The sequence below is a fragment of the Elizabethkingia occulta genome (genome assembly GCF_002023715.1).
Lineage (GTDB): Bacteria > Bacteroidota > Bacteroidia > Flavobacteriales > Weeksellaceae > Elizabethkingia > Elizabethkingia occulta.
This window is the reverse complement of record NZ_MAHX01000005.1, coordinates 1-57671: the sequence shown is the minus strand read 5'-3', so window position 1 is coordinate 57671 and position 57671 is coordinate 1. Positions and strand designations below refer to the sequence as shown.

The 57671-nt window shown below is 36.0% G+C and carries 52 protein-coding genes (1 of these 52 running past the window's edge); 27 read left to right on the top strand and 25 right to left on the bottom strand.

The features are described from left to right. The 5 genes from BAZ10_RS02455 to BAZ10_RS02435 all read right to left on the bottom strand — a co-directional run. A protein-coding gene (locus BAZ10_RS02455) for a hypothetical protein (RefSeq protein ID WP_078770699.1) crosses the window boundary here: on the bottom strand, positions 1 to 25 show its start. 701 nt of this gene lie to the left of the window's left edge; the window shows 25 of its 726 coding nt (coding positions 1-25); its start codon is at positions 23 to 25; its stop codon lies beyond the left edge, outside the window. 4 nt (positions 26 to 29) lie between these two features. After that, positions 30 to 320: a hypothetical protein gene (locus BAZ10_RS02450; protein ID WP_078401972.1), complete on the bottom strand. Its 291-nt coding sequence runs from the start codon at positions 318 to 320 to the stop codon at positions 30 to 32. A gap of 3 nt (positions 321 to 323) precedes the next feature. Next, a complete protein-coding gene (locus BAZ10_RS02445; protein ID WP_078770698.1) occupies positions 324 to 1502 on the bottom strand; it encodes an acyl-CoA dehydrogenase family protein in 1179 nt (392 codons plus the stop codon). A 53-nt stretch (positions 1503 to 1555) separates the two neighbouring features. Continuing rightward, positions 1556 to 3811 carry a tetratricopeptide repeat protein gene (locus BAZ10_RS02440; protein ID WP_078770697.1) on the bottom strand — a complete coding sequence of 752 codons (2256 nt, stop codon included), beginning with the start codon at positions 3809 to 3811 and terminating at the stop codon, positions 1556 to 1558. A gap of 117 nt (positions 3812 to 3928) precedes the next feature. After that, positions 3929 to 4807 carry an AraC family transcriptional regulator gene (locus BAZ10_RS02435; protein ID WP_078770696.1) on the bottom strand — a complete coding sequence of 293 codons (879 nt, stop codon included), beginning with the start codon at positions 4805 to 4807 and terminating at the stop codon, positions 3929 to 3931. 215 nt (positions 4808 to 5022) lie between these two features. On the opposite strand from BAZ10_RS02435, the gene BAZ10_RS02430 reads away from it, so the two are divergent. The 8 genes from BAZ10_RS02430 (at position 5023) to BAZ10_RS02395 (ending at position 15452) form a co-directional block, all read left to right on the top strand. Next, positions 5023 to 6402, top strand: a complete 1380-nt coding sequence (locus tag BAZ10_RS02430; RefSeq protein WP_078770695.1) for an MFS transporter — start codon at positions 5023 to 5025, stop codon at positions 6400 to 6402. A 25-nt stretch (positions 6403 to 6427) separates the two neighbouring features. Continuing rightward, positions 6428 to 7609 (top strand): glycoside hydrolase family 130 protein, encoded by a 1182-nt coding sequence (locus BAZ10_RS02425; protein WP_078770694.1) that lies wholly within the window; start codon positions 6428 to 6430, stop codon positions 7607 to 7609. 191 nt (positions 7610 to 7800) lie between these two features. Continuing rightward, complete coding sequence (locus BAZ10_RS02420; RefSeq protein ID WP_078770693.1) at positions 7801 to 9333, top strand: pyridoxal phosphate-dependent decarboxylase family protein; 1533 nt, start codon at positions 7801 to 7803, stop codon at positions 9331 to 9333. 14 nt (positions 9334 to 9347) lie between these two features. Continuing rightward, positions 9348 to 10682, top strand: a complete 1335-nt coding sequence (locus BAZ10_RS02415; RefSeq protein ID WP_078721831.1) for a lysine N(6)-hydroxylase/L-ornithine N(5)-oxygenase family protein — start codon at positions 9348 to 9350, stop codon at positions 10680 to 10682. Further along, entirely contained in the window at positions 10660 to 11244 is a 585-nt protein-coding gene (locus BAZ10_RS02410) for a GNAT family N-acetyltransferase (protein ID WP_078770692.1), read from the top strand. Before BAZ10_RS02415 ends, BAZ10_RS02410 begins: the two co-directional genes overlap by 23 nt. Next, positions 11241 to 13055 (top strand): IucA/IucC family protein, encoded by a 1815-nt coding sequence (locus tag BAZ10_RS02405; protein WP_078770691.1) that lies wholly within the window; start codon positions 11241 to 11243, stop codon positions 13053 to 13055. The genes BAZ10_RS02410 and BAZ10_RS02405 overlap by 4 nt, the downstream gene beginning before the upstream one ends. A gap of 1273 nt (positions 13056 to 14328) precedes the next feature. After that, a complete protein-coding gene (locus BAZ10_RS02400; RefSeq protein ID WP_245803725.1) occupies positions 14329 to 14583 on the top strand; it encodes an MAE_28990/MAE_18760 family HEPN-like nuclease in 255 nt (84 codons plus the stop codon). Positions 14584 to 14621: 38 nt separating this feature from the next. Beyond that, a complete protein-coding gene (locus BAZ10_RS02395; protein ID WP_078770690.1) occupies positions 14622 to 15452 on the top strand; it encodes a hypothetical protein in 831 nt (276 codons plus the stop codon). 229 nt (positions 15453 to 15681) lie between these two features. Here BAZ10_RS02395 and BAZ10_RS02390 read toward each other — a convergent pair whose 3' ends face one another. Both BAZ10_RS02390 and BAZ10_RS02385 read right to left on the bottom strand, forming a co-directional pair. Further along, a complete protein-coding gene (locus BAZ10_RS02390) occupies positions 15682 to 16065 on the bottom strand; it encodes a SymE family type I addiction module toxin (RefSeq protein ID WP_078770689.1) in 384 nt (127 codons plus the stop codon). A gap of 35 nt (positions 16066 to 16100) precedes the next feature. Beyond that, entirely contained in the window at positions 16101 to 16469 is a 369-nt protein-coding gene (locus BAZ10_RS02385) for a SymE family type I addiction module toxin (RefSeq protein WP_078770688.1), read from the bottom strand. A gap of 250 nt (positions 16470 to 16719) precedes the next feature. On the opposite strand from BAZ10_RS02385, the gene BAZ10_RS02380 reads away from it, so the two are divergent. From BAZ10_RS02380 to BAZ10_RS02360, 5 genes are all read left to right on the top strand, one after another. Next, entirely contained in the window at positions 16720 to 17127 is a 408-nt protein-coding gene (locus BAZ10_RS02380) for a helix-turn-helix domain-containing protein (RefSeq protein ID WP_078770687.1), read from the top strand. A gap of 100 nt (positions 17128 to 17227) precedes the next feature. Beyond that, positions 17228 to 18472, top strand: a complete 1245-nt coding sequence (locus tag BAZ10_RS02375; RefSeq protein WP_078770686.1) for a DNA cytosine methyltransferase — start codon at positions 17228 to 17230, stop codon at positions 18470 to 18472. Next, positions 18456 to 20795 (top strand): sensor histidine kinase, encoded by a 2340-nt coding sequence (locus BAZ10_RS02370; RefSeq protein WP_078770685.1) that lies wholly within the window; start codon positions 18456 to 18458, stop codon positions 20793 to 20795. The genes BAZ10_RS02375 and BAZ10_RS02370 overlap by 17 nt, the downstream gene beginning before the upstream one ends. Then, on the top strand, positions 20755 to 21912 hold the full coding sequence (locus BAZ10_RS02365; RefSeq protein WP_131828784.1) for a hypothetical protein: 1158 nt from the start codon (positions 20755 to 20757) through the stop codon (positions 21910 to 21912). Before BAZ10_RS02370 ends, BAZ10_RS02365 begins: the two co-directional genes overlap by 41 nt. Before the next feature lie 47 nt (positions 21913 to 21959). Then, the gene (locus BAZ10_RS02360; protein WP_078770683.1) at positions 21960 to 22676 is read left to right on the top strand and encodes an HNH endonuclease; all 717 of its coding nucleotides are present in this window, start codon (positions 21960 to 21962) and stop codon (positions 22674 to 22676) included. Positions 22677 to 22921: 245 nt separating this feature from the next. Here BAZ10_RS02360 and BAZ10_RS02355 read toward each other — a convergent pair whose 3' ends face one another. After that, complete coding sequence (locus BAZ10_RS02355) at positions 22922 to 23878, bottom strand: Fic family protein (protein WP_185116492.1); 957 nt, start codon at positions 23876 to 23878, stop codon at positions 22922 to 22924. 373 nt (positions 23879 to 24251) lie between these two features. On the opposite strand from BAZ10_RS02355, the gene BAZ10_RS02350 reads away from it, so the two are divergent. After that, positions 24252 to 25016: an Eco47II family restriction endonuclease gene (locus tag BAZ10_RS02350; RefSeq protein ID WP_078770681.1), complete on the top strand. Its 765-nt coding sequence runs from the start codon at positions 24252 to 24254 to the stop codon at positions 25014 to 25016. Here BAZ10_RS02350 and dcm read toward each other — a convergent pair. Next, complete coding sequence (gene dcm, locus BAZ10_RS02345; RefSeq protein WP_078770680.1) at positions 24992 to 26230, bottom strand: DNA (cytosine-5-)-methyltransferase; 1239 nt, start codon at positions 26228 to 26230, stop codon at positions 24992 to 24994. The two genes, BAZ10_RS02350 and dcm, sit on opposite strands and share 25 nt — an antisense overlap. Before the next feature lie 717 nt (positions 26231 to 26947). Between dcm and BAZ10_RS02340 the strand changes: the two genes are divergently transcribed. The 3 genes from BAZ10_RS02340 (at position 26948) to BAZ10_RS02330 (ending at position 28782) form a co-directional block, all read left to right on the top strand. Then, the gene (locus tag BAZ10_RS02340; protein WP_221407193.1) at positions 26948 to 27826 is read left to right on the top strand and encodes a YDG/SRA domain-containing protein; all 879 of its coding nucleotides are present in this window, start codon (positions 26948 to 26950) and stop codon (positions 27824 to 27826) included. Then, on the top strand, positions 27813 to 28205 hold the full coding sequence (locus BAZ10_RS02335; RefSeq protein WP_078770678.1) for a (deoxy)nucleoside triphosphate pyrophosphohydrolase: 393 nt from the start codon (positions 27813 to 27815) through the stop codon (positions 28203 to 28205). Before BAZ10_RS02340 ends, BAZ10_RS02335 begins: the two co-directional genes overlap by 14 nt. Before the next feature lie 118 nt (positions 28206 to 28323). Further along, positions 28324 to 28782, top strand: a complete 459-nt coding sequence (locus BAZ10_RS02330) for a DUF695 domain-containing protein (protein WP_078770677.1) — start codon at positions 28324 to 28326, stop codon at positions 28780 to 28782. Between the two features lie 71 nt (positions 28783 to 28853). On the opposite strand, the gene gyrB is transcribed toward BAZ10_RS02330, so the two are convergent. Further along, positions 28854 to 30788, bottom strand: a complete 1935-nt coding sequence (gene gyrB, locus BAZ10_RS02325) for a DNA topoisomerase (ATP-hydrolyzing) subunit B (protein ID WP_078770676.1) — start codon at positions 30786 to 30788, stop codon at positions 28854 to 28856. A 185-nt stretch (positions 30789 to 30973) separates the two neighbouring features. Here gyrB and BAZ10_RS02320 point away from each other — a divergent pair, with 185 nt between their 5' ends. The 6 genes from BAZ10_RS02320 to BAZ10_RS02295 all read left to right on the top strand — a co-directional run bounded on the left by BAZ10_RS02320 (position 30974) and on the right by BAZ10_RS02295 (position 37144). Beyond that, a complete protein-coding gene (locus tag BAZ10_RS02320; protein ID WP_078770675.1) occupies positions 30974 to 32317 on the top strand; it encodes a cytochrome ubiquinol oxidase subunit I in 1344 nt (447 codons plus the stop codon). Beyond that, the gene (locus BAZ10_RS02315; RefSeq protein WP_078770674.1) at positions 32314 to 33318 is read left to right on the top strand and encodes a cytochrome d ubiquinol oxidase subunit II; all 1005 of its coding nucleotides are present in this window, start codon (positions 32314 to 32316) and stop codon (positions 33316 to 33318) included. The genes BAZ10_RS02320 and BAZ10_RS02315 overlap by 4 nt, the downstream gene beginning before the upstream one ends. A 271-nt stretch (positions 33319 to 33589) precedes the next feature. Continuing rightward, positions 33590 to 34264: a DUF2490 domain-containing protein gene (locus BAZ10_RS02310; protein WP_078770673.1), complete on the top strand. Its 675-nt coding sequence runs from the start codon at positions 33590 to 33592 to the stop codon at positions 34262 to 34264. A gap of 548 nt (positions 34265 to 34812) precedes the next feature. Beyond that, positions 34813 to 35028 (top strand): hypothetical protein, encoded by a 216-nt coding sequence (locus BAZ10_RS02305; protein WP_078770672.1) that lies wholly within the window; start codon positions 34813 to 34815, stop codon positions 35026 to 35028. A 13-nt stretch (positions 35029 to 35041) separates the two neighbouring features. Beyond that, on the top strand, positions 35042 to 36676 hold the full coding sequence (locus tag BAZ10_RS02300) for a hypothetical protein (protein ID WP_078770938.1): 1635 nt from the start codon (positions 35042 to 35044) through the stop codon (positions 36674 to 36676). 81 nt (positions 36677 to 36757) lie between these two features. Continuing rightward, positions 36758 to 37144: an HU family DNA-binding protein gene (locus BAZ10_RS02295; protein WP_009088312.1), complete on the top strand. Its 387-nt coding sequence runs from the start codon at positions 36758 to 36760 to the stop codon at positions 37142 to 37144. Between the two features lie 216 nt (positions 37145 to 37360). On the opposite strand, the gene BAZ10_RS02290 is transcribed toward BAZ10_RS02295, so the two are convergent. The 14 genes from BAZ10_RS02290 to BAZ10_RS02225 form a co-directional block, all read right to left on the bottom strand. Continuing rightward, positions 37361 to 37666, bottom strand: coding sequence for a hypothetical protein (locus BAZ10_RS02290; protein ID WP_078770671.1), 306 nt, complete (start codon positions 37664 to 37666; stop codon positions 37361 to 37363). A gap of 564 nt (positions 37667 to 38230) precedes the next feature. Next, on the bottom strand, positions 38231 to 39229 hold the full coding sequence (locus BAZ10_RS02285) for an MBL fold metallo-hydrolase (protein WP_078770670.1): 999 nt from the start codon (positions 39227 to 39229) through the stop codon (positions 38231 to 38233). Beyond that, entirely contained in the window at positions 39229 to 40425 is a 1197-nt protein-coding gene (locus BAZ10_RS02280; RefSeq protein ID WP_078770669.1) for an MFS transporter, read from the bottom strand. The genes BAZ10_RS02285 and BAZ10_RS02280 overlap by 1 nt, the downstream gene beginning before the upstream one ends. A 480-nt stretch (positions 40426 to 40905) precedes the next feature. Continuing rightward, a complete protein-coding gene (locus BAZ10_RS02275; RefSeq protein WP_078770668.1) occupies positions 40906 to 41907 on the bottom strand; it encodes an aldo/keto reductase in 1002 nt (333 codons plus the stop codon). A gap of 251 nt (positions 41908 to 42158) precedes the next feature. Then, positions 42159 to 43064: a helix-turn-helix domain-containing protein gene (locus tag BAZ10_RS02270; protein ID WP_078770667.1), complete on the bottom strand. Its 906-nt coding sequence runs from the start codon at positions 43062 to 43064 to the stop codon at positions 42159 to 42161. Between the two features lie 478 nt (positions 43065 to 43542). After that, complete coding sequence (gene lysS / locus BAZ10_RS02265; protein WP_078770666.1) at positions 43543 to 45246, bottom strand: lysine--tRNA ligase; 1704 nt, start codon at positions 45244 to 45246, stop codon at positions 43543 to 43545. 135 nt (positions 45247 to 45381) lie between these two features. Next, positions 45382 to 45837 carry a heme-degrading domain-containing protein gene (locus tag BAZ10_RS02260; protein ID WP_078770665.1) on the bottom strand — a complete coding sequence of 152 codons (456 nt, stop codon included), beginning with the start codon at positions 45835 to 45837 and terminating at the stop codon, positions 45382 to 45384. 112 nt (positions 45838 to 45949) lie between these two features. Next, positions 45950 to 46360, bottom strand: coding sequence for a c-type cytochrome (locus BAZ10_RS02255; RefSeq protein ID WP_059322501.1), 411 nt, complete (start codon positions 46358 to 46360; stop codon positions 45950 to 45952). Positions 46361 to 46531: 171 nt separating this feature from the next. Next, on the bottom strand, positions 46532 to 47026 hold the full coding sequence (locus BAZ10_RS02250; RefSeq protein ID WP_078770664.1) for a phosphate ABC transporter permease: 495 nt from the start codon (positions 47024 to 47026) through the stop codon (positions 46532 to 46534). A gap of 17 nt (positions 47027 to 47043) precedes the next feature. Then, positions 47044 to 48909 (bottom strand): M1 family metallopeptidase, encoded by a 1866-nt coding sequence (locus BAZ10_RS02245; RefSeq protein ID WP_078770663.1) that lies wholly within the window; start codon positions 48907 to 48909, stop codon positions 47044 to 47046. 102 nt (positions 48910 to 49011) lie between these two features. Then, positions 49012 to 49389, bottom strand: a complete 378-nt coding sequence (locus BAZ10_RS02240; RefSeq protein WP_078770662.1) for a helix-turn-helix domain-containing protein — start codon at positions 49387 to 49389, stop codon at positions 49012 to 49014. 98 nt (positions 49390 to 49487) lie between these two features. Beyond that, on the bottom strand, positions 49488 to 50210 hold the full coding sequence (locus BAZ10_RS02235) for an AAA family ATPase (RefSeq protein ID WP_078770661.1): 723 nt from the start codon (positions 50208 to 50210) through the stop codon (positions 49488 to 49490). Between the two features lie 80 nt (positions 50211 to 50290). Beyond that, entirely contained in the window at positions 50291 to 52663 is a 2373-nt protein-coding gene (locus BAZ10_RS02230; protein ID WP_245803724.1) for an outer membrane beta-barrel family protein, read from the bottom strand. Between the two features lie 89 nt (positions 52664 to 52752). Beyond that, a complete protein-coding gene (locus BAZ10_RS02225; RefSeq protein WP_078770660.1) occupies positions 52753 to 53586 on the bottom strand; it encodes a GLPGLI family protein in 834 nt (277 codons plus the stop codon). Between the two features lie 109 nt (positions 53587 to 53695). On the opposite strand from BAZ10_RS02225, the gene BAZ10_RS02220 reads away from it, so the two are divergent. The 4 genes from BAZ10_RS02220 to BAZ10_RS02205 all read left to right on the top strand — a co-directional run bounded on the left by BAZ10_RS02220 (position 53696) and on the right by BAZ10_RS02205 (position 56894). After that, the gene (locus BAZ10_RS02220) at positions 53696 to 55003 is read left to right on the top strand and encodes a sensor histidine kinase (protein WP_078770659.1); all 1308 of its coding nucleotides are present in this window, start codon (positions 53696 to 53698) and stop codon (positions 55001 to 55003) included. Then, positions 54993 to 55676 carry a response regulator transcription factor gene (locus BAZ10_RS02215; RefSeq protein WP_078770658.1) on the top strand — a complete coding sequence of 228 codons (684 nt, stop codon included), beginning with the start codon at positions 54993 to 54995 and terminating at the stop codon, positions 55674 to 55676. Before BAZ10_RS02220 ends, BAZ10_RS02215 begins: the two co-directional genes overlap by 11 nt. Before the next feature lie 95 nt (positions 55677 to 55771). Beyond that, positions 55772 to 56251, top strand: a complete 480-nt coding sequence (locus BAZ10_RS02210) for a DUF4822 domain-containing protein (RefSeq protein ID WP_078770657.1) — start codon at positions 55772 to 55774, stop codon at positions 56249 to 56251. Positions 56252 to 56333: 82 nt separating this feature from the next. Then, entirely contained in the window at positions 56334 to 56894 is a 561-nt protein-coding gene (locus tag BAZ10_RS02205) for a TlpA family protein disulfide reductase (RefSeq protein WP_078770656.1), read from the top strand. Between the two features lie 81 nt (positions 56895 to 56975). Here the strand turns inward: BAZ10_RS02205 and BAZ10_RS02200 are convergent, their stop codons facing one another. Beyond that, a complete protein-coding gene (locus tag BAZ10_RS02200) occupies positions 56976 to 57623 on the bottom strand; it encodes an MFS transporter (RefSeq protein WP_394363734.1) in 648 nt (215 codons plus the stop codon). Positions 57624 to 57671: the final 48 nt, after the last annotated feature.

The following is a 57671-nucleotide window of genomic DNA, read 5'->3' as shown; positions in this document are numbered from 1 at the left end:
CAAGCGGAAGTGTTTTTAAATTCATAAAACTAGTCCTCATTTGTCGAGGATTTTAATTTCAGATACTTTCGTTCATAAAGCATCCACATTAAGTAATAATACAGAACAAAGCCTGCTGCCAGCAAAACAACTATATTAATTGCTATTGACAACCAAAGGTTTTGAGGATCTGTAGTTTCTAATACAAAGTATTGGAAAAGAATAACAAAAACTACTGTAAACAAGGACCATCTTAGTCCGTCATACAATGCATATTTAGTTCTTCCTTTTTGTCTTTTCTGTTCCCAGAAAGTTATAAAATCTTTATCCGAATCTTTCAATTTTTAAAAAGCATTTATCCCGGTAATATCATTTCCGGTAATGAGTAAGTGTACATCGTGAGTTCCCTCATAGGTAATCACTGACTCCAGGTTAGCAGCATGGCGCATCATAGGGAATTCACCCATAATTCCCATTCCGCCAAGAATCTGTCTGGATTCTCTGGCAATATCTATCGCCATTTTCACATTATTTCTTTTAGCCAGAGATATTTGTGCAGGTGTAGCTCTGTGTTCATTTTTCAGAGTTCCAAGACGCCAGCATAGCAACTGTGCTTTGGTAATTTCCGTAAGGAATTCTGCCAGTTTCTTTTGCTGAAGCTGATAAGAAGCAATAGGCTTACCAAACTGAATGCGTTCTTTAGAGTATTGTACAGCTGTACAATAACAATCTATTGCAGCACCAATAACACCCCAGGATATACCATAACGGGCAGAGTTGAGACAAGATAACGGACCTTTAAGCCCAATTACGTTTGGCAATATATTTTCTTTTGGAATCTTTACATCCCTGAACACCAATTCTCCGGTTTTAGATGCACGTAAAGACCATTTATTAATTGTTTCTGGTGTTGTAAAGCCTTCCATTCCGCGCTCTACAATAAGCCCTCTTACTTTGCCATCTTCACCCTTAGCCCACACTACTGCAATATTACATAATGGAGCATTGGTAATCCACATTTTTGCACCGTTTAGCAGGTAGTGGTCTCCCATATCTTTGAAATGGGTTTCCATACTCCCCGGATCGGATCCATGGTTGGGTTCTGTCAGCCCAAAAGCACCAATCATCTCGCCACTTGCTAAATGAGGAAGGTATTTCTTTTTTTGTTCTTCCGAGCCAAACTCATTTATAGGAAACATAACCAGAGATGATTGTACCGATGCTGCTGAACGAACCGCAGAATCACCACGTTCCAGTTCCTGCATAATAAGTCCGTAAGATATCTGATCCAATCCTGCACCTCCGTATTCTTCCGGGATATATGGCCCTAAAGCTCCGATTTTCCCGAGTTCCTTCATAAGATTCGGAATATCCTTATGATGCTGTGCTGCATCATCAATTTTTGGCATTACAAAACTATCTACCCATTCGCGGACAGATTGTCGGATGAGTTTGTGTTCGTCTGTTAATAAATCGTCTATAAAGTAATAATCGGGGATGGTGTGAATTGGATAATATGACATATTAATATTTTTAGCCTAAGATAACAATTATATCTGATACACGGAAAGCCGGATCAGAACCATTTTGAAAAGAATCCGCCTTTTTTATTCAGTTCTTTCTGAAGGACTAAAGCACGCTCATTATCTGGGAAAAGAGAAAGTATTTTCTGTACATTTTCTAAAGCTTCTTCTCTTTTCTTCAGGTTCAGCAACTGCTGAGATTTCAGCACTTCTATCATCGCCCAGTCTTCATCGCGGTCATATCCGAATTTATCATAAGAAGCTTCATGTTCTTCTGCCCATTTAATCGTTTCATCAGCACTTCTTGCATGTTGGCTACTCTGTACCAGATAAAACAAAAGGGTCCCCTCCGAATCCTGCATAAATTCATTCTCTCTCAAAACCGGTAATATCTCCGATAGATAGTTACAAGCTTTCTGATGATCATTGATAAAAGACGCATTTTTACCAATCTGGTAATAGGCTTTTATTTTATCTGTTTCATATAACCACTCCGGATTCTTTAGCTCCAGAAAACGTTCTCCACTTTCAACAGCTTCTTTATACCTTCCTTCTTCATTATAGGCCTGCATCAGCATATAATAAGGATTAGAATTCTGCGGAAATTCCAATGTAAACTGATTCCAGAATTCAATTTTTTCAGCATTAGAATAATCCTGTACCAGATGTGAAATTCCTAAATCTAAAGCATTGGACAGATTATAAAGTTCAACAGAGTTTTCTTCATTTATGCCATTTCTGCTAACATAATCTTCATAATTTTTCAGACGCTCCTTCAAAACTTCCATTGGATTTTCCAGCTCGCCTAATATTGTAGCATACTTTATTCTCTTAGCCTCATAATGCAGGAATCTGAATTCATCAAAGCATTCAGGTCCGTATTCATACGTTAATATTCCATACTGATTTCTGGCTCCTTCAAAATTATCTAACTTTTCATATATTGTTGCCAAAGTATCGTGCAGTTCATAGAACTCAGAAAGTTCAAGTCCCTTCGCTGCTGCTGCCTCTGCTTTCTCCAGATCTTCTTTCCCGATATAAGCTATTGCCAAGTTGTTACAACACATCGCCCAAAGATGCGGAGTTGTATAAGGATGGCTTTCATAGCGGTTTTCATAGAAATAATCTTCCAATCCTTTGTAGGCATTCAGGTAGAATAATTCCAGTACTTCCGAAGCTTCCTGATTACCTGAAAGCTTATGTTCGTCCAAAAATTCCGATATACATACTCCATTGTTGTACCATTCATTCGGAATATCGTTTACAGTATAAGTCTGTTCAGGAAGTACACCATTCACAAAATAATAGGATATTATCCATCTGTAGAGTGCTGTCGAATTACCTCCTAATTGCAATGCTTCATTGAAATAGGTTAGTGCCTCTTCATACCTCTGTTCATTAAACTTTATAGTCCCTGCAAAATGGAATGGCCATTTAGAATTAGGATACTCAGCAATATAAAACTGGCAGTTTTCTAAATGATCTGCTTCAGAGATGTGATTAAGTTCACCATAATTCTTCTGAATAAGAAGCACAAAATACATTAGTTTTTCATCCTCAAACCCATTTCTAAGGATTTTGTCTATACGTCTTTCCCATAATGCAAGCTCATTATGCACTTCTTCGTCAGTATTTTCCAATTCTGTAACCTTGCACAATAGTTTCCCTAACAAATGATAATCTGAATTCTCGTATATAAAATCCGCTAATTCAAAATACTGGAATTCGTTAAAAAGCAAAATATTATGCATGCTTTTACTGATCAGCTCCAAAATATCAGCAGCAGGAGCATTATGATATTTTAGATATCTGAATTTATGAAACAGATACTTGGACATTTCAGCATCCTGAAGCTCTCTGGAATCCTGCGCCCATTTTTTGTAATTCTCCAATCCGTAATCAATCCACTGAATAAGATCTTCATGCTTTTCGTTCACATCATTATAGTAAATGAAAAGGTCTGTTGCCTGCGCCTCATATACAGGATCATTTTTCAGATCATTCAGATAGCGCAATACATCTTCTTCCGGAATAACAGGGTTCTGAAAGTCAAGGTAGGACAAAAGCTGAGACTTCATAGCATTGTCATTCTCCAGCTGTATCAATTTTTGAATATAGGGTATTATACTATCCTGAATATAATTTGCTTCAGGTTGATTCTCCATTACCCACGCCCATTCGGTTTGAATAAACATATGTAGAATCTCTGTATCATTAGGGTTCTCTTTGTATAATTCGTGAATTGCAATTTTAGCCTGTTCAATATCTCCGTCAGCAAGCAGCTGTTCAATTTCTGATAATGTTTTCATTAAATGATTATATATTGCGAATATTAATTAAAGTCCTAAAAATACCAAAAAATCCGAAATACCCAATCAATAGGGAGAAATAGAAAAGTTTAATTTGTTTAAACGCCATAAAAAGAGTCAGATAAATTTACGGTTTCCATAAAAATTGTAATCATGTCTGAACTCTTTCGGCGTACAGCCTTTTCGTTTTTTGAATAGCCTGTTAAAGTTAGAAATATTATTAAAACCGCAGTGATAAGCAATTTCTGAAACAGACTGAGTTGTATCTATCAGCATTCTGCACGCATTTCCCAGCCTGCATTCTAATAACGAGTCCATAAAAGTTACACCTGTACGTCTTTTGAAAAAGCGGCTAAAAGACATCTCCGTCATATTCACAAGTTTAGAAACTTCACCTAAAGAAATATTCTGATGAAAGTGATGATTAACGTATTCCATTACCCTCTGAATTCGTCTGCTGTTATAGGACTCCTGATTGAAGAAGATATTATCAGAAAGTGTCTGCATATTTTTGGATGTTGAAAGGTCGTGCAATACTGATAACAATTCCAAAACGGAATTAAATCCCTGCTTCTTATCTAGGTTTAGCAAACGTGGCATTATTTTCTGAGTTGCTTCTTTAGAAAATAATATTCCTCTGGATGATAATTCTATCATCTTTCGCATGCAACTCATCTGATTTCGGTTCAGGAATCTTTCGTCCAGAAAATCCTTATGAAACTGTATTGTTACTTCCGTCATTTCTTTGCCTTCAAACTCATAAGTTTCCCACATATGAGGAAGATTAGGACCGATCATTACAAGCTCGTAATCATCTATTACCGAAATATGGTCTCCAATAATCCTTCTCGCTCCTTTACCATTATGGATAAAATTTAGTTCTATTTCTTCATGACTATGGAGTGGAAAGTCGAAGTCCGACTTTACGCGGGTAAAAATAGTGAAGCAGTCACCGGGTGTTAAGGGTATTATTTCTCGGAGCAGATTATTAAGCATGATAAAATTCTGTGGTAATTAATTTGCAGGTCATAAAAGTATCAATAATTATAAAACTGTTTGTTAACTTAAAATTATAAATAATTTAATTTTCATGCATATTTACAATGAACATTATTTACACATTGGTTATTTTGTATTATTTAATGTCAAAAAAGTATTATGTTCGTATTCCTTCTGGTACTATTTTTATCATCCAGATAACAGCCTAATTCATGAACGAAAAAATAAAAGTAAGAGAAAAGATTGCCTATGGATTAGGCGATGCAGCATCATCCATGTTCTGGAAAATTTTCAGCATGTATTTACTCTTTTTTTATACTGATGTATTTGGCATCACGGCAGCTACTGCCGGCACCATGTTTCTGGTCACCAAAGTATGGGATGCTTTTTTCGATCCTGTAGTCGGACTTATCTCAGACCGTGTATCGACAAGGTGGGGAAAGTTTCGTCCATTTCTGGTATGGATGGTTATACCATTTGCAGTAATGGGCATCTTTACATTTTTCAGACCGGATTTTAGTGAAAACGGCAGACTCGTTTATGCATATATTACTTATTCGGTAATGATGATGGTCTATTCTCTTATTAATGTACCATACGCATCATTACTCGGAGTTATGTCTTCAGATCCTAAAGAACGCACAGCACTTGCTTCTTACAGAATGGTTTTCGCATTTATTGGTAGTCTTGTTGCATTATGGCTGATAGAACCTTTAGTAAAGATCTTCGGAGACGGAACCCTTACATTTGCAATGGGCTGGGTGTATGCTATGGTTGTTTTTGGTATTATAGCTTCAATCTTATTTTTATTGTGCTTTGCAGGAACCAAAGAACGTATAATACCTGTAAAAGAAAATAATTCCACACTAAAATATGACCTTAAAGATCTTTTTGCAAACAAGCCTTGGTGGATATTATTGGGAGCTGGTGTTGCTACATTATTATTCAATACAATAAGGGATGGAGTTGCTATCTATTATTTCAAATATTACCTGGATAAATCCGATACAGATATACTTTCTTTCGTAGGAATGCAAATCTCCCAGACAACAGTATACCTTGTACTGGGACAGGCTGCAAACATTATAGGTGTTATTGCAGCGACCCCTGTAGCCAATAAAATAGGCAAGAAGAAAACATTTTTCTTTGCTATGCTTTTTGCTGCTATTTTCAGTATACTTTTTTACTTTTTAGGAAAGAGTAGTATCAGCGGAGTATTGGCTCTCCAGTTTATCATCAGTATATGTGCTGGTAGTATATTTCCTTTATTGTGGTCTATGTACGCAGATACTGCTGATTATTCCGAATGGAAACAAGGCAGAAGAGCCACAGGTCTTATATTTTCAGCGTCTTCAATGTCTCAGAAATTAGGATGGGCTATTGGCGGATGGGCGAGCGGTGCATTATTAGCATTCTTCGGATTTCAGGCGAATGTTCTGCAAACGGCCTTTGCACAGACAGGGATTAAACTAATGCTAAGTTTATTACCCGCTGCTGCTGCAATTATTTCCATGCTTTTCATTCTTTTTTATCCGTTACACGAAAAACAAATGAAGATTATAGAACAGGATCTTGAACAAAAACGAAACTAAAAAATAATAACCTACACTTAATTCTATGAGTTTATATTTCGAGACAAGAAAAAAGGCCCTTAACGAGGCCTATGAAAACCTTATCTTAAAAGAAAACATAAAACAACAAACCCTGGGCAATGGTGTCTACGACAGATACGAAAATCCTATACTGACTGCAGATCATGCGCCTGTTTTCTGGAAGTATGATTTTAATGAGTCTACAAACCCTTATCTGATGGAACGTTTCGGTATAAATGCTGTATTTAATGCCGGAGCTTTGAAGCTGGACGATAAATATATTGTGATTGCAAGAGTGGAAGGGAATGATAGAAAATCATTTTTCGCTCTGGCAGAAAGTAATAATGGTACAGATGGTTTCAGATTCCGGGATTATCCTATTACAATCCCTGAAACAGATATACCAGATACAAATATCTATGACATGCGTATTGTACAGCATGAAGATGGCTGGATCTACGGATTATTCTGTACAGAGCGAAGAGATCCTGAAGCTATTCCGGGTGATCAGTCTGCTGCTATAGCACAGTGTGGTATTGTACGGACTAAAGATTTAAATGGCTGGGAGCGTTTACCAGATTTAAAAACAAAATCGGCTCAACAACGCAATGTTGTTCTGCATCCTGAATTTGTCAATGGGCAGTATGCATTCTACACACGCCCGCAGGATAGCTTTATAGAAGCCGGGACTGGTGGCGGAATAGGATTGGGATTAAGCAAAAGTATGGAGAATGCGGAAGTAACCGAAGAGGTATTGATTGATCAAAAAAAGTATCATACCGTGTATGAAGCTAAAAACGGATTGGGGCCGGCACCGATAAAAACAGAGAAAGGATGGCTGCATCTTGCTCATGGTGTACGCAATACAGCTGCAGGCCTGCGCTATGTTCTCTATATGTTTATGACCAGCCTGGACGACATTACACAGGTTATCCATAAGCCTGCAGGTTACTTTATGGCTCCTGAAGCTGAAGAGCGTATAGGGGATGTCTCTAACGTTGTATTTTCTAATGGTTGGGTTGTCAATAATGATGGTACTGTATTTATTTATTATGCCTCATCGGATACCCGTCTGCATGTTGCTACTTCCACCATAGAGAAACTGATGGATTACGTAATCAATACTCCGGAAGATGGCTTCAGATCGGCAACATCCGTTGAAACACTCAATACTATTATCCGAAACAATTTGTCTGCTAAAAGCTGAAACTGAATTACATAATTTACTTACTTTTCATTCATATTCCTAGTTAGGGCCTCTTTTCAGAGGCCTTTATTTCTATACTTATTGATATATTTTAATTAACATAGTGACAAAAATCATAACTTTATATTAATTTAGATTAAATAAAAATAACATAAATTTGGTCTGATAATTTTTATACCAAATCAGACATTATGGAAACAAAATTCGAAACAGTACCTTATCGAAAGGTATTGAAAGGGGGCAGCTCCGAATACATGGATATCTTCCATGGGACACCCGAAAATATAAACTACTACCAGAAAACAGTACAAGACACACTGGAGGTAATCACCAATTTTTTGCAAACCCGACAGACGCCATTAGGAGACACTTCTGTTCAGCGTAATAAAAGCAAAATGAATCTTGTAGATATTAACAGCGACGAAACAATATCTGTAAAAGAATGTCTCTCCGAATTATGTGATATCTACATCAATGATGCCACTGCATTCCATCACAGTTCTTATGTCGCACATCTTAACTGTCCAATATTAATTCCAACACTGGCAGCAGAGATGATTATCAGTTCCATCAATAGTTCCATGGATACCTGGGATCAGAGTCTTGGTGCCACGACGATAGAACTTCGTCTTATTGAATGGATGGGAAAAAAAATGAAGTATCCTGAAGGCTTCGACGGAGTCTTTACCAGCGGAGGAACACAGTCCAACCTAATGGCATTATTAATTGCAAGAGATGCCTATATCAAGAAAAATTATAATATCATACCTGATCAGCATGGTCTTCCTACAGAAGCAAAAAAATTCAGAATATTCTGCTCAGAAAAAAGTCACTTTAGCTTAAACAAAGGAGCCAGCATACTGGGACTTGGTAAAGATGCGATTATCAGTGTCCCGGTAGATCAGGATTATAAAATGGACATCCGAAAACTGGAAGAACTCTTGTATGAAGAAAGAGGAAAAGGCAACTTACCTATTGCGATTGTAGGTACAGCCGGAACAACAGACTTTGGATCTATAGATCCGCTTCCGGAAATCAGCAGAATTGCTCAGGAAAACGGAATGTGGTTCCATGTAGATGCAGCATACGGTGGAGGTTTATTACTAAGCAATCAGCACCGCAGTAAACTAAATGGTTTGGAAAACGCTGACTCTTGTACAATTGACTTGCACAAAACATTCTTTCAGCCAATAAGTGCCAGTATGTTTTTGATGCGTGATCATAACAATGTTAGTTTCATTCAGTACTACGCAGATTATCTAAATCCAAAAGATCAGGAAACTTCGGGTGTTCCGAATCTGGTAAAAAAATCGTTGCAAACGACAAGAAGATTTGATGCGCTGAAATTCTGGTTTACACTGAGAACTGTTGGAGAGGAAAAGCTAGGCAGCTATATAGATGAGATTATTGACCTAACAAAAGAAGTTTATTATCTGTTAAATGAATATGAAAATTTCGAAACTCTGAACAGCCCCGAAATCAGTGCTCTGGTTTTCCGATATGCTCCGCCGGGTTTTCCTGAAGATAGATTAACAGAACTAAATCAGAAAATAAAGCAGGCAGTCTTCGACAGTGGCAAAGCGATGGTAGCCGGAACTAAGGTCAACAAACAATTCTATCTGAAGTTTACACTTTTAAATCCCATGACCACAATTGATGAAATACAAAAAATAATAAATCTGATCCAGGAAATAGGAGAGGAACAATCTAAAAACCTTATATAAAATACCACCAAATCATGACCCAGGAAAAAATATATGACATCATAGGAATAGGAATAGGCCCATTCAATCTCAGTATGGCCTGTCTTGCAAGCCCTGTAAAAGATCTTAATACTTTGTTTTTCGACCGCAGCGATCGTTTCGACTGGCACCCAGGTATGATGATGCAGGACACAACGCTGCAGATACCATTCATGGCCGACCTGGTAACAATGGCTGATCCTACCAGCGAATTTACCTTCCTCAATTATATAAAGGAAAAAGGAAGAATCTATTCTTTCTATATCCGTGAGAACTTCTACCTGCTAAGAAACGAATATAATCAGTACTGCCAGTGGGCTATAGAAAAGTTGGATAATCTACGATTCAGCCATAATGTAGAAGATATTATGTACGATGAGGAACAAGGAAATTATCTGGTAAAAGTATACAACAAAACAGAAGATACTGTAGAGAGTTACAGAACAAGAAAAATCGTTCTGGGTACAGGAACAACTCCGTATATGCCTTCATTTTTTCATCCGGTAAAAGATCTCGCAGCACATTCATCTGAATATCTTTATAAAAAGAAAGAACTCCAGTCACGAAAAGCAATTACCATTATAGGAAGTGGTCAAAGTGCTGCCGAAATATATTATGATCTGTTACAGGAAATAGATGTTTACGGATATGAGCTCAACTGGATTACACGCTCCACTCATTTCTTCCAGATGGAATATAACAAGCTTACTCTGGAGCTAACTTCTCCTGAATATGTTGATTATTTCTACAGTCTCCCTGCTGAAAAAAGAAAAGCTTTATTAAAAAATCAAAATTCTCTTTACAAAGGGATCAACGAAAGTCTGATCAATGATATTTTTGATTTGCTCTATACCAAAAGACTGACTGCTGATTTCAAAACCAATCTATTAACCAATTCAGAATGTGTAGGAGCCAAATACACCAAGCAAGGAATTATTGATTTAGAATTTTATCATTCCGAACAGGAGGAAAGCTTCCATTTTGAAACCGATGGATTGGTGCTGTGTACAGGTTACAAATACCGGTTGCCAGCTTTCTTAGACGGCATTAATGATCGAATAGACTGGAAATCCACTGAAAAGTTCAATGTACAGCGTAATTACAGCATTGATAAAAATGCTAATGAGATCTTTGTCCAGAATGCAGAGTTGGAAACTCATGGCTTTGTAACACCTGATTTAGGTATGGGATGCTACAGAAATTCCTATATCCTGAGAGAAATTACCGGCAGGGATATTTATCAAGTGGAGCAGCAGATTGCGTTCCAAAAATTCGGAGTATATGAAAACCTAACCAAAGCACAACAATATGAGACCAGTATTTCAAAGTAAAACCTGTTTTTCAAAAAATATAGAAGGATTGGGCAACTTTGAACTTTTTCCTCTGGATCTGGATGAGCATGTTCCTGTTATTCATAATTGGGTAAATCAGGAATATGCTGAATACTGGCAAATGCTTGATACAACTACTGAGCAAGTCTATGAAGCCTATGAATATCTTTTGGCACAAAAGGATTATTACATCTGTATGGGATATTTTGAAGGTGAGCCTTGTTTTTTACTGGAATGCTATCATCCAAAACATGTCCTGAGCAAATTTTACAACGTTGAAGATTCAGATTGTGGTATGCATATATTGGTGGCACCTCCAGACAAAAAAATAAAATCTTTCACATGGAGTGTATTTCAGACCATCATGGAGTTTTTATTCTCCGATCTTAGAATTGAACGTGTTGTAGTGGAACCGGATGTCAGAAATGAGAAAGTCCACAAACTAAACCGAAAAGCCGGATTTACGCGCTACAAAAAAATACAACTACTGGAAAAAGAAGCATATCTGGAATTTTGCACCAGAGAACAATTTAAAAATGCCCTACAAAATCAAATAGTATGAACCAAATAATAAGTCCCGAAAAAACAATAGAACACCTTACCCCGGAAAGCTGGGCCAAGGCAAATCTATATCTTATTCAGAAAGCATTGGCTGAGTTTGCCCATGAAATGATTATTAAACCACAATTAATCTATGAAAAGGATGGATGGGGTTACTATCAGCTTCCTGCTCAACACGCGGAAGGAGAAATAATTTATACCTTCAAGGCACAGAAGCGGATATTGGATCATTGGTCTATAGATGTACACTCAATAAAAAAGACACATAACGGAAAAGAAGTTCCGTTAGATCTTATACACCTCATCGTGGATTTCAAAGAAGAGCTGGAATTTTCTAAAGAGATTCTTCCGGTTTACATAGAAGAACTGATTAGTACATTATATGCCAGAGCACAGGTAATGAATCGTGAAAACAATTCGTGTATTCTGGCAGACGCAGACTATCAGACCATAGAAGGTTCTACAACCGGACATCCCACTTTTATTGCCAACAACGGAAGAATTGGCTTTGATGCGGACGATTATTACAAATATGCTCCAGAATCACAAAATGAACTTCGCTTGTTATGGATTGCTGTAAAAAAAGATCGTTGCAATTTTTCAATTATTGAAAGCCTTAGCTATGATGAGTTGATGAATCAAGAACTTTCATCCGAAACATTAGTGAAATTCAGTCAAAAGCTAAAAGATCTGGATCTTAATGCTGAAGAATTTTATTACATGCCTATCCATCCGTGGCAATGGTATAATAAAATGAATCCGACTTTCTCTTCCGAAATAGCTTTGCAAAATATTGTATTACTAGGTGAAGCAGAAGACCTATACCGTGCACAACAGTCTATCCGTACTTTTTTCAATACAAGCAATCCTGATAAATTTTATGTAAAAACAGCTATGTCTGTTTTAAATATGGGCTTTATGAGAGGACTTTCACCTTATTACATGAAAGCTACTCCGGCTATTAATCAGTGGGTAGACGATTTGGTAAAAAGTGATGCATACCTTCAGGAAAAAGGCTTTATTATTCTGAAAGAATTAGCAGCAATAGGTTACCGAAGTGAGTATTATGAAAAAGCACTTCAGAATAATAATACACCTTATACCAAAATGCTGGCAGCATTATGGCGGGAAAGCCCAATACCATTTATTAACGAAAATCAGCGTCTTATGACAATGGCTGCTCTGCTTCATTTCGATAACAATGGTTATTCTCTGGCTGCTGAGTTAATTGAAAAATCAGGTCTTACAGCTGAAGAATGGGTAAGCAAGTACCTCGATCTTTATCTGATGCCTTTAATACATAGTTTCTATGAATACGATCTTGTATACATGCCACACGGAGAGAATCTGATTCTGATTATGGAAAATTACACTCCGGTAAAGATTATTATGAAGGATATAGCAGAAGAGATTGCGGTATTAAACGGAGATATCAAACTTCCGGGTGAAACCAGCCGTATTGGTATAAAAGTTCCGGACGATTTTAAACTTACTTATATTTTCACGGATGTATTCGACTGCTTCCTGAGGTATTTATCTGCTCTTCTCCATGATCAGGCAGACTTCAAAGATGAAGATTTCTGGAGGCTGGTTGCTGATAAGATTATAGCATATCAGGAAGAAAGACCCCATCTGAGAGAGAAATTTGAAAAATACGATATATTCGAGCCACAATTTAAAAGATGCTGTTTGAACCGTTTACAAATAAAAAACAATAAACAAATGGTAAACCTTGAAGACCCAATTAATAGTTTGCAGTTTGTAGGGATGCTGGATAATCCAATTCATATTTATAAAAGAGAATTGGTGTAATACACTACCCAAAATAATTGAAATATCTAAGAAAGCATTGCAGGCGGCTTTAGTCTGCAATGCTTTTGTTTATAAAAGTTAATTCAATTTTTATAATTTATCCGGATTATATTTAATTTTCATGCTCGATAAATCCCCTGAAATAGCCCCACTAATAAAATTTAATTTGGTATATCCCTCTTAAATTTGTAAAATTGAAGTCTCTAATCATCCATTAACGGATAACAAACCCCAAGAGTTGAAGGTAAGCAAGCATTATAAGAATTTTCTGACCGCTATTTTTATAGCTATATATGCCTTTGCTGTTTTATAAATATTATTTTCTATATATTCCCATATTCATTATTGATAATGTCTGTTGTTTACAAGCTGAAAAGAAGTAGAATAAGGAGGGATTGTTTCACTATAAAAATACTCTATTTAACATAATATTAATTATAGGTCAAAATAGTCCTCGCAGGCTCGGTTGCCCTATAATGATATTATGTAAAATATTGTAGTGTGTGCATTACAAGGAATTGTATACTTCAAAAGCATTTAGACCTATAATTAGTCATTATGTTCGGAGCCTCCGGAAATAGCCGCTCGGCCAACGCGCATGTTTGCAAAAAATTAAATGTGTTTTTAAATAAAATGACACATTGAATTTTTGCTTCACAAATTCCCGACGCTCGGCCTGGTAATTTAATTTTTTTGGCCAACGCTCAGGAAAACGAAATTTTATTTTCGTGGAGTTCGCTGGCATACAAAAAATGCCAATGTGCCTGACGGCTTTTTTTTGGCATTTTTCTATGCTGGCGCTCACGACGTTAATTATCTGTTCTTTTGCCTTGATGCAAAAGAACCAAAAAATCAAGGCTGTGATGCATTACTCACGGTTTATTTATTTTATTATTTGGTGTTCGTGATTGCTTCGCAATTCGCTAAACCGACTGCGCTACGCTAAAATGTAAAAACCCTGATATACTCGTAAACCTTCGGTTTATGCTCAGACAGTTTACATTTTTTAACGCTTCGTTACGTCCGTTTTATTCACTGGTTTTTATTTGTTTTTAATGGTGTTCATGAATGCTACGCATTTGTTAACGCTCATCCATCAATGCCAGAGTGAGTGCTTCAAACGGAGTTTCTGTTTAACATAATATAGAGAAATTCTGCTTCAAGAGAAGCTTGTTTTAATGTTATAAATCAGCATTTTATAAAATCATAGTACTACTCCACTGCTCTATTTAATCGTTGATATAGCACAGGTTTTTTTGATACAGCTAAATCTATGAAAATTAGTGTAGGTAATATTCGGAGAATCTATGATGAGTCTACTCATGGACAGACTTTAGTTGATATTAAAAAGAAAAGAAACTGGTTAGCACATGGAGAAAAGTCATTTATAGAAGTTGGCAGGTCTTCAACATTTTCTCAATTAGAGGAAGCTAAAAATTATGTTCGTGCTTTCTTAGACGAATTCATCACATCTGTTGAGGACTACATAACGAATCAGCATTTTAAAATTGTAGTACCAAGCAGTTAATCAACATTAGTAAATGTTACTCATTATTGTCTACAAAAATGGAACAACTTTTCTCTGAAGAACAACTTTTAGAAATACAGACAAAAGCCAAAAATGAGTTTGAAGAATATCATAATACTTATGTAATTGATGGAAATACAACCGAGACTTCAATAAAGATTATCTCTGAACTAAAGCATTTAATATTTGTAGAGGGGAATGAAGACACAGGATTCAAGCATTTTAATAATAGGCATGGCTACTTTTCATATAAAAATTATTGGAGGATAAGTGACAAAAAAGAATATAAATTAGATGACCCGAGCAAGTTTCGGTCTCAAATGATTCCTATTATAGATTATTTAAAGATTGCTGACGAAATATTCTCTGAAGAAAACAAAAACATTACAAAAAACAACAGACCTGACCTATTTGACAAATACACAGGAAGTTATTCATATCACAACAACGAAAGTGAAAAATACCATCTACTAACATATAAGGATACTAAAATTGTACATACTTTTTTCCCAGATAAGAAAAAGCATAATCCTAAACAGAAATGTAAATTTGGTAAAGGAGTAGTTACTTCTAGTTTAAAGCTTCCGGAGGGATTTAGAGATTTGCTTCTTCCGTATGAAAATGAAAAAGGAATAATCGCATTTTCATTTCTAATAAGAAAATACTATTTAGAAAAAAAAGAACGATACATTATTCAAAGACATGATGAAGAAGGCAAAGTCAAAGAGCAATATGTTTTTGGAGAAAGAGATTTTGAAGAAAATGAAGTGTTTGATAGAGAAGATATGATGTCCTTACAGCATGGAGATGTAACACAAATTGAACAGCTCATTAATGAATTGGCTAATAATTCTGAAAACATACTGTAAAGCACAATTATAATTTTAAAGACGCACCCCCTCATTCGGCTATGTTCCCTACTCTATTTTATGACTGGTTTGCGTGAGGGATAGCAGCGAAAAGCCCACAGCGAGGCACGAGCGAGGACTTGTAGCGGATAGCCCGACCCGGAGGGGCACGCCCAAAGGAAAATGTTTTTAAAAGGTCGGCATCGTCTGTGGCTCCGCAATTGGCTAAAAACCGATTGCACTAGGGCGGTTATTTTATCTTGATTTCTCCGTTTACAAACCGCAGTTGCTCGAATACTTCGGGATGTACCATTGCTTTGATTTTCTTTCTGAGAAGTCTACTACTTTCGTCTTGGATTCGGGCTAAGAGTTTGGTGTCTAGCGTGTTTGGGTCTTCTTTTTCGACCACTATCCTATTCTGGTATATGGAAATTGTGAGCTTGTCGCCTTCGTTGAATCCGCATTTGCGAACCCATTTGCCAAGGAGCATTATTCGGGATGCGTAGTCGTTTTTGTTGTAGCCTTCACTGTTCATGTAGATGGCAGATACGGTGAGGCGACGCATTTCTATGAGTTGGTCTTTACTTTGGGTTTCTGGCGTTTTTTCGGTGTTTTTGGTGTTTTTGGTGCTCATATATCGTGTTTTTGGAAGTTATTAGGAGCGGTTGGTTACCTGCGCCATTTGATTTCTCCGTTTTTGAAGCTCAGTTGTTTTACGATGTCGGGACCTAACATTTGAAGGACCCGTTCGCGGACATATTTTTCGTGGGCTTTCTGCTCTCGTGCCAATAGTTTTGGGTTTACTGTGTTTGGTTTTTGCTTTTCTATGACGAGCCTGTTCCGGTAGACGCTTACCGTGAGTTTGTCTTTTGGTTTGAATCCGCATTTTTGGATCCATCTGCCTTGTAGTTGGATTTTGGAGCAGCATTCGTGCGGGTTGTAATGTCCTTTTATGGGTATTCGATTTACGGTGATGTAGCGGGTGTCCAATACAATTTGGTTCTCTTCTTCTTCTGTTAAAAATCTTACGTTGCACATAATTTGGTGTGTTTTTATGGTGGATATTAAATAATACGGTTTCCCGTAATTTGGCGTATCAGGTTTGGCTTATATTTGTTTCTGCCAGCGTTTTTGTTATCATTGTGCTATGATGTTGTGAAGTAAGGGAAGGTTTGCGGGATAATCAATTCCGTTTCAGGATGTTTTATTCCGAGAAAAGCATAATTTAGAAACTTCATTCGATGATAGTTGTTAATTATTTTAACTAAAAAGAGTATATTTGAGATTTATGATACATACCGATATGCCAAACAAGAAAATACACCAAGGTCGAAACATAAAGCGTTTCCGTGAAATGCTGGGCATCAAGCAAGATGCCCTCGCCTACGAATTGGGCGAAGACTGGAACCAAAAGAAAATCTCTCTCCTGGAACAAAAAGAATCCGTAGAAAAGGATATTTTAGAACAAGTGGCTAAAATCTTGAAATTACCTGTGGAAGCCATTGAGAATTTTGATGAAGAACAGGCGGTAAATATTATCTCAAATACATTCAATACACATGACCAATCAAATGGTATGAATGTCCACCCTACTTTTAATTTTAATCCTCTTGATAAGATGGTTGAGCTTTATGAACGTATGATTCAGCAGCAAAAGGAAATGATTGAGAAGTTGGAGAAATTAATAAATAAATAGTTTTATATAAAGAAGGCTTTTTCTTACAATAAAATTGTCGTATCTGTAGGGAATAAAAGTCTATTTTTGCAAATAATAATTTTTTTATTATAGAGCATCAATGAAACAATTGAATTATATAGATCTCTTTGCCGGCGCTGGTGGTTTATCAGAAGGATTCATCCGAGCAGGGTTTGAACCTGTTGCACACGTTGAGTATGACAGAGCAGCTTGTTACACACTAAAAACAAGAGTTGCTTTTCATTTTCTTCATGAAATAGGAAAAATAAATATATATTATGAATATCTGAAAGGAAAAATAAGCAGAGAAGAATTGTATTCGCATGTTCCTGAAAATATTTTGAATAGTGTAATCAATGCTGAAATTGGAAAAGATAATAATGAAATTTTTAATTCAATTGATGGCTTATTAGGTAAAGAATCTGTGGATCTCATCATTGGTGGGCCGCCTTGCCAGGCATATTCTATTGTAGGAAGAGCTCCGCTAAAGCATAAAAAAGATGATGAAAGAACAAGGTTGTATATTCAGTATGGCAGGTTTCTGAAAAAATATAGCCCAAAAATGTTTGTTTTTGAAAACGTTCCGGGAATATTATCTGCGGCAGATGGTCAATATTATAAAAATCTTCAAAGCTATTATAAAAGATTAGGCTATAAAGTAGAGGCTAAACTGCTTAATTCCTACAATTATGGAGTTGTTCAGCACAGACAAAGAGTGATTATTATTGGTTGGAAAAAAGAATTAAACTTTTCATATCCGGATATTCCTGCAATCAATGACAAATATTATAGAGATATTATATTTTCGGACTTACCACCAATAAAGCCGGGCGAAAATAAAAAGACTCATAAATATTATAAAGAAACGAACGATTATTTGACCAACAATGCCATCCGAAACGGAATTGACTTTGTAAGTCAGCATATTACCCGCCCTCATAATGAAAGAGATCTGATGATATATAAACTTGCAATAAAGTATCTTGAACAGGGCGAAAGATTAAAAAATGATCAGATTCCGGTTGAAATGAGAACACAGAAAAATATTTCTGATTTTCTGGACAGATTCAAAGTAGTAGACAGAGAACCTCATACAATGATTGCTCATATTGCTAAAGATGGGCATCATTTTATTCATCCTGATAAAAAACAACTAAGGTCTATTTCTGTAAGAGAAGCCGCGAGAATACAATCCTTTCCCGATGATTATTATTTTGAAGGAATTAAAGAAAATCAACCCAGAACATCGGCTTTCAGACAAATAGGAAACGCAGTTCCTCCGCTAATGGCTGAGAAAATTGCGGAGCAAATAAATAAGATATTAGATAATGCCAGAACAAAATAAAATAAGAAGACATACATTTCAACCCGGAGCAATGTCAATTATTCAGATGGGAGAACAATTAATTGGTCATCCTAGTACTGCAATAAATGAATTGGTTAAAAACGGGTATGATGCAGATGCACTTTCTTGCAAGGTGTACTTTTCTTCTTCACCAAATTCATCCGAATCTTTTGTAATAGTCTACGATAATGGCTCAGGAATGAGTTATGACACATTATTTGGCGATTGGTTAAAACCATCCGTTAGTTCTAAACGAAAAGCTGATAGTAAAAGTGCTATATACGAAAGAAATCAACTTGGTAGTAAAGGAATTGGGAGATTAGCCGCAATGGCATTAGGCGAAAACGTAACGGTTATTACCCGAGAAGTTAATACAATAGATTATAACTGGATAACCGTAAATCGTGAAGCATTTAAAGAGGAAGTACTGTTGTCTGCAATTGATTTTCCTGGCGATAAAATATCTGATTATACATCCCTTTTTTTGGATCGAGAAATTCTGAAAGAAAGAAAAACAAATGTAAATAGTGCATTACTGAATTTTCTCAAAATTGCAAAACTGGATTCTTTTGAGAAAGGAACGCTTATTATAATTGAGTCTCTGGACGATTCGGTATTAAAAATACTTAGGGAAGAACATAATCAGCTTGAGCTTCTGGGACAATCACAAACTTATGAAAACACAAGTTTTTATAAAGCCCTTGCTACTCTCATTACTCCATTAAATCTCAATAACGAAATTCAGAAAGAATTACAGGAAAAAAAGCTAATCAATAACAAGAAAGAGATAGCGGCTTCCAAAAGTAAATTCTCAATAGAATACGGAACAAACCTTTTGCCTGATCAGAATGAAAATGAGGTAGAATGGCTTCCTGTTGACCCTGTTCCTATACAATCTGCTTATGACTACAGGATTTATGGAAAAGTTTCAAAAGATGGAGATGTATCAGGTTATATATCTTATAAAAGGCTAGAAAACGATACAAAAGAAGAATCTTTTGAACTATTGCAAAGTGATTTTAGAGATAAAAATGAAATTCAAACAAATCTCTTTGCTGATACAGAAGTAAATGAAACAGGAGAATATTACTTCGATATACGGATATATGATATAGGAGAAAAGGATAATTTGGAGAAACTTGCTAAAGAATCCAAATTAAAAAGCGCTGCGGAGTTCCGTTCTGTTTTTAAAAATTTTCAAGGAATGAGAATTTCTAAAAATGGTTTTGGAGTAAAACCGTATGGCGATGAAGTTGAAGACTGGATTGAACTTTCTAAAGCACGTGTACAAAACCCTGGAAGAAATGTAAATACAAACCAGATTTTGGGATATGTATTCTTCTATTCTCCTGAAAATGATAATCTGGAAGAAAAAACAAATAGAGAAGGTTTTCTGGAAAATAAAGCATTCCAACAGGTTAAGACTACTATGAAAGAGATTTTCTCCTTTCTCGGAAAAAAACGATATAACTACAGATTATTGCATGGTTTAGGTAGAGTTCCTACAAGTAAACATGAGCGTCCAGACTTTGAAGAATATATGTCAAGGTTGCATCATCTTGATGCTACACCGGCAATTATAAGTTATTCGGAAAAATTTATGAAAGAAGTAACCACTTCAATGGACAATATTGAAGAGTCTCTTTCTTTTTCTGAACGTCTAGCCTCTTTGGGAAGTGGAATTGAACTGGTTTATCACGAAATGGCACAACCAATATCTGGATTAAGAACCACAAAATCATCTCTTGATTTGAAGAAGTCAAAAATTAGTTCAGATGCCTTAGATAATTTCGTAAAAGACATTACTACTCTGAATTATGCTACAGATGTATTGACTGAATTAAGAAAATCGTTACAACCAGCAATTGGACGTTCAAGAAGCAAGAAATTTGCGCCTTATAACACGTTTTTAAAGGTGTGTAATCTTTATAAATCAGATATTGACGATTATAAAATTTCTATTGTTGCGGATCAAAGATTGGAGAAATATGAAATAACTGATCTTGAATATGCATTCTGGATAGCATTTCTAAATATTATAAACAATGCAGTTTACTGGATTAAAAAATCTGAAACTCCGGGAGAAATCCGATTTTATATTGAAGAAGATTCTTTCATAATAAGTAATTCAGGACCATTCATTAACGAAGAATTAATCGATCATATCTTTAATTATGGGGTTACTACAAGATCTGAAAAAAATGCGACAGGACTTGGTCTTGCATTTACCCAAAGTATCCTTAGCAGGAATGATTGGAATATTTGGGCAGAAAACAGAAAAGATGGCCCCGCAATTATCATTAAAAAAGGAAGCAATGGATAAAAAAGGAGTAATAATTCATTTAGATAATGATCTTAAAGGTATTCTTAGGCCATCAAAAGATTTATTTGATCAAAGTGGTATTGATGTAGATTATATCATTTGTGAAACAAAAGAAGAATTTAATATTGTACTTTCTGAAAACAAGGGTAATATAAAGGGACTAGTATTCGATCTTTTGAGTGAAGAGCCTACTTCTGGCGAAATAAATCAAAACGATGCAACATTTCTTGAAGATGTAAAGAATGGATATGCAGTTTTTAATATACCAATATTTGTATATAGTGGTTATCTTCAGGCTTTAACTGATACTTTCGACAATTGTGGTACCGTTTTCAAAGTTGATAAAGGAAGTGATAATTTTAAAGAAAACGTTATAGATAAATTTTCTCTTTTTTATAATTCTGGTTTTATAGATGTTTTTTGTCCGGGTGGTTTGTTAGAAAAGCAAATACATGTTGATTTGCACAATGCATTTACCAAACAATTTCTGCGAAATGATGAAATTGAAAAAATAATAAATAATATTAGAGGTGGCCAACCAGCCGAAAATGTTTCCGATAGAATTAAAAAAGTTTTCAAAAGAATAGCTGTAAGAACTTTACTTTTTGAACTCTTACTTCCAGAACTTAATGAAGATGGTCAGGTTATTGAAGAAACTGTAAGCACAACAGAACATTATATAAGACGTATTGGTTCTATTCCTGTGTGGACTGGGGATATATTCAGAAAGAAAGATACAGAAGATTTTATTTTCATATTAACTCCTAGATGTAATGTTATTAGAAATACCTCTGTGTTGGTATGTCCTTTTATTTGGAAAGAAGTAATATCTAAAAAAGATAAAATTTCTAAAATGCTTCAAGGCGATCCGACGGTTTCAGGTTATGATAGGCACTTACCTCCCTCCCCAATTTTTGAGGGTGGGAAATTATCTTTATCAAAATATTTTATGATAGAGAAACAAGACTTGAAAGACAATTACGAACGTATAATAACTTTGAGTGACGAATTAACAAATGAAATATTAGGTAAATTTGGTTCTCATTTCTTTAGGACAGGTATTACTCCTTGGGATCCAAATGAAGCAGGAGAGGAAATAGCTGCTGGTAATGCTTAAAAATAAAGCAGATACATACAGAATAATAGTACCACATTAGAAAGAAAATGAATTTCAAAACACAGTTTCAAAATTGGCTTATTGAAAATAAACCACAAGTAACTAGACCTGATAAATATTCCAACACAATAACTACTATTTCAAACCATTTCAAAAAATCTTTTAACAAAGACATTGACTTATATGAAATAAAAAATTTGAAAGATTTACTTTTATTAAAAGATGAATATTTCGGTAATGATGAGTTTTTTCAAAAGAATCAAAAAGGGAACAGAATGTATAGTCGTTCCTGGGATCTTTATATAGAATTTTTTGAAACTAATGAGAGAAAACTAGATGATACTGTAGATCAAATTAATCAAATAAAGAATGACAAGACTTTAACCAATCTTGAAAAAGAATCAATTATTTTAAGTCGTATTGGACAAGGAAAATTCAGAGAAGAATTAATTGAACTATGGAAAGGTTGTGCCATTTCAAAATTTGAAGATAGTCGATTTTTAATCGCATCACATATTAAACCTTGGAAAAAATCAACAAACCAAGAAAAAATTGATAAACATAACGGTTTATTACTTTTACCAACCTATGATAAACTTTTTGATTTAGGTTTTATTTCATTCGATGATAGTGGAAAAATAATTATTTCAAAATCCCTAAATAATCTTGACAAACTAGGTATTGACTATAACATTATTATTGATATTAAAAATGATAATAAAAAATACTTAAAATATCATAGAGAGGAAAGGTTAAAAAAGTAAGACTATCCTATCTCTATATACTCTTTCCAATTATTTAATAAAACAATCCTCTTTGTATGTTCCCCACTCTATTTTATGCTGGGTTTGCGTGAGGGATAGCAGCGAAAAGCCCACAGCGAGGCACGAGCGAGGACTTGTAGCACAAGTGAAGAAAAGCAATATTCATTTGCTTTTAATGAAACTTGCGAACAAAGTTCTGCCCGACCCGTAGGGGCACGCCCAAAGGAAAATGTTTTTAGGGGTTGTTATTTAAACTGATATTCGGTTAGTCTTAATGTTCCGAATTTGTGTAGCAGGTCATGCTCAACAGCCCATTTTAGGTCTCGGCTTGCTGTTGGTGCGGATATGTTTTTAAAGCTTTGCATGTAGTGTTTTCGGGTGAATTTATTTTTGGCGATTTTCTCCTTGAATAAACTTATTCTATCTTCTGTGTGAAGTGTTACGGATTGGGTTTGCAGAAGTCCGTTTAATGATTCTAAAATAATGCCGAGCATGAATTCGATAAAGGGTGTTGAGTTTCCTTTTTTGTCGGATTCGGAGAGCTTGTTATAATATTCGTTTTGTTTTTGCTTAATGAGTGTTTCGACGGGTAGGTATTCAAAAACAGGATATTGTTGCATTAGGATTAGGGTTTGCCAAAGTCTGCCCATTCTTCCGTTTCCGTCTGTGAATGGGTGTATGAACTCGAATTCGTAGTGGAAGACGCAGCTTTTGATGAGGGTTAAGTCGTTGTCGGCTTTTAGATAATGAAAAAGGTCTTTCATTAATCCGTTTATCATGGTTCCGCTTGGTGCGATGTGTTCTACTTTTGAGCCATTTACGATTCCGACATTGGTGGTTCTTAGTTTGCCGGGATTGTCAATTAATCCATTCATGAGGACAGCATGTGCTTTTATGAGGTCTTTTAGCTGATAGGGATTGTATTGGTTGAGTTGCTGGTATACTTTTATGGCATTCTGAACTTCTAAAATATCTTTTTGCGGGGCAATGATTCTTTTGTTTTCTAATAGGGCGGTAATTTGTTCTTCGGTCAAGGTGTTGCCCTCTATTTCTAAGGATGATTGAATGGTTTTGATTCGGTTTTTCTTTCTTAATTCGGTGGCAGGTTTATAGAGATGTGAGGCGTTGATCTCTCCTATTTTTTCTGAAATGGAAGCTACTAATGCCAGAATTTTGTCGGTTATTGTATAGGGTGGTTTCATCGATGATAGTATCATTTGATATTATCAAAGGTAGGGATTATTTGGTGATTTTAGTCTTTTAAAAGAAAAAGATGATGCGATGATTTGGCTGTGCTCCCCACTCTATTTTATGACGGGTTTGCGTGAGGGATAGCAGCGAAAAGCCCACAGCGAGGCACGAGCGAGGACTTGTAGCACAAGTGAAGAAAAGCAATATTCATTTGCTTTTAATGAAACTTGCGAACAAAGTTCTGCCCGACCCGTAGGGGCACGCCCAAAGGAAAGTTTTATGGCATAGACATTCTCATTAGCGGAAATAACGTATTTTTAGATGTTCTTGAAGATGATTAAAAAATGTAACTTAGCAACTATAAAAATTAAATATTAAAATCGAATGGCAAACAAATATGTAAACTTTATTTCTGATGAGCATTTATTGATGTGTATTGACAATTTGCACAAATCATATTTAAAAGCTAAAAACAATATCTCTAAGAAGACGTTTTATGCAAATAAAGTAGATACTATAAAACTGACTTTTGATTCAAAATTTAATGGCATAAGTGAAGACAATTTAATTCAAGCTGAAATTCTTCGTCAAATAGACAAATCTATTAATAACTCTATCGGGACTTTTCACGAACAGATTTTAGGAGGAATAAAAGGTTATGAAGTTGGAAAATTAAGTGGTTTCGATATTAAAGCAACAGACAATACTTTGTTTGCTGACATTAAGAACAAACATAATACGATGAACAGTAGCTCGGCAGAGGCTTTATTTCAAAAATTGGCTCGATATGCAGATGATTACAAAAAAGCAAACTGTTATTGGGTTCAGATTTTGGCAAAAGGCAGTTTCAATGAGCATTGGAAAGGAGATATTAATGGAAAGGAATACAGCCACTCGAGGGTTTTTAAAATCTCTGGCGACCAATTTTATGCTTTGCTTTCTGGAGAAAAGGATGCCCTTTTGCAGTTATATAAAGCTTTGCCAATAGCAATTGATGATTATATGAAGTCGTTGAAATTAGAACAAGGCGGAAAAGAAAATTCGGCTTTGGAAGAAATAACTTCCGAAACCGAAAAATCAAAACGTTCTATTCTTAATCAAATAACTTTCGAGAATTATAGCTATTACCTAGGGTTTGACGAGTTGTAATACTTGTTAAGAAACTTAATTATAGAATAACCAACTTCACGTCCCAAGTTTACCGGAACGGCATTTCCTATTTGCTTGTATTGTTGCGATAATGGACCTACAAATTCCCATTCATCCGGAAAGGTTTGAATACGTGCATATTCACGAACAGTAAACGGACGGGTTTCGTCTGGATGGCATCTTTCTGTTTGTTTTTGTGCAGGGCTACATGTTAGGGTTAGACAAGGTTCGTCCCAACCAATTCGTCTGGCCATTCCTGTTTTTCCTCCACCCAGAAAGAAGCTTCCTCCCATGTATTCTTTTTGAAGCTCCACAGGCAAATCGCGCCAATAGCCTTTTGGTGGAACTAAATCCAAAACGGCTTTCTTGTTGGCAGGATAGCTGGTTCCATTAGATTTTGGAACATCGGAATTATATAGTTCACCTTTTTTCAAGGCGTCTTTTAAATTATAGATTTTCTTATACGGTTCAGGATATTCGTATTTTATATTAATATCTTTTCGTATTCCAACCAAGATAAGGCGCTCCCGTTTTTGAGGAACTTTGTAATGGATAGCTTTTAGGACTTCAACAGGAACGACATTATAGCCAATTTCATCCAAAATTGAAATCATACCTTGTAGCGTTTTACCATTGTCATGGCTTAGTAAGCCACGCACGTTTTCGCCAATACAGATTGGAGGATTTACTTCTTTTACGACACGTGCAAATTCATAGAAAAGCGTACCACGGGCATCTTCAAGCCCCAACCTTTTGCCGGCATAACTAAACGCCTGGCAAGGAAAACCTCCAGTGACTACGTGTATTTTATTATTATATTCTGAAAAATCGAAGTTTTTGACATCTCCTTCTAAAACTGTCCAATTCGGACGATTTTTGCGTAAGGTCTGGCAAGCAAATTTATCTATTTCGTTTAATGCTTCACATTTCAAACCGGCTTTTTCCATTCCTACAGCCAAACCGCCTGCGCCTGCAAATAGCTCTAATACTTTATATTCGTTTTCTGGTTCAACGAAATTAGAAATAACTTCGTTTACATCTGCTTGGAGAAATTCAGCAAATAGGGTTTCTACTTCATCTTTTCTATAAACCCGATAATTGCTCATCGGTTCTCGAACTGCTATTAATTTTCCTTCTTCATCCCAACGACGCAAAGTTTTTGTACTTTTATTGAGAAGTTTTGCCGTTTCTGATATCGTTAAATATTCACTCATAACCAAATTGTACAACATTAGACATTGGTTACAAATCTATGGTAAATTTTCTATAAATACAAGAGAAAATGTTAACAATAATTACATTAATTTCCCAGTAAACGCAATGCATTAGGAAGTATTGATTGCTTAGAAATCATAAGTTGCTGAATATCTTACTATCAGTTTTTTTGGCTACCAAACTTGGTTGACTGTTTACATTTATATACTTCTATATATTTTTTGTAAGACACACTCATCCTATTTCGGTTTAGTTCCCCACTCTATTTTATGCTGGATTTGCGTGAGGGATAGCAGCGAAAAGCCCATAGCGAGGCACGAGCGAGGACTTGTAGCGGATAGCCCGACCCGTAGGGGCACGCCCAAAGGAAAATCTTTTTGAAAAGTCGGCATTTTCTGTAAAAGGATGCTGCTGTTATCTTTTGCAGATAAAGAAGGATTTGTAGGTGGTTTAGGCGAATGGGCCAGCGTTTTATATTTTGCTTTTTTAGGGTTTTCTCAAATATATCGGCGTTGCTTATTATTTGTTGATTTTTAGTGCTGTTCCGGTGGTTTGGTGTCTATAAATCAGTGGGTTTTATTATTTCGTCGCTTCAGTATTTTAATACGTTTATATTTGGTTGAATAAATGTTATAATGTTTATTATAAACAGTATTAACAATTGTATACACCATTGATTAAATGTATTTTAGTACACTGAGATTAGTTACTAAGGATTGTATGACTCGACCAATTGTATTTGGAGAAATAGAGGCATTGAGGAAGTTCATTTTTTTGAAGGTAGAAAGGAAATGATGCCTTCGGGTTTTCATAGAAAATGGGGAGCGGGCATTGATGGCAATGCTAAGGATGGTGTTGCTGCTATTGTGCTTTCTGGCGGATATGAGGATGATTTGGATTCTGGAGATGAGATTATATATACGGGAGCTGGTGGCAATGATGGGAAGGGAAAACAAATTGAGGATCAGAGTTGGGATAAGAGTGATAATAAGGGTTTGCTTATTAGTATGGATCAGGGGTTGCTTGTTAGGGTGATTCGGGGTTATAAGCATCGATCTGAATTTTCACCGAAAACGGGTTATATTTATGCTGGTTTATACAGTGTGGTGGATGCCTGGCAAGAGATAGGAAAAAGTGGTTTTATAATTTGTAGGGTACGTCTGGAGTATAGTGGACAGAATCCTGAGAGAAGCTCTCCGGAAAGGATTGAGTTAAAGTATTTAAATAAATCTACTGAACGAAAGGAGGGTACTGTCTTGCGAATTGTGAGGGATACCAGGATTGCTCATGATGTGAAGAAGTTGTATAATTATGAATGTCAGGTATGTGGAGAAACTATCCCTACGAAATCGGGTGGCTATGCAGAGGGTGCGCATATAAAGCCTTTGGGCAGACCTCATGATGGGCATGATAGCAGTGACAACATGATTTGCCTCTGCCCGAATCATCATGTGATGTTTGACAAGGGGACATTTTCTATTACGGATGATTTGAAATTGGTTGGTGCTGTAATGGGTGAATTAATAGTGCATAAAACGCATATTATCAGTAAATTAAATTTGTTATATCATAGAAAAAGTCATGGGTACGATTAGGGTTGTTTGCGGGGTTATATTCAATGAAGGGCGAATTTTGCTTTGTAGGCGCAAACCTGAAAAATCATTGGGTGGTTATTGGGAATTCCCGGGTGGGAAAATTGAGGTCGGAGAAACGGAAGAGGAATCTTTAGTTAGGGAATTGCAAGAGGAACTCGGAATTAAGGTTGATATAGGTAAATATTTTAAGACTGTTGTCCACAATTATGACACTTTTACAATCGAACTTGTTGCTTATATATGCAGGTCGGAACAATCCGTTTGTGTACTTACTGACCATGACGAATATAAATGGGTCGAAAAATCAGAACTTCTCAACTGGAAATTAGCTGCTGCGGATATTCCTATAGCAAAGGAGTTGTGTTCTATGGATGTGTAAGAAATAGGGATCTTTATTTCGCTGTATTCTCCTACTCTATTTTTTATGTGAATGGCAGAAACATAAATCAAATTATAGTGATAAATTAGCCAATCTATTATAGAAACTCTTTGCAATCATGGAATGGAATGAAATTAAAACGGACGATCAGAAAATATATCCTCCAAATAGTATCACACTCTTTTTAATGGATACGGAATCAGGATTACCCGGTACATGCTGGGTTGACAAAGCATATGCCAATTATCCTTATAAAAAGGAATGTATGTTTAACTGTTATATTTCTGTAGATCTTCAGAATGATGAATTTAATCTTCAAAATAGCGATTTGGATTACGCTGGCATTGAGGATTATTTCATCGAACAGCTAAGGGAAGTTTGTGTCTGTCATATAGTAGCCAGAATCACAACAGATAACGGCATAGCGATAGAACTATATGCTGATGATGTAGAGCGCGTTATTCAGAAGCTAAATGAAATAGAATCAGACGAGAATAGACTGGTCAATTTTAATTGTGAAATATATGATGATGAGAACTGGGATAATGTAAGCAATCTTCTTAGTGAGGAGGAATAAATAATTAAGAAATATAAACATAAAAAGACCGGAATTCATTCCGGTCTTCTTACTTTATTATAAATGCTTAATTAAGCATCGATTTTAGCATAAACTGCGTTCTTCTCTATAAAATCTCTACGTGGCGGAACTTCATCACCCATTAGCATAGAGAATACATTATCTGCCTCTACAGCATTATCAATAGTAACCTGCTTTAGGGTACGGTGTTCCGGGTTTAGGGTTGTATCCCAAAGCTGTTCAGGATTCATTTCCCCAAGACCTTTGTAACGCTGGATTTCTACTCCTTTACCATCTCTGGATAATTCCTGAGTAAGTTCTTCACGCTCTTTCTCGTTCCATGCATATACTTTCTTATTACCTTTTTTAACCAAATATAATGGTGGCGAAGCGATATATACATAACCGTTTTCAATAAGCTCCTTCATATATCTGAAGAAGAATGTAAGAATCAATGTGGAAATGTGAGACCCATCCACATCGGCATCGGTCATAATAACAATCTTATGGTATCTAAGCTTTGTAAGGTTTAGTGCCTTGCTGTCTTCTTCAGTACCAACACTTACCCCTAACGCTGTATAGATATTCTTAATTTCCTCGTTATCATAAACTTTATGCAGCATAGATTTTTCTACATTCAGAATCTTACCTCTAAGTGGCAAAATAGCCTGGAACAGACGATCTCTACCCTGTTTTGCAGTACCACCTGCGGAGTCTCCCTCCACAAGGAATAGTTCGGATTCAGCAGGATCTTTAGAAGAACAGTCCGATAGTTTCCCAGGTAATCCGGAACCTCCCATTGGAGATTTACGCTGAACCATTTCACGGGCTTTCTTAGCAGCCTGTCTAGCTTTTGCAGCTAAAACAACCTTCTGCACGATAGTCTTCGCTTCATTTGGATTTTCTTCCAGGAAGTTAGTAAGCATTTCCCCAACAATCTTATCTACAGCACCAGAAACTTCGGAGTTACCTAATTTCGTTTTAGTTTGCCCTTCAAACTGAGGTTCCATAACTTTTACAGAGATTACAGCTGTCAATCCTTCACGGAAGTCGTCCCCTGTAATTTCTACTTTCTCTTTTGCAGGCAATCCAAGATCATCTGCATACTTCTTCAAAGTTCTGGTCAACGCTCTACGGAAACCTGCTAAGTGCGTACCTCCTTCGTGCGTATTAATATTGTTTACATAAGAATGAAGATTCTCGTTGAATGACGTATTATAACGCATCGCTACTTCTACCGGAATATCATCACGTTCACCTTCCATGAAGATTACGTGTTCCATGATAGATTCACGGTTTCCATCGATAAACTCAACAAACTCTTTAAGACCGCCTTCCGAATGGAAAGTTTCTACTTTGAAGTTTCCATTTTCGTCTTTACTACGTTCGTCTGTTAATGTAATTGTAATACCTCTGTTTAGGTAAGCAAGCTCACGTAAACGGGATGCTAATGTATCATAATTATATACAAGCTCTGTAAATATAGTATCGTCTGGTTGGAAAAACTGCAGAGTACCTTTTTTATCACTGTCTCCTATTTTTTCAACTTCGGTTACAGCACGCCCTTTTTGATATTTTTGCTGATAAACATGTCCGTCTCTGAAAACAGTCGTAATCATATCTGTAGAAAGTGCGTTCACACAAGACACCCCTACACCATGTAAACCACCTGATACCTTGTAGGAATCCTTGTCGAATTTACCTCCGGCACCAATCTTGGTCATTACCACCTCAAGAGCCGATTTTTGCTCCTTTTCATGGAAATCTACAGGAATACCTCTACCATTATCACTAACTTCAATAGCATTTCCTTCTTTTATGGTTACAGTAATTGTATCACAGTAACCTGCCAAAGCCTCGTCAATAGAGTTATCTACAACTTCATATACCAAATGGTGCAAACCTCTTACCCCGACATCACCGATGTACATGGAAGGACGAAGACGTACGTGCTCAATCCCTTCTAACGACTGAATACTACTGGCCGTATATTGTTTATTACTCATTCAAAATTACATTTTTCAATAACTACAAATATACGAAATTTTAGGCATATATGTGCTATAACCAACATATAAAAATACACCTTATCAGCATAGCCTGTATGGAATTTATCAGTGTTTAAAATCATGTTAAAGTATGTACTTTTAGAAGAAATAATACTTAATTTTAATTCGTCAAAATCAATATTATGGACGATTTTATAGCAGCCCGATCGCAAATGGCCATGTCACTGGGCTTTCATATTATCTTTTCGTGTATCGGAATGGTAATGCCCTTTTTAATGGCCTACGCCCACTGGAAATATCTGAAAACAGGAAATGAGATTTATAAAGGACTCACTAAAGCCTGGAGCAAAGGTGTTGCTATATTGTTCGCTACAGGAGCTGTATCCGGTACGATGTTATCTTTTGAATTAGGGTTGCTGTGGCCTAAGTTTATGGAACACGCTGGTCCTATTTTCGGAATGCCATTCTCATTGGAGGGAACGGCATTTTTTATAGAAGCTATTGCATTGGGATTCTTCCTTTACGGATGGGACAAATTCAATAAATGGTTCCATTGGTTTTGCGGATTTCTGGTGGGTGTAAGCGGACTGGCTTCCGGTATTCTGGTTGTCGCTGCAAATGCATGGATGAATAGTCCTGCTGGTTTCGATTATGTGAACGGACAATATATTAATATAGATCCCATCGCTGCTATGTTTAACGATGCATGGTTTCCGCAGGCATTTCATATGACTGTTGCAGCATTCTGTGCTACAGGTTTTGCAGTTGCAGGTGTTCATGCTTACCTTATTACGAAAAAGAAAAATGTAACGTTCCATACCAAAGCTTTCAGAATAGCTGTTGGATTTGCCCTTATCGGTGCTTTTGGCGCACCATTTAGCGGTGATATTGCAGCCAAGTCTGTTACACAAAGACAGCCTATAAAACTTGCTGCTATGGAAGCTCATTTTGAAAGTGAAAAAGGCGCTTCTTTTGTTTTAGGTGGTATTCCGGATGTAAAAAATAAAACTGTAAAATATGCGGTAAAAGTACCGAAGGTGCTAAGCTTTCTTGCTAAAGGAGATTTTAACGCAGAGGTAAAAGGTTTAAATGACTTCCCTGAGGATGAATGGCCTCCAATAGCGGTAACGCATTTTGCATTTCAGATTATGATTTTCTTCGGGGTAGTAATGATGCTTATTGGTGCCATATACCTCTACTCTTTCTTCTTTAAAAAGGAATGGCTGACAAAAAACTGGTTACTGAAAACCTTCTTTATAGCAACTCCTTTTGGTTACATCGCTTTAGAAGCCGGATGGACTGTAACAGAAGTTGGACGCCAGCCTTGGATTATCTATGGAGTCATGAAGACTGTAGATGCAGTTACCCCAATGCCGGGGATACAATACTCTTTCTATTTCTTCACTTTTGTATTTATATCATTATCTGCTATTCTGATGTTCCTTATCGGAAGACAGATTAAAATGGTTCCGAAATTATATGATCCTACAGACGCATTGTTTAACGATAAAAAACAGAAAAAATGATATACATTATAATAGGTTTTCTTTGGTTGTCTATCTGTCTGTACCTTATTCTTGGCGGTGCCGATTTCGGCGCAGGAATCGTAGAGTTATTCACCAATAAAAAGGCAAGACACAAAACCGGAAAGATTATGTACGAATCTATTGCTCCGGTTTGGGAAGCCAATCACATGTGGCTTATTATTGCCATCGTTGTCATGTTTGTTGGGTTTCCGAAGATTTATGCACTAATGTCTACCTACCTGCATATTCCTTTGGTATTAATGCTGGTAGGAATTATTGCCCGCGGTACAGCCTTTACCTTCAGACATTATGATGCCGTAGAAGATCAGTGGCAGGTTCTGTATACTCAGATATTTTATTATGCCAGCCTGCTTACACCTTTTTTCCTGGGGCTTATAGCAGCAGCTACTGTATCCTACTCTATTAATCCCGATGCTACTGGATTTTTAGATCTTTACATCTTTAGCTGGCTCAACTGGTTTGGTGTCTCTGTAGGTCTTTTTACCATTGCTTTATGTGCTTACCTGGCTTCCGTATTTTCATTGAGAGAAACCAGAGATAAAGCTGAATTAAAATTAATGATTCGTAAGACGAAGCAAATGATGTTATTTGTTGTCATTACAGGGGCATTGGTATTTCTTGCAGCCCATCTTTCTGGTATTCCTTTAATTATGTGGATATTCTCCAAACCATTAGGGATTATAGCAATTACATTGGCTACAATTGCCTTGGGCTTAATCTTCTATTGCATGCGTGAAGAAAAGCTAACTCCGGTAAGAGTATTGGCAGGGTTTCAGGTTATTATGATACTGGTAGCCGCAACCTATCAGCACAATCCTAATATCATACTATTAGGCAACGGAAGCCATATATCGTTATTGGAATATGCTGCTCCACAAAAAACGCTGGAAGCATTAGGCTGGGCACTCATGCTGGGATGTGTATTTATACTTCCTTTCCTGTTTTATCTAATGTATTCTTTCAGTAAAATGAAAAAATAAAAGATAAATTTCTAAACAATAAAGAACCCTCAATTACCTTAATTTATCAATGGTTTTTGAGGGTTTAATTTTATTTTACAACCACATAGAGACATAGTATACATAGCTGATGTTTGAAAGCTTGCTTTCCTATGTATACTTCATTTTATATGTAAATCCTATAAGCCTATGTGGTTTAAAGCTTATTGTTATAAACCATATATTCCGTAGAAGTACTATATCGAATTATATTTAATAATAGTTTTTATCTATATTTGTAAAAACCTGATACATGATTAAGAGAACATTCGCCTTCCTGGCAGGCATAAGTTTCGGATTACTGGCAGCACAAAAATCGGACGTTGGCAATTGGCTGATGCTTTTTGGTAACGAAAAGATCAATTCAAAATTCAATATCCATTATGAAGTACAATACCGGAATTACGACTTTATAGGCGACCTTAATCAGCTTTTGCTAAGAACAGGTATTGGTTATAATCTTTCTGAAAACAATAATAATATTTTACTGGGTTATGCTTATGTACATTCTCACAACTATGATGCAGATCAGAACATCTCCCAACTGGACGAGCATAGATTATTCCAACAGTTTATAACCAAACAGAAATTTGGCAGAGTTCAGCTAAATCACCGTTACAGAATTGAGGAAAGATTTCTCCAACCCAAAACTGAGGTAAGATTCCGTTATCAGCTTGGTGTTATTGTTCCTTTCAACAATACATCCCTTATTAAGAATACCTGGTATGCCAGTATATATGATGAAATCTTTATCAATGCCAAGAAAGAAGCTTTTGACAGAAACAGACTTTATGCTGCTGTAGGCTATGTTATCAATGACAAAATGCGGATTGAGGGCGGACTAATGAATCAGATGCTTTCCAATACCGACCGTTATCAGTTTCAGATTGGTTTTTACTTAAACGACATTTTCGGTTTAATGCGTTAACTCAGTCAATAAACATATATCAAACTTGTTTAAACTTTTTAGCAGGACATTAAAAGTATAAATAATTCTGCTTAAAACTCATTTTAAGCCTAACCACAAAAGAAACAAAAGCTACCTGCAGAGATGTTAGATATGATAAAAGTTCTCAAAAAGAATAAAAATCAAAGATTTTTAAAGGTTTATATAAACTTCTATGCGCAAAATATTTAAACTTAAAAAATCACTAAAGTATTTAAAGTAAAGCTTTTGTGATTTAATAAAAAAGGTTAAACAACTTTATAAATAAAAAACCTGTCAAAATTAATTTTGACAGGTTTTTTTCTTATCCCGACTCTTTATTTGTTATTCTAATTTTTCATAACACATTAAAAATGACAGAATTCTGTCATTTTATGGTATGCATAGGCTGTCTAACTTTGCCGCAGATTACAGAACCACTTTCTTTTATACGTACAAAACTACTTCACAATATTTTACTGAATATCATACATCTGGCGCAAAGTGCGCTGGGAATAAGACTATAAATTCGATTTAAAAATTAAAATGTTATGATGGAACAAGAAGAAGAAAAAATGAAACCTGCACTCCCTAAAAAAGAGTACATCCCTCCTGTAATAGAAATGTTATACATCCAAATGGAAGAAGGCATTGCAAATGGCTCAAAAGTCCAGATAAATCCAGGTGGTGGCGGTATAAAAGCTGATCCCTGGATAGATGGCGGAAGTGCCGGCACCGGAGAACCGGAAGATGAATGGTGGAACTAAAACTAAAAACATAATGAAGACTAAAACATTTCTAAAAACACTATACCTATTAAGTTTCGGTGGAAGTTTATTATTTACGACATCCTGTCGGAGCGAGCAACAAGATACAACAACTGAAAATATAAAGGGAATAAGCTTTAATATCGGTGTGGAAAACTTCGGTGAAGTTAATGCAAGAAGCCAGGTCAATACAAAATCAAATTATGTAGACACAGGTCTCACCAATAGAGAAGAGTTTACATCGGGCGCATTCAGTATCGTCTCAGAACTTTCTGTAGACAATACAGTATTAAAAACTTCTCCAAGATCTTTTCTGCCGGGAGCCCGGCAATTCCGCATTGTAGCTTATGATGCCCAAACCGGTGATTATACCGCACAGGATATTGGCAGCACCAGCAATCCCAATCAGCAATTATTTGCAAATATCAATATGGTGGGAGGCAAAAAATATACATTTGTTACCTATAGTTTAAATACGACCACTCCTCCACCTCCTGCGCCAACAACCAATCTAAATCAGGCTAAACTAAATCTTACAGGTCTGAATGGTGAAGAAGCTGGAACAGATCTATTGTACGCTATCAACGAAAATGTAATGATATCGGGAGGAAATACCCCTATAAGTGTAATATTGAAACATCAATTCAGCAGAATTTCTATAAGTGTTGACGATAGCAATGCTAAAGGAACTCCCGGACAATCAGGCTATATAAAAGGGGGTTATCCTTTAGAAAATAATAATACCGGTGGGTTTATAGGAATTATCCCGGATTTTTTTGTAGCCTGTAATATGAACATGAAAAATGCAAGCATCACCGATGGGAACAATCAGGGACTTGCAATTCCAAACATTACCACAATACCCAAAACATTCATTATAAATACAGGCAAAAATACGGCCTATAAAAGCACACTGATTATCCCCTCCAGAGTTATTGTGATTGGTAATGATTTTAATAGCACTCGTATAACAATAAACATAAACGGGACGAATGATAATGGGCTTCAGCCTGGTAAATCTTACACTTTAAAATTGAAATTCAATAGTGACAGATATGTTGATGGAGCTGGTATTACTCAAAGTAAAAATGATGGACGCTATGCCGTAATTGGTGGATATCAGTGGGATAGATTTAATTTAGGAACCACTGCAAATCACCCTGCACTATCAGATCCAGATATGCCTTCTGCAGAAATTCACGGAGCTAAGTACACATACGGAGCTTACACAGGTCAATCCGGAAGTTATCTCTCACAATACGATGACCAGAATGGTGGAACAGTGTCTGGTTGGGAATCGAACGGGAACTATTGGAATACCAATGACCCCTGCGAAACAGAATCATCAGGATATCGTATACCGACAAAAGATGAATATGATAAACTGATTGCTTTTACAAATAATACTACAGTAGGAATATATGGCAGCTATAGCTATGGCAGAAAGCTACAAAGTAAAAGGAGTGATGTCCAGTTGGTATTTCCTGCTGCTGGGTTCCGAAGTACAGGAAATTCTCCTGGAAATATTATTGACCGGGGAAAAAAAGCCAGATATTGGAACTCCAGCTCATTATTCGATGATACAACAGCAACAACCAGCCCTCATCCCAGTATTGGTGCCGCTATTAGATGTATCCGAAAAAAATGAGACAATAAGACCCAATAAAAGCTACATAGACTAAGATAAAAACTGCAAGAATTGCAGCTAGTATAACCTAAATATTTTTTTATGCCAATAAAGTATAACGTAATCGAACGTGGCGAGCCGGGAGTTACCGGTGGCGGAACAAAAAAATGGTATGCCATTGTAAGTAGTGATGGCGAAGTAAGTATCGATGACATTGTAAAGCAGATTGAGAAGTTCTCGGCTTTGTCTGAAGCGGATATCCGCGGTGTAATTATCGCCCTGGAGAACGTAATACAGGATAATCTGATCAATGGCAAAATTGTGCGTCTGGACAAACTGGGCAGTCTATATCCCAGCCTGAGTAGTGAAGCTGCAGAGAAAGAGGATCAATTTAGTAGCAGCCTTATAAAAGCGGCAAAAGTAAATTATCGTCCGGGGAAACGTATTCTGGATGCATTGAAAACAGCCACTTTCCAGAAGGTAAAATAACCTCTATAAAACTTCTGCACATCTTTTCTCTAACAGATGCGCAGAAGTTACCTTATACATGCGCAAGAGTTGTTCATTTCTTGCGCATGTTTTGTTTGTTTCCTGCGCAAGAGTTACCTAAAAGATGCGCATAAACCTCATAGGTTTTAAAACCTATGAGGTTTGTTTCAGAAATCCATGGGGTTTGTGTTTTAAAACATAAAAATTTAAGTATTGCTACTTTGTATTGCTTAAAGTATACATTCTGGTCAATAACTCTAGCTCCGCATGTGGGATAAGCCTTTGTACCAGTTCCAGCATCCGGGAAAAATCCAATCCGTCTGCTATTTGCTCATCTGTCTCTAAAGCCTGTCGGCATACTGATAAAACGGAACTTTGTAAATAGCCAATCTCCTGATAATTGGAAATTCCTATTCTGGTGCAAAAATCTGTCTGATTGGGTTCGTTGTCAAAAGCTTCGAAATAGCGGTCTACACTAATTTCTTCTCCATTTAGAATAATGGAATTTTTCTTTGGTGTCATAGTCTTAAAGTTTAGGAAAATATGTAAACCCGCGCGGCTTAGGTGTCCTACGCCTTTAAGAACGTTACGGTGCTTTCGCATACCGCCACCATACCACACGGGCAAAATTCTGTTTAGTTATCATATCTTAAAGTTTAGGAATCCCAAAGATAAAAAATAAAAAATAAATTAGAATTATATATTTATCCAGGCAACTATGGTTAAGCCTCAATCATCTATTTTAAATCATTAAGAAATATAGATAATTACGTTCTTGTTGTATGCTTAATTTTCTAAATGACTAAGAACCTGTTTAAATTTGATTAAAAAAATATTAGGCTTCGACAGGCCTGACACTCCTAAAAGAAAGATATATTGAACGAACAATATTACTCTAAGCCAAGCCTGTAATGAGCCAGTTTATAGTGAGCTTGACGAACTAAATTATCGAAGAGCATTAACAATAAGATTTGAAGAGGCTCTAAATGGTGATAAAGTTTTATACGCAAAGCATTCAACACATTCCTCTATATTCAAAAATCAATATACTTTTTTTACTTCGTAATTCTAATTTCTTACTTTGGCTTATGGTGTAAAGTAAGCCTTTGGAAGCCACTGAAAAGCATTTTGTGATTTTTTGGTATATCCAGTTCCCGGCCATGTAAGATGGTAGCCTAAGCCCTGTAGCCTGTTATCTGCCAGATAACTCAGTATATTTTTTCTGGACTCTGCAGCCAGATCCAGGTCAGTATCTCCGGAGAAGCCCCATTCCGGATGTGGAAATAATAAAGCATCTGAATGAATTAAATCTGCCATATAGAGTATTTCCTCATTTTGCGATTTTATCTTACAAAGCGTTAATCCCGGAGTATGCCCCGGAGCTTGTACAAAACTGAAATACTGGTACAGCGGCATATTGAAATCATAATATTTAGTGTTGGGTTTTATAACGGTGAGAATCTTTCTGATTCCTGCTATAATCTGTAAAAGAAAATCCGGCTTATTCTTCAGTGCACTATTTGCAAAATCTTTTATTGTAGCCTGCATCCAAAAGTCGTATTCGATTTTATTAATGAAATAAGCGGCATTTGGAAATACTAATTTTCCGGCTTTATCAATAAGACCACCAATATGATCCGGGTGAGCATGAGAAATAAATACATCGGTAATATCTTCCGGCTTAAATCCTGCTTTAGCAAGGCTTTCCAGCAGGAGCCCTGTATTCTCATCAGCAAATATTCCCATTCCGGCATCCATCAGAATCAGTCTGTTTTCTGTTTTCACCAATGGAACATTCATCGCCATATCAATATATTCTTCCGAACGGAAGTTATCTCGTAATAACTTTTTAAGTTCCTTTACATCTGCTCTCGGCGCAAATCCATCCACATCTGTGTCTCGGATATAGCCATCTGACAAAATGTAAAGATCTAGTGTTCCTACTTGTATTTTCTTGTAACCTGCTAACGATTCTCTAGTGCCCTTAGCACTAGGTTTCGCAACTTCAGCTAGTAAACTGGTTGCAGGTAACAAACTAAACAGTCCTGCAATACTTCCTTTTTTTAATAGTTCTCGTCTGTTCATTAGATATGTGCTTTTTTACGTTTAATAAAAGATAAAATAATAAAACCTAAAACACCAATAGCAAAGTAACCCTCAGCAATACCAGTTTGTTGTACAGGTTTTACTACTGCAGCTATACCATAGCTAACAATGGAAGTTATAATATATACCACTCCACCTGTAATTCCGCCAGAGATTCCAGCCGATTTCGGGAAGCGTCCTAAACAATATGCAAAATAATTGTTGAACATAAAACCTGCGGTAACATGTATTACAAAAGCAAAAACAACCAGTGTAAACAAATTCTCTATATAGAATGAGCTTGCAAACATCAGCGCTATAAAGAGCAATTGTATAAAGTTGGAATATCTTAGCTTTGGCAGGAAAGGCTTAGAGATCAATGCTTTTCCAAGAAAACCACCACTCATCCATGCCAATCCCATTAAAAGAGAAAGGTAACCCGTTGTTACAGATGAATACCCCAACTTGTGCTCTATGATAAACGGTCCGCAAAGGTTGTAAAACATAATCAGTGCATAACTGACACCACACATTAGCATTCCAAAAAAGAAATCTAATGTCCCCAGCATGGTTTTAAATTCATTCCATAAGAAACTAATATGAAAAGGATTTCTGTTTTTGAGAGTCTCTCCAGAGAATACCAGCTCCAAAACCAAAATAAGTAATGAATAAGCTGCCAACACAGTAAAATTAGACTGCCAGCCAAAACTCTTTTGTAAATAGCCACCGATAAAAGGCGCTATAATAGGACCTAATGACCATACGATAGTCATAATACTGAGGTAATGCTTTCTCTTTTCTCCCTCATAAACATCTACAAAGAATGCACGTTTGGACACAACCACTAATCCGGACAGTATTCCCTGTACAATCCGCATCAGATAGATAACATAGATATTTTGAGTATGTCCGGTAATCCAGAAGGATACAACGAAAAGTAACAATGCCATAATACTGATCTTATAGCGACCAAAGGCATCTACAAGCGCTCCTGAGAAAAATTGAGAAATACCGTAACTAATAAGATAAAAGGTTAAAGTAAGCTGTATTCTTGCTTCCGGCAGATGCAGGTCTTCAGCCATACTAGGCATAGATGGCAGGTATATATCCGTTGCTAATCCCGACATTGGAATAACGGCAAAGGCAAGAATAGTGGCTATGAACTGGTGTTTTGTTTCAAGCTGCTTATTAAGCATATAGTATTATTTGTTTTTTGTTTACAATTTATTATTTTTCAAACCTCATAGGTTTTAAAAACCTATGAGGTTTAATAAAGCTTTCTTTACCTATTTACCCGACATTTGTCACTCTGAGCGTAGCCGAAGAGATAGTTTAATGATATAATAAACATAGTAATTTGTTATTTAGAAAATGCAAAAGTCATCTATCTACAGTGTTGGCAATATTTAAATACAGATAAAATTATTTTCAAACTTCATAGGTTTTAAAAAACCTATGAGGTTTAATAAAGCTTTCTTTACCTATTTACCCGACATTTGTCACTCTGAGCGTAGCCGAAGAGATAGTTTAATGATATAATAAACATAGTAATTTGTTATTTAGAAAATGCAAAAGTCATCTATCTACAGTGTTGGCAATATTTAAATACAGATAAAATTATTTTTAAACCTCATAGGTTTTAGAAACCTATGAGGTTCAAAACAGAATGTTTTACTTTAGTTATTCACCAACTTCATAGAACCTTCAGAATAACGTGGACCAGTATTAGGAAATTTTCTGATAATCTCTTCTATCTCATTCTTTTCTGTATCTGTAAAAGTAACCGCAGCAGCTTCTATATTCTGTTCCAGATATTTTACCCGCTTGGTTCCCGGAATTGGAATGATGTCATCTCCCTGAGCCAACACCCAAGCCAGTGCTAACTGACTACCGGTAATACCTTTAGAGCCTGCTAATTCATTAAGTTCTTTAGCCAGATTTTTGTTATTTTCCAGATAGGCTTCCTGATAGCGTGGTAAACTTTTTCTAAAATCACTGTCTTCTAATTGCTGAACTTCGTTGATATTATTGAATAAGCCCCTGGCTAAAGGAGAATACGGAACAAGGCTAATTCCTAATTCTCTTACCACAGGAAGGATACCATCTTCTACGTCTCTTGTCAGAAGTGAGTACTCGGATTGTAATGCCGCAATCGGATGTATTGCATTGGCTTTTCTGATAGATTCCACAGAAGCTTCGGACAAGCCTAAATATCTTACCTTTCCGGCTTTCACTAATTCGGCCATAGCCCCTACTGTTTCCTCTACCGGAACATTAGGATCTATACGGTGTGCATAATACAAATCTATTGTATCAATTTTTAACCTTTGAAGGCTGTTGTCTACTGCCTGTTTAATCCATTCCGGCGATCCGTCAAAATAAGTATTTGCACTATTACTCGGCCCGGCTTCATTATTCTTAAAACGGAATCCGAATTTGGTTGCTATAAATATCTTATCCCTGTTGGGAACTAATACCTTTGAAATAAGCTCTTCATTTTTACCATTCGCATACATATCTGCAGTATCCCAGAAATTAATACCGGAATCCAATGCTTTATGTAATGTTCTGATACTCTCTTGCTCATCCGCCTGCCCGTAAGCAAAGCTCATCCCCATACAGCCCAATCCTATAGCGGATAATTGTTCTCCTGTTTTTCCTAAAGTTTTGTAATTCATAACCTGATGTTTTTAATAATTTAATTTTTAAACACTAAAGCATAAAATAAATGGCTCTAATCAATATCCTAAGAACATAATGCTTTATCTTAAGCTAAAGCTGAAAATCTTCGATTTTCTTATTCCCTTACAGAATCATAAATCAGAATAGCCGTAAAGTAATGCCCTTGTATTATATTTCATTAGCAGGACAAAGTTAAGTCATGCTTACAGGGAAGTGCATAAATTATTCAAACTAAAAATTGTAAAATTCAAACAACCTTACTTCTATAGGCTACAGGTGATAATCGGGTTTGTTTTCTGAAGAAATTGGTAAAATAAGCAGAGTCATCAAAGCCCAGGCAAAATGCAATTTCATTGATGTTCCAGTCTGTATGATTCAATAAAGCCTTAGCCTCCTGAACGATTCTGTTTGCTATCAGTTCGGAGGTTGTCTTTCCTGTAACTGTCTTTAGCGCTCTGTTAAGTGAGTTCACATGGATATTAAGATTCTGAGCATAATCTACCGCAGATTTTAATCTCAGCGGATTCGCTGTACCATCAATAGGATATTGTCTCTCCATAAGATCCATAAAAAGTGAAGCCACTCTCTGCGAGGCATTATTATACCGCTCATAGGACTGTGCCGGGTTCATTTTCATAGCTTCATGCATCAGAAGTTGCAGATAGTTACGGATAACATCATATTTATGGACATAATCAGCATCTATTTCTTCTTTTATTCTGGAGAAAAGAAGTTCCACAGATTTCACCTGATCTTCATTCAGAAAGAATACAGGCTCTCCTCCTATCTTATAAAAATTGGAGTCCTGAATATTTCCCATATTCCCATTTCGCAGAAAATGTTCAGTAAACAGACAAAACCATCCTCCCTGATCTTCTGATGTAGCTTCCCACGAATAAGGAATTAACGGACTAGAGAAAAGCAATGCAGGGCGATCTATACTGATCCACCTATCTGCATAGTGTAGTGTCCCCTCACCTATAATTAAAGAGATTTTATAGTAATCTCTGCGGCTGTATGGTGTAACCCGGGCACAACTGTCTCTGGAAAAGATATTGACATGCCCAACCCCCGGACAACACAAGAGTTTGGAAACATCTTTTTCGGGTAATGTCCTTGTATAAAATTCCTGTAAAGTTTCGGAGGTTTTCATAGTTCAAAGATATAAAAATCAATCATTATTTAAAACTACTTCGAAATATAAAAACTCTTCGACTACATTCAGAACGATATATTTATAATAGGATTTACCATCTGCTAAGTTCTATTATTTAATACTATATCGATACCTTAATAAACCTAATTTCCAAATGAGAAAAATAAACCATTAAGAAGTTTAGATAATTTAGTTTTAACATCTTATACCTGATAAAGAATGTCATACTTAGCCTGACGAAGCATCTTATTTCTTACGTACCCTAATGTGAACTATTATACTGAATAACCAGTATTTACAATGCTAAAAAAATAAGATGGAAAGAATTAAATCGACATTTAATTTACCATTAAGAAATTAAGGTAATTCAGTTTTAGGCTCTCAAATAATCCTTGTCAAGGTTCAGAACCTTGACAAAGAGAAAATAAAAAAACCGGAAGAATATCTTCCGGTTTATCATTGTATTGTTATAGTATTAAACCATTTTAATCAATAGAACCTCATCTACTTTTTCAACTTTCACCAAGTTGTTTTTCGTAAGGTTTTTAATAGCTTTATCCCATTTCTTACCAGATAGTTGGCTTTTATCTTTTACATCAGCTAATGGAGTTGCTTCTTCACCAGCACTTACGATTTCGATAATAGCTTTTTCATCCTCGTTTAATTCAAGTTTAGGTTCTGTTTTCTCCGGACGCATTTGCGGGAAGAATAATACCTCCTGAATAGACGGATTATTGGTAAGGAACATAATTAATCTATCCATACCGATACCCAAACCTGATGTTGGCGGCATACCATATTCTAATGCTCTCAGGAAGTCTTCATCGATAAACTGACCTGCTTCGTCATCTCCTTTTTCTGAAAGTCTAAGCTGATCTTCAAAACGCTCTCTCTGATCGATTGGATCATTAAGCTCTGAATAAGCATTAGCAATCTCCTTACCACAAACCATAAGTTCGAAACGTTCGGTTAAGCCTTCCTGACTTCTGTGTTTTTTAGTTAGCGGAGACATTTCTACTGGATAGTCTGTAATGAAAGTTGGCTGAATAAAGTTACCCTCACATTTCTCACCAAAGATTTCATCGATAAGCTTTCCTTTACCCATTGTTTCGTCAACCTCTAAGCCGATAGACTTAGCAAAGTCACGAAGTTCTTCTTCAGTTTTCCCAGTAATATCATAGCCTGTGTATTTCTGAATAGCCTCAGTCATCGACACTCTTGGATATGGTGCCTTGAAGTCGATTTCATATTCACCAAACGTTGCTTTGGAAGTTCCGTTTACGGCAATAGCACAATGCTCTAGTAATTTCTCTGTGAAATTCATCATCCAGTTGTAGTCTTTATAAGCTACATAAATTTCCATAGCGGTAAATTCCGGATTATGAGTTCTGTCCATTCCTTCGTTACGGAAGTTTTTAGAAAACTCGTAAACACCATCAAAACCACCAACGATTAGTCTCTTCAGGTATAATTCGTTTGCAATACGAAGGTATAAAGGAATATCCAATGCATTGTGGTGTGTAATAAATGGTCTTGCAGCTGCTCCACCAGGGATAGACTGTAATACCGGAGTTTCAACCTCAAAGTATCCTTTGTCGTTGAAGAAGCCACGCATAGCATTGAACAATTTTGTTCTCTTGATGAAAATATCTTTAACATGTGGATTCACAGCTAAATCTACATAACGCATACGGTAACGTAATTCCGGATCTACAAATGCATCGTGAATTTTTCCGTCTTCATCAGTCTTTACAACTGGTAGCGGACGTAATGTTTTTGATAAAAGGGTAAATCTAGTTACGTGTACGGAGATTTCTCCTACCTGTGTTTTGAACAGATAGCCTTCAATTCCGATAAAGTCACCAATATCTAAAAGTTTTTTGAAAACGGTATTGTACTCCACTGCTTCTTCTGTGCTGGAAACGTCGTCACGTGATACATAAATCTGTACACGCCCTTCGCTGTCCTGAAGTTCTGCGAATGAAGCTTTCCCCATAATACGAACACTCATCAAGCGTCCTGCCAACTTCACCTTCTTACCATCCTCGTACTTGTCCTTTATCTCCTGCGTATTTGTATTTACTTCAAATTCCGCTGCAGGATAAGGCTCGATCCCCATCTGTCTCAGCTGTTGCAGTTTTTCTCTGCGGATGATTTCTTGCTCTGTAAGTTGTTGCATAATAGGTTATATTTAACAGTCTGCAAAATTAAGGATTATTTAAAAAATATAACAGTGTTTCATCAGATAATATGATAATAAAACTGTTTTGCATTTTTCCTATCCTGATCTTTAGTTTCTTAAACAAATAACTGACTACATATAGCTTCCCTTCAGAGCTTCTATAATTATATTATGATCTTCTTCGTCATGAAGCCCTGAGACTGTTATAACCGCAATCATTCCACCATTCTTTATAAAAACAGGTATAGCCCCGCCTTTTGCCAGAAAATCTTTTTCGTCCAACCCGAAAGTTTTTTCTAAAGTCATATTACCATCCTTCAGATCATTCTTCACATTTAGAGAGCTTTCTTCAAATTGTCTTGATATATTAGCTTTTCGCCTTAACCAGTTATGCTTGTCTACCGGAAGTGTATCGTCCACATACAGAAATACAGTTTGGTTTAATCTGCAAACCTCAACAGCTATATGCTGATTACGGCTTTTTGCCAAATCAATAATTTTCACACCCATATCAAAAGCAATCCGATTGGAAAAACTGTCCAACTCTATTCTCCTGAGGATTCCGTTATCTTTGTTATGATCTGTCATTAGTAGTTTCTTTTATGTATTTATTTAAATGAATTTGTCAGGATCTCGACTTCAGTACAATAAAAAGCCGGAAGATTATGCTTCCGGCAAAATAATATATGGATTAGAATGTTTATTTCTTAAGACTAAGAACATACATGGCCATAGCTTCTGCCTGTGCTTGTGTAAGATCTGCATGCGGCGCCATCGGAATCTCTCCCCAAACGCCTTGTCCTCCTTTTATGATTTTTTCTGCAAGCATTTTTCTATTCGCTTCTGTATTCTCATACTTTGCTGCAACATCTTTATAAGCAGGACCTATTAGCTTGGTATCATCGGCATGACAAGTACGACAGTCGGAAGCGTTAATAAACTCTAATCCGCTTTCCGGAGTAGGAACACTTACTTTTACGTTCTGTTCTTCTACAGCAACTTTAGGTTCTTCCAACATGGTATTGCTTTCCTTTTCTACAGGAGTTTCTTTTTTCGAACATGAAAAAGCTGCAAAAGCTAATAATGCAATAAGAAAGACTTGTTTTTTCATACTTTACTTTTATTTAGGTAAACAAATTTAACCATTAAATCCCTTGGATTCTTTCTAAATGACATCTATCAAGTATGAAAATTGAGGTATAAAGGATGAATGGAAAGTACTTTATAAAAAACCTGCCCGAAGAATATCCTTCGGGCAGGTTTAGTTTTATGATATCCGAGCTTATTTTAGTTTTTTAAGATCTACCATTCCGTAGTGCAGCCATATTCCAAAAATTCCGGTTCTGGTGTAAAACTCATCCTTACCATTAAACAGGACTTTTGTTTTGGGTTCCGTCTGACAAATAAAAAAATGATTACCATCTATACAGTTCATTTTTCCATTTCGGTGTAACTCTGTCCAACCAAATTCTTTATACTGATTCTCATTATCTTCCGGAGCAAACAAAAATCGTCTTACTATGGTCTGGTCCTTTTTACCTTCTTTTGTTGATGTAATTGTCCAACGTGCCAGATCAGATTGATATCTTCCTGCAACATCATCAGCTTTTGCATCAGCTACACGCTCTATGATTAAAGTATCCGAAGCTTTCATCAGGCTATCATTTATAGCATATGTTCCATAAGAACCAGACCATATATCGGTTTTTGTATTCTTCTGTGCACTCAGACTGCTCACTAATCCGGTTACAATAAAAACTAAAAGAAACTTCTTCATCTTTGTTATATCAGTGATTAAAACATCTTCAGGTTATCTTGTGGTGTATAGTCCATGAAAATACCACCATCCAGATTCACAGATTTCACTTGTTTTTTCACGGAAAATTCCAATTTTGTTTTCTTTTGATCTTTCTCCCAAACAGCCGGCGTGAAATGTTTGATTTCTTTAGTTCCGTCAGCATAGGCAACTACAGCGTCGAATGGCATTGCAAATCCGCCAACGTTTTCTACATTGATATTTAGTTTATTGTTTTGCTGAGTAGCGCCGACTATTTTCAGATCTATATAGTTGTTGCTATAGAACCAATTATTCCAAAACCAGGTAAGATCTTTTCCGGATCCTGTATTCATAGAAAAGAAATAGTCCCAAGGCACCGGATGTTTACCATTCCAATTGTCCATATAGTGGTGAAGCGCTTTTTTGAATAAAGCATCACCTAAATAATCTTTAAGTGCCAGATAAGATAAAGATGATTTAACATAAGAGTTATTTCCATATCCTGCTCCTGAAACCTGAGTACTCATCGTAATTAATGGTTGATCCTGCTCGGTTGCGGGACTTGTAATCCATTTTTTTGTTCTGAAATTTTTATAGAAGGTATCAGCAGCCTCTTTTCCGTTTTCATCAATTCCGATAAGGTATTCCAGTGTTGTTGCCCATCCTTCATCCATATAAGCATAACGGGTTTCGTTTATTCCCATATAGAAAGGAAAATAAGTATGAGCTATCTCATGATCTGCTGTAAGACGTGCATCCTGAAAATTATCCGGAACCGTGCTGTCATTAATCATCATAGGATACTCCATATCTGCATATCCCTGGATGGCTGTCATTACCGGATATGGATATTCTACACCCGGCCAGTTTTTGGAAAACCAGTCAATATTATAACGCATCCAACCTGTGTATTGTTCAAAATCCTTTGCTCCGGCTTTGTAGCCAGCCTGCACACTTACTCTTTTTGATTTAAGTTGTACACTCGAAGCATCCCATACATAATGGTTACTTAGTGCAAAACAGAAATCGGAGATGTGATTTGCTTTAAATTTCCATACATTCCAGTCATTCTGCTTTGTAACCTTACCAGATTTCATCTCGGCTTCGTTGGCTACATGTATTATTTTATCACTCTTCAGAGATTCTTTAAAGCGCTTTAAATATTCAGGTTGTAATACTTCTTCAGGATTCAGGAAATCTCCTGTAGACCATACAACATAGTTTTTCGGAGCAGAAATGGCGAAGCTGTAATCGTTGAAATCATTATAAAACTCTTGTCTGTCGGAGTGCTGAATAAAATCCCAGCCATTGTAATCATCATATACAGATACTCTCGGGTAAGAATAGGCTACATAAAAGGTATTCGGATCTATCTGCCCTTCTCTTCCGCTCTGTACAGAAAGTGGGTACTCCCACTCTATTTTTATTTCAGCTTTAGCTTTAGATGCTAATGGCTTATTAAGCTCTACAGCTTCTACAGTACTCCAGTCATCACTATCAATAGTATAGCTTTCACCGTTTACACTAAATGATTTTATTTTCAGCCCCGAACTTAGGAAGTCTTTTGATACAAATCCTGAACGTGGTGACTGTGGCTTATGCATGTTATTTACAAAGCGGATTGCCAATATATCCAGCTGATCCGGGCTGTTGTTATCATACAAAATAGTTTCGCTACCGGACACAATTTTAGTATCTGCATTTACTTTTATCTGAATATCATAAATTCCTTTATTCTGCCAGTAATTTTTACCGGGTGCTCCCGACAGATCACGGGTACCATTAGCATAAGCTTTCTTAATGTTTCTTGGCATATACAACTCCTGAGCTGTAGCCTGACCTAACATTCCCAGCAAAGCTATACTGAAAAATATTTTTCTCATTTTTAAAATTTACGGATAAGTACCAAAAATAAGGAAAATACAGCTATAAAAGGGCTTTATGAATAAAAGAAATCAGACAATATTATATTTATCGTTTAGATACTATTGATCTGATATACTTTTTCGGAAATGTCCGGGTGTTTGTCCTGTCCATTTTTTGAAGAATTTGGAAAAATTAGAAGGATCGTATGTAAGCTGTGCAGCAACCCTAGCAATAGGAACTTTTGTTTCTTTTAAAAGCTTTTTTGCCTGATCTATAATTTTCTCATCATAGAAATGACATGGATGGTGTCCGGTCTCCTGCTGAATAGTATCCGAAAGATGCTGATGTGAAACGGCCAGTTCACGGGCAATTTGGTTTAGTTCCATAAATTCAGAAACTCTTCCCTGTACAACATCATCTATATGCTGATCCAATAACGCAAAATAGCTGGTAAGGATCTCTTTACTTCTCTTTATATTTTTATACTGGTCGGGCATCAATATATTCGTTTAGCTTCCTAAATTCAGAAAGCAGTTAATTGTTCTAAAAATACAAAAAAACAGATGGATAATATGGTGAACTTTTCGGAATATTCTTAGCCTACTGCCTTTTGATTTTTACGCTCCAGTTCATTGATAAGGTTTGATTTAATTTCCGTAAAAATATAATCTCTGGCTTCAGCAAAAGAAATTCCATAGCGTCTTGATACTGTCTGCAAATCTTCAGGAAATTTAGACAAAAGAAACTCATAATATCTGTCCAGTTCTTCTTCTGTAGGCATAGCAAAACTTATCCTAAGCTGAAAACGTCTGATCAGTGCAACGTCCAAAATATCGATATGATTAGTTGCTGCTATTAAAAGAGCCTTTTCAGAGAAGTTATCTATCATTTGGATAATACTGTTTACAAGACGGCGCATCTCACCAACATCCTTATCATCATTACCCCGCATCTTTCCAATATGGTCGAATTCATCCAGAAACAATATCGCATTTTCTCTATTTACTTTATCGAAAATCAGTCTTATATTCTTTGCAGTATCTCCTATTCTGGATGAAATAAAATTACTAAGATCCAATATGTATAAAGGCTTATTCAACGACGTTGCGATGGCTTTTGCAGTGGTTGTCTTTCCACATCCGGAATATCCGTGCAAAAGAACCTTATTATTTACAGGGAGATCATATTTTCTCAGTTCGTCGATATAGGTAAACTCTTTCATTAGCTGATTCAGCTCTCTTCTGTTTTCTTCATCCAGAAAAACATCCTCCCAGTTAACCTTTTCTTTTTCATCTATCAGAATCCCCGAAGTACTCATATACTGCAATTTATTTGATTTGTAAATTTACGGAATATCTGAGTATGAAGAAACCTGATTTTTATCTCACTTACAACCTGTTACATTCTATTCTGTTCATCGATTTTATTTATTGACTTAGTTCCTTTTACTTTTTGATTTCCAAAATTGTATTTTAATTGAAGCACAAACTGCTGCGTATCTCTGTAATCAATAAAATAGTTATCCTGATTGGCATATTTGGTAGCCACTTTCTGCTTGGAAGTTTTGAAAATATCGAGGAAAAACAAACTTGCTTCAAGCTTTTTATCGAAGAATTTTCTATTGGTAACAAGATAAGCTTCCCAGGCGCCGGAAATCCTAAACGTTCCTTGAATAGCTGGTGAATAGTATTGGTGCCCAATTTCCAGCGTCCAATCCGAAGCCTTATTTAATGTAAAACTTGTAGAAACATTGGAATTAAGACTATAAATTTTGTTTTTATACAATTGTTGATCCTGCCCAAAGAAATAATTTTCATTGTAACTAAAATCTTCCGAGATGCTGAGTGTCCACCAAGGTTTTAACTGAAAGTTTTTGTACAAACTTGCGCCATAAGCATTTGCTTTTTGAATATTTGTATAATGGAACACCAAAGTATTAGTTTGTGGTACCTGATAAGAGATTTCCATAGACGGATCGATATCTTTCCGGTAATAAACTTCAAAATTCCAGTCTTTAACATTATAAGTAAAGCTAAGGTTATGTGAAATGGTCGCTTTTAGCTTAGGATCTCCCTGAAAATAAGAGAACAGGTTATAATATGACTTAGCAGGATTCAGCCAGGAATAAGAAGGTCTGCTGATTCTTTTACCATAAGAAAGTCCGAACTGTTGCTTGCCGTCAGTTGTATATTGTACAAAAGCTGTAGGAAAAAACTTCCAATAATCATTAGTATTCTTCTCATATGGCGTAGAGACTACTCCATTCAGATTTGTATTCTCCGTTCTTAACCCCGCCTTGAAAGCCCATTTCTTAAGATTTAAAGAAGCAGATGCATAGGCCGCAATATAACCTTCCGTGTAATTGAATATATTACTTTTATCGGGGCGGTAAACTAACTTTCCATTTTCATCATCGGAGAAATCAAGTGTACTGGTAGTTTTTACCAAACTGTACTTACCTCCTGCTTCCAACTCCCATTTATCTTTCTTCCAGCCATAATCTACCTGCTGGGAGAAAAGCTTTACATCCTGCCAGTTGTTACTAATGAAATTTTGTGTAGAAGGTGGCTGATTAGCAAAATTGAGATCAGTAAGCACATTCTCGTACTTTTTGTAATTACTGGTAATGTAATATGTTGTTAATGACAAAGTACTGTTATCAAACTTTCGTTCTGCCTGAAAACTTATATTGTTATTTATATTTCGGCTATTATGATCATTAATAGTATTATAGTATGATTCAGCAATATTTTGGGAATTGTATATTGTATTGGGTACAAAATAAAGGCCAGCCGATTTGGGTGCAAAAGATCCCCGATAGCTTAAAGTAAATGTAGTTTTATCATCTGGTGTATATTCTAAACTGGAATTTACAGTATTCTGGCTATTGTTAATATCCTTCCGGTCCATAATACCGCGCCATGTTGTCTGGTTTTCCGGATAATAAATATAATTGGATTCTTCCCGATAATAGGCTCCGGCTCCACGTGAATAACTGGCCATAACCGAAATTTTACCTTTTTTATAATATTGTCCTATTGATCCAACTCCTTTCGGATAAATAGACTGCACATATTTGCCAGAAATATAGCCACGGTAACCTTCCAGTTTATTTTTCTTAAGGACAATATTCAAGACAGCACTTCCGGAAGCTTCATATTTAGCGGGTGGATTAGTAATAACTTCCACAGATTTCACATCACTACCCTGTGTATTTTCTAACAGACTTTTAAGCTCTTCACTGGAAAGCGATACTTTTTTATCATTGATCGTAACCAGAATAGCGGAACTTCCTTTAATTTTAAAAGCATCATTAGAAAATACAACTCCGGGTGTTTTTTTCAGGATCTCCCACCCATTAAGACTGGAAATATTACTATTTTCTACATTAAATTCCAATCTGTCTATTTTTCTTTTTACCACTGGCTTTTGTTTGGTCATAGATACTTCCTGAATCTCGGTTGTAGATTTCTTCAGAACAAAATTCGGGTTGGCAGCCAAATCACCCAATTTTATAATTTTCTCAAGTTTATCATACTCCAAATCGTCAACTACTATTTTCACTTCTTGTGCATCTATACCTTCTACGATAAAACTACCTTTATCATCAGTTGTCAAAGATTTTAGCAAGGTATTGTTCTGGTCGTATATATAGACTTTAGCCTGTGGTATTCTTTCTTTTTTGCTATTTGTAACAATCCCTTCCGTTTTTTGTTGCTGCGCCCATAACATTACAGGTAGCAGACAAATTGATAATACTATTTTTTTCATGATCTTAGGTACTCAGATATGGTCTGAACTACATGGCAAAATTGCAGTTAAAACTCCTGAAATAGGGTTAATGAAAGGTTAATGATGGGTTAATACCGGATTGCCTTATCCAGTTCTATAGGATTGGAATAATTATCCTTAATTGACTTTTGCATGCTAGCGTTAAGCTCTGAAAATTCTTCTTTACTCTTTATCTTCCGGCCGTTAATATTAACATTCCAGTCGGGTTGAAAATCTGCTCTCATCCGTGCATAAGGATCATTATAAAAATCTTTTTTTAGCTTTACCCATGCCGGAAAAGTTACAAGAACAGGTTTCATATCATAATGATTCTCAACAAAGCTTTTGGTATCAAAGGTTTTTGGAAGATTTTTATTTCGTGAGAAAGTATAAATAAAATTATGTTTGTCATCTTCGATCTTAAGAATAAGTCCGGGTAATCCTCTAAATTTATAGGGACCTTCAGAAATAGGTATATCCTGAGTGAACCATGCGATCCATTTTCTTCCGCCAAAATCAGTTGTTGCCTTCTGCATATTAAAGCCGCTTTCTACTTTAGTATCATTACAAATATTCCATTTCATTTCGTCTTTGGTCTGCATGAGATAGTAATAAGGCATCATCCAGATTTGTAAATAATTGTTATTCTGAAAAGAATTTTTTTTACGTACCAGTACCTGTTCTGTCATACTGGTATAGCCCTCGTTATAATTCCCATGAAGAACATTCAGAGAGTCAGCTGCTAAAAAGTTATAATCATAAAACTTTACGTTATCCGGATTAATATCTAGTACAACTTCTTCTCGTTGATATTCTTCATTCGTTGAATCCAGTTTATACCTGTATTCATAAATAAAACGCTTGGTTTGGGCATGCGAGATAACAGTAATAATCACCATAAAAAAGAATAATAATCGCTTCATAAAGTTTTTTGCAACAAATATCTCACACTATAAGGAATAATCAGGTTAATGAAAGGTTAATGATGAGTTAACGTACCTTTAGCATTCGTTAAAATTTTATCTTTGTTTTATGCTAAAAAACTATAAATGGCTTGTATCTGCATTTGCGCTATTATTTCTGCTTCTGGTAGGAATTCAGATATACTTTCTTTATAAAACATATCAGATAAAGGAAAACAACATCTATGATCAACTGGATAAAAACCTTGATCGGCACCAGTCTGTTCTCCGTAAAAAACTAAAAATAAGTGACGACACGATTCAGAAAAGGTTAATTAGTTTTAATAAAGGTGAGATTACCAAAAAGCAGCTTCTGGATTTTTTTACAAAAAATAAAGAAACCGTTAAACCTTTTTTCTCCCATTATGTAGATAGTATCGCATCCAAAAGTAATCTGGAAGTTGCTATATCTCGTCAATATAAAAGTATATTAAGTACACCTGACAACAAGTATATTTTAGATTCAATAGTCACTATTTATGAAACCAATAGGCCAATAACTAAAGTCGGAAGAAGATATGGTGGAGAATGGGAAACATCTACAGAAAACAGAGATGACAAAACAGATCATTTAAACGGGTTCTACGAATTTAAAGTGAAAACCTATTACAATCTTCAGATACTTAATATTAAGTCTATTGTATTCAGAGATCTTACTATTCTTATTATATCCTGTATACTTATACTTGCCGCTGTTTTATGGCTGTTCACGCTAACGATTAAGAACTTAATTTCACAACAAAAGCAAGTTGAGATTCTGCACACTGTAGTAGATAATATTGCTCATGAATTTAAAACGCCAATTGCAACTTTAAAGATTGCTGCAAAATCTCTGAGAAAAGACTGGAACCCGGAGAATCTTCCATTGATAGAAAGGCAAATTAACAGGCTGGAAAGTCTGATGCTTCAATTACAGGAAAATGATGATGATGAAAATGTAGAAACATATTATGATGACTGGAATAATTATATTGAAGATCTGCAATTTGCTAATCCAAAAGTTGAATTTGTATTGCATAATACAACACCTAATACACTTCCGTTTAATAGAACGGCCATGGAAACACTTATAAAAAATCTCTGTGAAAACAGCGCTAAATATGGAGCAACAAGAGTCGAAATTAACCTAAGAGCTATACAAAATACACTCGATATAAAGATAATGGATAATGGTAATGGTATATCTAAAAAGGAACAGCAGCGGATATTTGAAAAATTTTACAGAATACAGTCCGACAATATCCATAATACAAAAGGGTTGGGATTGGGTCTTTTCCTTGTAAAAAGTATTGTTGACAAATATAAAGGAAGTATTGAGCTAATTAGTGAACCTAATAAAGGTGCAACATTTAAAATCGTATTGCCTTATGAAAACTAAGATACTTTTAGCCGAAGACGATTTCGATTTTGGACTGATTTTGAAGCAATACCTGGAACTGAGCGATTTTGAAGTATTCTGGTACCAGAACCCGGAGGACATAATGGAACTTCTGAAAAGTGAATTTCCTTTTCATATTGGCATCTTAGACATTATGATGCCCAATATTGACGGGTTCTCTCTTGCAAAAGCTATTATAAAGGAAAAATCTGATTTTCCGCTGCTATTTCTAACCGCTAAAAACCAGAAAATAGACCGGATTACAGGTTTAAAACTGGGAGCAGATGATTATCTGTCCAAACCTTGTGATCCCGAAGAACTCACACTGAGAATACAAAACATTCTGAAAAGAACACAAACTGTCTCTACACCGTCATCTGCAATCTGTATAGGGGCTTATACCCTTCATTCTGATAAATTATTACTCAGTCATCCTAAAGAAGAAATCCGGCTTACCCAACGGGAACTGGACTTACTTCTGTTTCTGTTACAGCACAATAACCAAACAATTAAACGGGAAATTATTCTGGATAAGCTATGGGAAACAAATGATTATTTTACAGGAAGAAGCCTGGATGTATTTATCAGCAGACTTCGTAAATATTTTCAGCTCGATGAAGGCATTAAGATTCAGTCACTTCGCGGAATTGGATTTCAGGTAGATTTTCCTTAAATAGTGTTTGTTATAATTTGTACAACAAATGTAATTATTTATACAATTGACGTATTCGTAATTAAAATATTTTTGCAATACTAAATATTTTGATAATGAAAAACACAAAACTATTCTCAGTCTTGGCTTTATTACTATTAGCCATGTTCTCTATCTCTTGTTCCAATGACAATAATGATAGAGAACCAGATCTTACTCCAAGTCAGACACTATCTTTTACTGCATGGGAAACAACCGGCGCAAAAAATGCTTCTGGACAAAATGTAGCATTAACTGATGCCAGTGTTTCAGGGTTTGTAGGCTATTCTTATTTTAATTCCAATGGTACTTTTAAAATTTATAGCCTCGCTGATGCATTAAGATCAAAAGGAGATTGGAGCATTTCTGCGGATGGAAAAACAAGAACAATTACTGCAAAAAATGATGCTGGTGAAGTTATTTTTACACGTGTAGTAGATATCTTGGTATTAACAAGGACTGAATTTACCTACAGAATTTATCCAAATGCCAATGATAAGACTGTATACTTCGACATCATCCATACGCCAACTACTCACAAAGAACCAGTAAAGTAGTATTTAATTTTAGAATATAATCTGTAAGGCTGCTCAGTTGAGCAGTCTTTTTTATGCCCCTAAAATACTTATCTTTACCTGTATGAAACGTTTTATTAATATTATCCTTATTGTTTTTGTCCTCGGTATTATTTTCATTCCCGGCGTAAAAGTTTTTTTACAGAGTACACTTATAAAAATTGGTCTTTTTAGTCCTAAATTCAATAACGAGCCTAAGGAAGCTACTCCTGCAGCTTATACCATGCAGATAAAAGATGAAAAAGGAGCAGATATCAGTTTGGAAGACCTAAAGGGTAAAGTTGTTTTTATAAACTTCTGGGCAACATGGTGCCCGCCATGTATTGCTGAAATGCCAACAATACAAACTCTTTATGAAAAATTTAAAAATGATGATGAGGTTGAGTTTGTTATTCTGGAAGTAGAAGGCAATCAGGAAAAAGCCAGAAAGCTATTCAGTGACAAAGGGCTTACTCTTCCTGTAGCATTCCCCAACGGAGCTATACCTCATGAATTCTACAAAGGAACTTTACCTACTACTGTAATTCTGGATAAGAAGGGAGTTATTGTTTTCCAATCTGAAGGCATTACTAATTATGCAGATCAGAAAATGACAGATTTTATCAAACAGCAAAAACAGAAATAAACAAAAAAAGCATTCATCTACGCAAAGGCACGATATACAATTCATCGTATATCGTGCCTTTGGGTTAGTATATTATATGCATTAATGTGCCGTTTTAACCTTATCTGGAAGAAGCCAGTTTACTACAAAGTACATCGCAATACCAGCTAACGCAAGAACAACTCCTGATCCGATCCATAGTGTATTAAAGCCTAAATCACTTGCTACACTGGTTCCCAGTAAGGGTGTAATAATAAATGAAATAGAGAACGTCATACCATTTAGCCCCATATAGGCACCCTGATTGGTTTTCCCGGACCGTAATGCCGTAATAGTAGACATAAATGGCAACACTAATATTTCACCCACACTCAGTATAGATATAGATAACAAAATCAATGATATATGATGGTTTATTGCAAGCATTGCATAAGCAACTGAACACATCAGAATTCCATACAGAAGTGTCTTAGCAATAGTCAGGTATTTATCTGCAAAATTTACAACCAGCATTTCCAGTACAACAATAATAAATCCGCTGTATCCAAGTATATAACCTATACTTTTCTGATCCAGATGTGCTACTTCTTTGTAGAAAATAGGAATGGTATTGAAGAACTGGAAGAAACATACCGAAAATATAGCACACAAGAGACAGTATACCAGAAACGGGGAATCTCTATATGGGGAACGCTCTTTCTCCATTGTCTCTTTAACTATAGGTTTCTCTTTCATTTTCTTCTGATAAATCTTATGTCTTTTTCTAAAAAATCTTACTGACTAGTCCTGAAAAAGGTT

Bases quoted from the DNA above. Each gene is read 5' to 3' on its own strand.
- BAZ10_RS02445 (WP_078770698.1), bottom strand. From the start codon at position 1,502: ATGTCATATTATCCAATTCACACCATCCCCGATTATTACTTTATAGAC.
- BAZ10_RS02430 (WP_078770695.1), top strand. From the start codon at position 5,023: ATGAACGAAAAAATAAAAGTAAGAGAAAAGATTGCCTATGGATTAGGC.
- BAZ10_RS02310 (WP_078770673.1), top strand. From the start codon at position 33,590: ATGATTAAGAGAACATTCGCCTTCCTGGCAGGCATAAGTTTCGGATTA.
- BAZ10_RS02290 (WP_078770671.1), bottom strand. From the start codon at position 37,666: ATGACACCAAAGAAAAATTCCATTATTCTAAATGGAGAAGAAATTAGT.
- BAZ10_RS02270 (WP_078770667.1), bottom strand. From the start codon at position 43,064: ATGAAAACCTCCGAAACTTTACAGGAATTTTATACAAGGACATTACCC.
- BAZ10_RS02400 (WP_245803725.1), top strand. From the start codon at position 14,329: ATGAAAATTAGTGTAGGTAATATTCGGAGAATCTATGATGAGTCTACT.
- BAZ10_RS02285 (WP_078770670.1), bottom strand. From the start codon at position 39,229: ATGAACAGACGAGAACTATTAAAAAAAGGAAGTATTGCAGGACTGTTT.
- BAZ10_RS02380 (WP_078770687.1), top strand. From the start codon at position 16,720: ATGATACATACCGATATGCCAAACAAGAAAATACACCAAGGTCGAAAC.
- BAZ10_RS02360 (WP_078770683.1), top strand. From the start codon at position 21,960: ATGAATTTCAAAACACAGTTTCAAAATTGGCTTATTGAAAATAAACCA.
- BAZ10_RS02295 (WP_009088312.1), top strand. From the start codon at position 36,758: ATGCCAATAAAGTATAACGTAATCGAACGTGGCGAGCCGGGAGTTACC.
- BAZ10_RS02350 (WP_078770681.1), top strand. From the start codon at position 24,252: ATGGCAAACAAATATGTAAACTTTATTTCTGATGAGCATTTATTGATG.
- dcm (WP_078770680.1), bottom strand. From the start codon at position 26,230: ATGAGTGAATATTTAACGATATCAGAAACGGCAAAACTTCTCAATAAA.
- BAZ10_RS02215 (WP_078770658.1), top strand. From the start codon at position 54,993: ATGAAAACTAAGATACTTTTAGCCGAAGACGATTTCGATTTTGGACTG.
- BAZ10_RS02240 (WP_078770662.1), bottom strand. From the start codon at position 49,389: ATGCCCGACCAGTATAAAAATATAAAGAGAAGTAAAGAGATCCTTACC.
- BAZ10_RS02220 (WP_078770659.1), top strand. From the start codon at position 53,696: ATGCTAAAAAACTATAAATGGCTTGTATCTGCATTTGCGCTATTATTT.
- BAZ10_RS02355 (WP_185116492.1), bottom strand. From the start codon at position 23,878: ATGAAACCACCCTATACAATAACCGACAAAATTCTGGCATTAGTAGCT.
- BAZ10_RS02385 (WP_078770688.1), bottom strand. From the start codon at position 16,469: ATGTGCAACGTAAGATTTTTAACAGAAGAAGAAGAGAACCAAATTGTA.
- BAZ10_RS02390 (WP_078770689.1), bottom strand. From the start codon at position 16,065: ATGAGCACCAAAAACACCAAAAACACCGAAAAAACGCCAGAAACCCAA.
- BAZ10_RS02395 (WP_078770690.1), top strand. From the start codon at position 14,622: ATGGAACAACTTTTCTCTGAAGAACAACTTTTAGAAATACAGACAAAA.
- lysS (WP_078770666.1), bottom strand. From the start codon at position 45,246: ATGCAACAACTTACAGAGCAAGAAATCATCCGCAGAGAAAAACTGCAA.
- BAZ10_RS02210 (WP_078770657.1), top strand. From the start codon at position 55,772: ATGAAAAACACAAAACTATTCTCAGTCTTGGCTTTATTACTATTAGCC.
- BAZ10_RS02275 (WP_078770668.1), bottom strand. From the start codon at position 41,907: ATGAATTACAAAACTTTAGGAAAAACAGGAGAACAATTATCCGCTATA.
- BAZ10_RS02230 (WP_245803724.1), bottom strand. From the start codon at position 52,663: ATGAAAAAAATAGTATTATCAATTTGTCTGCTACCTGTAATGTTATGG.
- BAZ10_RS02235 (WP_078770661.1), bottom strand. From the start codon at position 50,210: ATGAGTACTTCGGGGATTCTGATAGATGAAAAAGAAAAGGTTAACTGG.
- BAZ10_RS02440 (WP_078770697.1), bottom strand. From the start codon at position 3,811: ATGAAAACATTATCAGAAATTGAACAGCTGCTTGCTGACGGAGATATT.
- BAZ10_RS02335 (WP_078770678.1), top strand. From the start codon at position 27,813: ATGGGTACGATTAGGGTTGTTTGCGGGGTTATATTCAATGAAGGGCGA.
- BAZ10_RS02370 (WP_078770685.1), top strand. From the start codon at position 18,456: ATGCCAGAACAAAATAAAATAAGAAGACATACATTTCAACCCGGAGCA.
- BAZ10_RS02255 (WP_059322501.1), bottom strand. From the start codon at position 46,360: ATGAAAAAACAAGTCTTTCTTATTGCATTATTAGCTTTTGCAGCTTTT.
- BAZ10_RS02435 (WP_078770696.1), bottom strand. From the start codon at position 4,807: ATGCTTAATAATCTGCTCCGAGAAATAATACCCTTAACACCCGGTGAC.
- BAZ10_RS02250 (WP_078770664.1), bottom strand. From the start codon at position 47,026: ATGAAGAAGTTTCTTTTAGTTTTTATTGTAACCGGATTAGTGAGCAGT.
- BAZ10_RS02375 (WP_078770686.1), top strand. From the start codon at position 17,228: ATGAAACAATTGAATTATATAGATCTCTTTGCCGGCGCTGGTGGTTTA.
- BAZ10_RS02365 (WP_131828784.1), top strand. From the start codon at position 20,755: ATGGCCCCGCAATTATCATTAAAAAAGGAAGCAATGGATAAAAAAGGA.
- BAZ10_RS02320 (WP_078770675.1), top strand. From the start codon at position 30,974: ATGGACGATTTTATAGCAGCCCGATCGCAAATGGCCATGTCACTGGGC.
- BAZ10_RS02425 (WP_078770694.1), top strand. From the start codon at position 6,428: ATGAGTTTATATTTCGAGACAAGAAAAAAGGCCCTTAACGAGGCCTAT.
- BAZ10_RS02300 (WP_078770938.1), top strand. From the start codon at position 35,042: ATGAAGACTAAAACATTTCTAAAAACACTATACCTATTAAGTTTCGGT.
- BAZ10_RS02245 (WP_078770663.1), bottom strand. From the start codon at position 48,909: ATGAGAAAAATATTTTTCAGTATAGCTTTGCTGGGAATGTTAGGTCAG.
- BAZ10_RS02315 (WP_078770674.1), top strand. From the start codon at position 32,314: ATGATATACATTATAATAGGTTTTCTTTGGTTGTCTATCTGTCTGTAC.
- BAZ10_RS02330 (WP_078770677.1), top strand. From the start codon at position 28,324: ATGGAATGGAATGAAATTAAAACGGACGATCAGAAAATATATCCTCCA.
- BAZ10_RS02280 (WP_078770669.1), bottom strand. From the start codon at position 40,425: ATGCTTAATAAGCAGCTTGAAACAAAACACCAGTTCATAGCCACTATT.
- BAZ10_RS02405 (WP_078770691.1), top strand. From the start codon at position 11,241: ATGAACCAAATAATAAGTCCCGAAAAAACAATAGAACACCTTACCCCG.
- gyrB (WP_078770676.1), bottom strand. From the start codon at position 30,788: ATGAGTAATAAACAATATACGGCCAGTAGTATTCAGTCGTTAGAAGGG.
- BAZ10_RS02225 (WP_078770660.1), bottom strand. From the start codon at position 53,586: ATGAAGCGATTATTATTCTTTTTTATGGTGATTATTACTGTTATCTCG.
- BAZ10_RS02205 (WP_078770656.1), top strand. From the start codon at position 56,334: ATGAAACGTTTTATTAATATTATCCTTATTGTTTTTGTCCTCGGTATT.
- BAZ10_RS02415 (WP_078721831.1), top strand. From the start codon at position 9,348: ATGACCCAGGAAAAAATATATGACATCATAGGAATAGGAATAGGCCCA.
- BAZ10_RS02410 (WP_078770692.1), top strand. From the start codon at position 10,660: ATGAGACCAGTATTTCAAAGTAAAACCTGTTTTTCAAAAAATATAGAA.
- BAZ10_RS02305 (WP_078770672.1), top strand. From the start codon at position 34,813: ATGATGGAACAAGAAGAAGAAAAAATGAAACCTGCACTCCCTAAAAAA.
- BAZ10_RS02260 (WP_078770665.1), bottom strand. From the start codon at position 45,837: ATGACAGATCATAACAAAGATAACGGAATCCTCAGGAGAATAGAGTTG.
- BAZ10_RS02420 (WP_078770693.1), top strand. From the start codon at position 7,801: ATGGAAACAAAATTCGAAACAGTACCTTATCGAAAGGTATTGAAAGGG.